The sequence below is a fragment of the Pedobacter sandarakinus genome (assembly GCF_026240095.1).
GTDB classification, from domain to species: Bacteria; Bacteroidota; Bacteroidia; order Sphingobacteriales; family Sphingobacteriaceae; genus Pedobacter; species Pedobacter sandarakinus.
Map to the genome: position 1 here is coordinate 1,153,429 of NZ_JAPIVG010000001.1, position 57,671 is coordinate 1,211,099.

Annotated in this window: 58 protein-coding genes and 1 tRNA gene (2 of these 59 only partly in view); 40 read left to right on the forward strand and 19 right to left on the reverse strand. The window is 37.9% G+C overall.

Features of this window, described 5'->3' with window-relative positions; genetic code table 11:
- A protein-coding gene (locus OQ268_RS04920) for a replication-associated recombination protein A (RefSeq protein WP_265854987.1) crosses the window boundary here: on the reverse strand, positions 1–770 show its 5' portion. It extends 511 nt beyond the left edge of the window; 770 of the gene's 1,281 nt are visible here — the first part of the coding sequence; the start codon lies at positions 768–770; its stop codon lies off the left edge, out of view.
- Between the two features lie 127 nt (positions 771–897).
- Between OQ268_RS04920 and OQ268_RS04925 the strand changes: the two genes are divergently transcribed.
- Together OQ268_RS04925 and OQ268_RS04930 are read left to right on the forward strand one after the other, a co-directional pair.
- The gene (locus tag OQ268_RS04925; RefSeq protein WP_265854988.1) at positions 898–1,278 is read left to right on the forward strand and encodes a VOC family protein; all 381 of its coding nucleotides are present in this window, start codon (positions 898–900) and stop codon (positions 1,276–1,278) included.
- A 49-nt stretch (positions 1,279–1,327) separates the two neighbouring features.
- A complete protein-coding gene (locus OQ268_RS04930; protein ID WP_265854989.1) occupies positions 1,328–2,068 on the forward strand; it encodes a class I SAM-dependent methyltransferase in 741 nt (246 codons plus the stop codon).
- Between the two features lie 61 nt (positions 2,069–2,129).
- Here the strand turns inward: OQ268_RS04930 and hisS are convergent, their stop codons facing one another.
- From hisS to OQ268_RS04960, 6 genes are all read right to left on the reverse strand, one after another.
- On the reverse strand, positions 2,130–3,521 hold the full coding sequence (gene hisS, locus OQ268_RS04935) for a histidine--tRNA ligase (protein WP_265854990.1): 1,392 nt from the start codon (positions 3,519–3,521) through the stop codon (positions 2,130–2,132).
- Between the two features lie 396 nt (positions 3,522–3,917).
- Complete coding sequence (locus OQ268_RS04940; RefSeq protein ID WP_265854991.1) at positions 3,918–4,535, reverse strand: LytR/AlgR family response regulator transcription factor; 618 nt, start codon at positions 4,533–4,535, stop codon at positions 3,918–3,920.
- A 302-nt stretch (positions 4,536–4,837) separates the two neighbouring features.
- Entirely contained in the window at positions 4,838–5,587 is a 750-nt protein-coding gene (locus OQ268_RS04945; RefSeq protein ID WP_265854992.1) for a LytR/AlgR family response regulator transcription factor, read from the reverse strand.
- A gap of 1 nt (position 5,588) precedes the next feature.
- On the reverse strand, positions 5,589–7,205 hold the full coding sequence (locus OQ268_RS04950; RefSeq protein ID WP_265854993.1) for a sensor histidine kinase: 1,617 nt from the start codon (positions 7,203–7,205) through the stop codon (positions 5,589–5,591).
- Between the two features lie 253 nt (positions 7,206–7,458).
- The gene (locus OQ268_RS04955) at positions 7,459–7,617 is read right to left on the reverse strand and encodes a hypothetical protein (RefSeq protein WP_265854994.1); all 159 of its coding nucleotides are present in this window, start codon (positions 7,615–7,617) and stop codon (positions 7,459–7,461) included.
- A 1-nt stretch (position 7,618) separates the two neighbouring features.
- Positions 7,619–9,253, reverse strand: a complete 1,635-nt coding sequence (locus OQ268_RS04960) for a sensor histidine kinase (protein ID WP_265854995.1) — start codon at positions 9,251–9,253, stop codon at positions 7,619–7,621.
- Between the two features lie 488 nt (positions 9,254–9,741).
- Here OQ268_RS04960 and prfA point away from each other — a divergent pair, with 488 nt between their 5' ends.
- Both prfA and OQ268_RS04970 read left to right on the forward strand, forming a co-directional pair.
- Positions 9,742–10,815 (forward strand): peptide chain release factor 1, encoded by a 1,074-nt coding sequence (gene prfA / locus OQ268_RS04965; RefSeq protein WP_265854996.1) that lies wholly within the window; start codon positions 9,742–9,744, stop codon positions 10,813–10,815.
- A 105-nt stretch (positions 10,816–10,920) separates the two neighbouring features.
- Positions 10,921–10,994: transfer RNA gene (locus OQ268_RS04970), tRNA-Asp, on the forward strand.
- Positions 10,995–11,158: 164 nt separating this feature from the next.
- Here the strand turns inward: OQ268_RS04970 and OQ268_RS04975 are convergent.
- The 9 genes from OQ268_RS04975 to OQ268_RS05015 form a co-directional block, all read right to left on the reverse strand.
- The gene (locus OQ268_RS04975) at positions 11,159–11,779 is read right to left on the reverse strand and encodes a hypothetical protein (RefSeq protein ID WP_265854997.1); all 621 of its coding nucleotides are present in this window, start codon (positions 11,777–11,779) and stop codon (positions 11,159–11,161) included.
- Positions 11,780–11,784: 5 nt separating this feature from the next.
- Positions 11,785–12,399 carry a hypothetical protein gene (locus OQ268_RS04980; RefSeq protein WP_265854998.1) on the reverse strand — a complete coding sequence of 205 codons (615 nt, stop codon included), beginning with the start codon at positions 12,397–12,399 and terminating at the stop codon, positions 11,785–11,787.
- Positions 12,400–12,557: 158 nt separating this feature from the next.
- Complete coding sequence (locus OQ268_RS04985) at positions 12,558–13,112, reverse strand: hypothetical protein (protein ID WP_265854999.1); 555 nt, start codon at positions 13,110–13,112, stop codon at positions 12,558–12,560.
- Between the two features lie 86 nt (positions 13,113–13,198).
- Entirely contained in the window at positions 13,199–13,867 is a 669-nt protein-coding gene (locus OQ268_RS04990) for a hypothetical protein (RefSeq protein WP_265855000.1), read from the reverse strand.
- Positions 13,868–13,908: 41 nt separating this feature from the next.
- Complete coding sequence (locus OQ268_RS04995) at positions 13,909–14,529, reverse strand: hypothetical protein (protein WP_265855001.1); 621 nt, start codon at positions 14,527–14,529, stop codon at positions 13,909–13,911.
- Between the two features lie 14 nt (positions 14,530–14,543).
- A complete protein-coding gene (locus tag OQ268_RS05000) occupies positions 14,544–14,954 on the reverse strand; it encodes a hypothetical protein (protein WP_265855002.1) in 411 nt (136 codons plus the stop codon).
- A gap of 273 nt (positions 14,955–15,227) precedes the next feature.
- On the reverse strand, positions 15,228–15,959 hold the full coding sequence (locus tag OQ268_RS05005; protein ID WP_265855003.1) for a hypothetical protein: 732 nt from the start codon (positions 15,957–15,959) through the stop codon (positions 15,228–15,230).
- A 411-nt stretch (positions 15,960–16,370) separates the two neighbouring features.
- Entirely contained in the window at positions 16,371–17,144 is a 774-nt protein-coding gene (locus OQ268_RS05010; protein ID WP_265855004.1) for an NIPSNAP family protein, read from the reverse strand.
- A gap of 19 nt (positions 17,145–17,163) precedes the next feature.
- Complete coding sequence (locus tag OQ268_RS05015; RefSeq protein WP_265855005.1) at positions 17,164–17,793, reverse strand: DUF4159 domain-containing protein; 630 nt, start codon at positions 17,791–17,793, stop codon at positions 17,164–17,166.
- A 150-nt stretch (positions 17,794–17,943) separates the two neighbouring features.
- Here OQ268_RS05015 and OQ268_RS05020 point away from each other — a divergent pair, with 150 nt between their 5' ends.
- The 8 genes from OQ268_RS05020 (at position 17,944) to OQ268_RS05055 (ending at position 29,853) form a co-directional block, all read left to right on the forward strand.
- Complete coding sequence (locus tag OQ268_RS05020; protein ID WP_265855006.1) at positions 17,944–18,942, forward strand: AAA family ATPase; 999 nt, start codon at positions 17,944–17,946, stop codon at positions 18,940–18,942.
- Positions 18,942–19,829 (forward strand): DUF58 domain-containing protein, encoded by an 888-nt coding sequence (locus OQ268_RS05025; RefSeq protein WP_265855007.1) that lies wholly within the window; start codon positions 18,942–18,944, stop codon positions 19,827–19,829. The genes OQ268_RS05020 and OQ268_RS05025 overlap by 1 nt, the downstream gene beginning before the upstream one ends.
- A gap of 2 nt (positions 19,830–19,831) precedes the next feature.
- A complete protein-coding gene (locus tag OQ268_RS05030) occupies positions 19,832–21,199 on the forward strand; it encodes a BatA domain-containing protein (RefSeq protein WP_265855008.1) in 1,368 nt (455 codons plus the stop codon).
- Entirely contained in the window at positions 21,186–23,318 is a 2,133-nt protein-coding gene (locus OQ268_RS05035) for a DUF4175 family protein (RefSeq protein WP_265855009.1), read from the forward strand. Before OQ268_RS05030 ends, OQ268_RS05035 begins: the two co-directional genes overlap by 14 nt.
- A gap of 2 nt (positions 23,319–23,320) precedes the next feature.
- Positions 23,321–25,105, forward strand: a complete 1,785-nt coding sequence (locus tag OQ268_RS05040) for a hypothetical protein (protein WP_265855010.1) — start codon at positions 23,321–23,323, stop codon at positions 25,103–25,105.
- A gap of 93 nt (positions 25,106–25,198) precedes the next feature.
- Positions 25,199–26,833: a TldD/PmbA family protein gene (locus OQ268_RS05045; protein WP_265855011.1), complete on the forward strand. Its 1,635-nt coding sequence runs from the start codon at positions 25,199–25,201 to the stop codon at positions 26,831–26,833.
- A 2-nt stretch (positions 26,834–26,835) separates the two neighbouring features.
- A complete protein-coding gene (locus OQ268_RS05050) occupies positions 26,836–28,152 on the forward strand; it encodes a TldD/PmbA family protein (protein WP_265855012.1) in 1,317 nt (438 codons plus the stop codon).
- Positions 28,153–28,212: 60 nt separating this feature from the next.
- Positions 28,213–29,853: a TldD/PmbA family protein gene (locus OQ268_RS05055; RefSeq protein WP_265855013.1), complete on the forward strand. Its 1,641-nt coding sequence runs from the start codon at positions 28,213–28,215 to the stop codon at positions 29,851–29,853.
- A gap of 171 nt (positions 29,854–30,024) precedes the next feature.
- Here the strand turns inward: OQ268_RS05055 and OQ268_RS05060 are convergent, their stop codons facing one another.
- Positions 30,025–30,372: a hypothetical protein gene (locus OQ268_RS05060; protein ID WP_265855014.1), complete on the reverse strand. Its 348-nt coding sequence runs from the start codon at positions 30,370–30,372 to the stop codon at positions 30,025–30,027.
- A gap of 118 nt (positions 30,373–30,490) precedes the next feature.
- On the opposite strand from OQ268_RS05060, the gene OQ268_RS05065 reads away from it, so the two are divergent.
- Positions 30,491–31,015, forward strand: a complete 525-nt coding sequence (locus OQ268_RS05065; protein WP_265855015.1) for a superoxide dismutase family protein — start codon at positions 30,491–30,493, stop codon at positions 31,013–31,015.
- 81 nt (positions 31,016–31,096) lie between these two features.
- Positions 31,097–31,627, forward strand: coding sequence for an ExbD/TolR family protein (locus OQ268_RS05070; RefSeq protein ID WP_265855016.1), 531 nt, complete (start codon positions 31,097–31,099; stop codon positions 31,625–31,627).
- Positions 31,628–31,683: 56 nt separating this feature from the next.
- On the opposite strand, the gene metK is transcribed toward OQ268_RS05070, so the two are convergent.
- A complete protein-coding gene (gene metK, locus OQ268_RS05075; protein ID WP_265855017.1) occupies positions 31,684–32,934 on the reverse strand; it encodes a methionine adenosyltransferase in 1,251 nt (416 codons plus the stop codon).
- A 226-nt stretch (positions 32,935–33,160) separates the two neighbouring features.
- Between metK and OQ268_RS05080 the strand changes: the two genes are divergently transcribed.
- The 23 genes from OQ268_RS05080 to OQ268_RS05190 all read left to right on the forward strand — a co-directional run bounded on the left by OQ268_RS05080 (position 33,161) and on the right by OQ268_RS05190 (position 55,733).
- Positions 33,161–34,042, forward strand: coding sequence for a diacylglycerol/lipid kinase family protein (locus tag OQ268_RS05080; RefSeq protein ID WP_265855018.1), 882 nt, complete (start codon positions 33,161–33,163; stop codon positions 34,040–34,042).
- 27 nt (positions 34,043–34,069) lie between these two features.
- Complete coding sequence (locus OQ268_RS05085) at positions 34,070–34,420, forward strand: translation initiation factor (RefSeq protein WP_265855019.1); 351 nt, start codon at positions 34,070–34,072, stop codon at positions 34,418–34,420.
- A 295-nt stretch (positions 34,421–34,715) separates the two neighbouring features.
- Positions 34,716–36,311, forward strand: a complete 1,596-nt coding sequence (gene pckA / locus OQ268_RS05090; protein ID WP_265855020.1) for a phosphoenolpyruvate carboxykinase (ATP) — start codon at positions 34,716–34,718, stop codon at positions 36,309–36,311.
- Between the two features lie 299 nt (positions 36,312–36,610).
- Complete coding sequence (locus OQ268_RS05095) at positions 36,611–37,441, forward strand: MotA/TolQ/ExbB proton channel family protein (protein ID WP_265855021.1); 831 nt, start codon at positions 36,611–36,613, stop codon at positions 37,439–37,441.
- Between the two features lie 76 nt (positions 37,442–37,517).
- On the forward strand, positions 37,518–38,132 hold the full coding sequence (locus tag OQ268_RS05100; RefSeq protein ID WP_265855022.1) for a biopolymer transporter ExbD: 615 nt from the start codon (positions 37,518–37,520) through the stop codon (positions 38,130–38,132).
- A gap of 3 nt (positions 38,133–38,135) precedes the next feature.
- Positions 38,136–38,642, forward strand: coding sequence for an ExbD/TolR family protein (locus tag OQ268_RS05105; RefSeq protein ID WP_265855023.1), 507 nt, complete (start codon positions 38,136–38,138; stop codon positions 38,640–38,642).
- A 17-nt stretch (positions 38,643–38,659) separates the two neighbouring features.
- Positions 38,660–39,481, forward strand: coding sequence for an energy transducer TonB (locus OQ268_RS05110; RefSeq protein ID WP_265855024.1), 822 nt, complete (start codon positions 38,660–38,662; stop codon positions 39,479–39,481).
- 242 nt (positions 39,482–39,723) lie between these two features.
- Entirely contained in the window at positions 39,724–40,632 is a 909-nt protein-coding gene (locus OQ268_RS05115; protein WP_265855025.1) for a PstS family phosphate ABC transporter substrate-binding protein, read from the forward strand.
- Between the two features lie 124 nt (positions 40,633–40,756).
- Positions 40,757–42,475, forward strand: a complete 1,719-nt coding sequence (locus OQ268_RS05120) for a tetratricopeptide repeat protein (protein WP_265855026.1) — start codon at positions 40,757–40,759, stop codon at positions 42,473–42,475.
- A gap of 82 nt (positions 42,476–42,557) precedes the next feature.
- Positions 42,558–42,929 (forward strand): NADH-quinone oxidoreductase subunit A, encoded by a 372-nt coding sequence (locus OQ268_RS05125; RefSeq protein WP_265855027.1) that lies wholly within the window; start codon positions 42,558–42,560, stop codon positions 42,927–42,929.
- Between the two features lie 179 nt (positions 42,930–43,108).
- Positions 43,109–43,651 carry an NADH-quinone oxidoreductase subunit B gene (locus OQ268_RS05130; protein ID WP_265855028.1) on the forward strand — a complete coding sequence of 181 codons (543 nt, stop codon included), beginning with the start codon at positions 43,109–43,111 and terminating at the stop codon, positions 43,649–43,651.
- Positions 43,651–44,151, forward strand: coding sequence for an NADH-quinone oxidoreductase subunit C (locus tag OQ268_RS05135; protein WP_265855029.1), 501 nt, complete (start codon positions 43,651–43,653; stop codon positions 44,149–44,151). Before OQ268_RS05130 ends, OQ268_RS05135 begins: the two co-directional genes overlap by 1 nt.
- Positions 44,152–44,235: 84 nt before the next feature.
- Complete coding sequence (locus OQ268_RS05140; protein WP_265855030.1) at positions 44,236–45,450, forward strand: NADH-quinone oxidoreductase subunit D; 1,215 nt, start codon at positions 44,236–44,238, stop codon at positions 45,448–45,450.
- A complete protein-coding gene (locus OQ268_RS05145; RefSeq protein ID WP_265855031.1) occupies positions 45,443–45,955 on the forward strand; it encodes an NADH-quinone oxidoreductase subunit NuoE family protein in 513 nt (170 codons plus the stop codon). The genes OQ268_RS05140 and OQ268_RS05145 overlap by 8 nt, the downstream gene beginning before the upstream one ends.
- Positions 45,956–46,035: 80 nt before the next feature.
- Positions 46,036–47,403, forward strand: a complete 1,368-nt coding sequence (gene nuoF / locus OQ268_RS05150) for an NADH-quinone oxidoreductase subunit NuoF (protein ID WP_265855032.1) — start codon at positions 46,036–46,038, stop codon at positions 47,401–47,403.
- A 13-nt stretch (positions 47,404–47,416) separates the two neighbouring features.
- A complete protein-coding gene (locus tag OQ268_RS05155; RefSeq protein ID WP_265855033.1) occupies positions 47,417–48,427 on the forward strand; it encodes a 2Fe-2S iron-sulfur cluster-binding protein in 1,011 nt (336 codons plus the stop codon).
- On the forward strand, positions 48,427–49,464 hold the full coding sequence (nuoH, locus tag OQ268_RS05160; protein ID WP_265855034.1) for an NADH-quinone oxidoreductase subunit NuoH: 1,038 nt from the start codon (positions 48,427–48,429) through the stop codon (positions 49,462–49,464). The genes OQ268_RS05155 and nuoH overlap by 1 nt, the downstream gene beginning before the upstream one ends.
- A gap of 2 nt (positions 49,465–49,466) precedes the next feature.
- Positions 49,467–49,970 (forward strand): NuoI/complex I 23 kDa subunit family protein, encoded by a 504-nt coding sequence (locus OQ268_RS05165; protein ID WP_010601899.1) that lies wholly within the window; start codon positions 49,467–49,469, stop codon positions 49,968–49,970.
- A gap of 154 nt (positions 49,971–50,124) precedes the next feature.
- Entirely contained in the window at positions 50,125–50,628 is a 504-nt protein-coding gene (locus tag OQ268_RS05170; RefSeq protein WP_265855035.1) for an NADH-quinone oxidoreductase subunit J family protein, read from the forward strand.
- Positions 50,628–50,957, forward strand: coding sequence for an NADH-quinone oxidoreductase subunit NuoK (gene nuoK / locus OQ268_RS05175; protein WP_010601897.1), 330 nt, complete (start codon positions 50,628–50,630; stop codon positions 50,955–50,957). Before OQ268_RS05170 ends, nuoK begins: the two co-directional genes overlap by 1 nt.
- Positions 50,958–50,970: 13 nt before the next feature.
- On the forward strand, positions 50,971–52,872 hold the full coding sequence (gene nuoL / locus OQ268_RS05180; RefSeq protein ID WP_322973936.1) for an NADH-quinone oxidoreductase subunit L: 1,902 nt from the start codon (positions 50,971–50,973) through the stop codon (positions 52,870–52,872).
- 20 nt (positions 52,873–52,892) lie between these two features.
- Positions 52,893–54,356, forward strand: a complete 1,464-nt coding sequence (locus OQ268_RS05185; protein ID WP_265855036.1) for a complex I subunit 4 family protein — start codon at positions 52,893–52,895, stop codon at positions 54,354–54,356.
- 3 nt (positions 54,357–54,359) lie between these two features.
- Positions 54,360–55,733 carry an NADH-quinone oxidoreductase subunit N gene (locus OQ268_RS05190; protein ID WP_265855037.1) on the forward strand — a complete coding sequence of 458 codons (1,374 nt, stop codon included), beginning with the start codon at positions 54,360–54,362 and terminating at the stop codon, positions 55,731–55,733.
- 4 nt (positions 55,734–55,737) lie between these two features.
- On the opposite strand, the gene OQ268_RS05195 is transcribed toward OQ268_RS05190, so the two are convergent.
- Complete coding sequence (locus OQ268_RS05195; RefSeq protein WP_265855038.1) at positions 55,738–56,427, reverse strand: LytR/AlgR family response regulator transcription factor; 690 nt, start codon at positions 56,425–56,427, stop codon at positions 55,738–55,740.
- A 232-nt stretch (positions 56,428–56,659) separates the two neighbouring features.
- On the opposite strand from OQ268_RS05195, the gene OQ268_RS05200 reads away from it, so the two are divergent.
- The 3 genes in view from OQ268_RS05200 to OQ268_RS05210 are tightly spaced (at most 60 nt apart) and all read left to right on the forward strand, a layout consistent with a single transcriptional unit that may run on beyond the window.
- A complete protein-coding gene (locus OQ268_RS05200) occupies positions 56,660–56,854 on the forward strand; it encodes a hypothetical protein (RefSeq protein WP_265855039.1) in 195 nt (64 codons plus the stop codon).
- A 5-nt stretch (positions 56,855–56,859) separates the two neighbouring features.
- Positions 56,860–57,015, forward strand: a complete 156-nt coding sequence (locus OQ268_RS05205; protein WP_265855040.1) for a hypothetical protein — start codon at positions 56,860–56,862, stop codon at positions 57,013–57,015.
- 60 nt (positions 57,016–57,075) lie between these two features.
- A protein-coding gene (locus OQ268_RS05210) for a CPBP family intramembrane glutamic endopeptidase (protein WP_265855041.1) crosses the window boundary here: on the forward strand, positions 57,076–57,671 show its 5' portion. It continues 274 nt past the right edge of the window; the window shows 596 of its 870 coding nt (coding positions 1–596); it begins with the start codon at positions 57,076–57,078; its stop codon lies off the right edge, out of view.

The window sequence follows — 57,671 nt, forward strand, 5'->3', positions numbered from 1 at the left end:
GGGTCGCTACCGCGGATAGATTTTATGAAAGCGGAAATGATATCATAGTGCTGCTCTCCAGCCTTATCATATAGCGCCAGATTTTGTTGGGCGTGTGCAAGCACATTATCATTATTTAAAACAATATTTCTGCCTCCGATACCATTAATGGCAATTTCCAGCACATTTAACAATTTTCTTGCATCGCCACCACTTAAGCGAATTAGCGCCTCATGCTCTTTTATCGTGATATCTTTCTCTGCTAAAACAGGGTCTTTTTGTATCGCTGTTTGCAATAAGCCAGCCAATTCGGCTTCCGAAAGAGATTTTAAAATGTAAACCTGGCATCGCGAAAGCAAAGCCGATATTACTTCAAACGAAGGGTTTTCTGTTGTAGCGCCTATTAGGGTAACCAAACCCCGCTCAACCGCTCCAAGCAAACTATCTTGCTGCGATTTACTAAAGCGATGAATCTCATCTATAAACAAAACCGGCAATCCTAGAAAGCTATCTTTGAGTTGGGCCGCCCTGTCAATTACTTCTCGAATATCTTTTACACCGCTATTGATTGCGCTCAAATTAAAAAATGGGCGATCTAAAGTTTGAGAAATGATATAGGCTAAAGTAGTTTTTCCCACACCTGGCGGCCCCCAAAAAATCATAGAAGGCAACTGCCCGGTCTCTATGGCCTTGCGCAAAACCGCATCTGTGCCTACCAAATGTTTTTGCCCTACATATTCATCCAGGTTTTGTGGGCGCATTCTTTCTGCCAATGGAGCTAGGTTTTGCATAATGGTAAATATATAAAATTTGCCTATTTTGTTTAAAGATTATTGCTAACAAGCGGACGGAAAGCGCTCAATTCATCGGCAATGAAACATTAAAACAATTGCTTAGATGCTTAGTTTATTAACTGCTATGATAATTAAAAATATAGATCGTCTTGTGCTCACGGTTGCTAATGTAGCCCGCACAAGTAATTTTTATACAAACGCTTTAGGTATGGAACTTTTGGCATTCGAAAATGACCATAGCATTTTAAAGTTTGGAGCGCAAGAGATAAATATTCAGCAGTTCGGACAGGATTTTGGACCGAAGGCTTATAAGCCCACACCAGGATCGGCAAGTTTATGTTTCAGCATCTCAGATGAGATGAGCGACGTGATGGATGAATTGATGAAGAAAGAAGTTGAGGTTGAAACTGGGCCAACAGTAAGAACGGTGCCGGATGGAAAGATAGTTTCTATTTATCTACGCGATCCAGATTGCAATTTAATTGAACTGAGGAGTAATGCATAAGGTTGAGTCAAATGTTATAAATTCCCTCTTACTATAATTCTTTTCTGATATGAAAGATAACTTTTCCACGCAAGCTGCAGATTACGCCATCTATAGGCCAACCTACCCACAGGAATTATATGATTATCTTTTCAGAATGGTTAAGATAGATGAAGCCGCGTGGGATTGTGCGACAGGAAACGGACAGGTTGCAAGGGCACTTGCACAGCATTTTAAACGAGTGTATGCGACTGATATCAGCGAAAAGCAGCTGGCTCAGGCATTGAAACTGCCAAACATTTTGTATAAAGTAGAGTCTGCTGAGCGGGCCAATGTGCCAGATGGGAGTTTCGATTTAATCACTGTGGCGCAGGCCATTCACTGGTTCAATTTCGATGCATTTTATAGCGAAGTGCAGCGCACCCTTAAACCGGAAGGTGTAATAGCGGTAATTGGATACGGCTTGATGCAAATTGACAAAAAAGTAGACCGGGTCGTTTTTAAACTGTATGAAGAAATTTTAGGCAAATATTGGGATAGTGAACGTAGGTACATCGAAGAAGGCTATCAAACTATTCCCTTCCCTTTCGAAGAATTTGCTACCCCACAGTTCAACATTCAAACTACCTGGAATTTTAACCAGATGATAGGTTATTTAAATACCTGGTCTTCTTTGCAACACTATAAAAAGGCAAATGATAGAAATCCACTAGAATATCTCTTTACTGAATTAAAGGCTGCCTGGGGCGATGACGCTATCAAGGATGTGCGCTTTCCAGTTCTTTTCCGTGTAGGAAAATTATTCAAATAGCAAGAAATATAAGCAATCAAGCTTTGTTCTGCTTAAGCGTACTGATTCATTTGTTGTTAGCTTATTTCAACGAATCCATAATGCCTAAAACTGTTAATTTTTTTTGCTCGCCACTTTGCATATTCTTCAAGGTTAGTTCACCGCTGGCTATTTCATCGCCGCCGATTAGCACTACGTAAGGAATATTTTTTGCATCGGCATATGCCATTTGTTTTTTAAGCTTCGCTGATGATGGATATAGTTCAGCAGCAATTCCTGCATTTCTGAATTGTTGCAAAATTGGTAAAGCATATTTTTCTGCTTCCGCATCAAAGTTGCTAATCAAAACCTTCGTTCCGATTTCTGCTGATGCCGGAAAAAGATTTAACTCTTCAAGTACGTCATAAATTCTGTCGGCCCCAAACGAAACACCAACGCCTGTTAAATCTTTGAGACCAAACATTCCTGTCAAATCATCGTAACGACCGCCTCCACCGATGCTGCCCATAGCAACTTCATTGGTTTTAACCTCGAAGATACAGCCAGTATAGTAATTTAACCCGCGTGCCAGAGTAATGTCTAATTCCAACTTTGCAGTTAGCGGCAAACCATAAGAGATAAGGTTTTCTACATATTCGAAAACTTCTTCTATTTCAGCTACACCTTTTAAACCAGTTGCCGAACCTGCTAAAACTGCTTTCAAGCTGCTGATTTTATCTTCATTAGTACCTTCTAATAGAATTACCGGACGAAGTTTTTCAAGGTCGTCGTCGGAAAAGCCGCGTTCCATCAGCTCTTTACTTACCCCGTCTAAACCAATTTTATCCAGTTTATCAATAGCTACAGTCATGTCAATAATTAAATCAGGTTTGCCTATAATCTCGGCAATGCCTGATAGAATTTTTCTATTATTAATTTTGATAGTAAAATCTTTAAGTCCCAATTTAGCTAAGGCCTCGTTATAAATTAGCACAAACTCTGCCTCATTTAATAAACTTTCTGATCCTACCACATCCACATCGCATTGGTAAAACTCGCGGTATCTACCTTTTTGGGGTCTGTCTGCACGCCAAACCGGCTGAACCTGAAAGCGCTTGAAGGGTAAAGTGATTTCGTGCTGATGCATCACGACATAACGAGCAAAGGGAACAGTTAAGTCGTAACGGAGAGCTTTTTCAGAAATTAACGTAATCAGTTTATTGCTATTTTCGTCCTGATGAAAATCGAAAGATTTCTTTTTAGCATCCTTAAGATACTCGCCACTATTCAAAATTTTAAAAATCAATTTATCGCCCTCCTCGCCGTATTTTCCTGTTAATGTAGAAAGGTTTTCGAAACTTGGCGTTTGAATTTCCGCATAACCATATTTTCTGAAAACTGATTTGATAGTATCATAAATAAAATTGCGTTTTACCATTTCTACGGGCGAAAAATCGCGTGTACCTTTTGCTAACGAGGGTTTAATAACTGACATAGCCGCAAAAGTACAAAAAGGTTCATTAACGGTGGATATGTTTTATCTCGAAGATTGAATCAATCGTTATTGCGATGCACGAAGCAACCTTGAAGCGTTAGTTGCAACTTACAACGATATCCCCGTTACTATAGAAATAATAACCTTTGTGTTATTCAAAGGAATCGTAAAAACAAGTAGTTTAGCGTTTGTTTCTTTTTATCAGATAAACTATCAACCAAACAATCAATCCAATTAGCACCATCAATAAAATAAAAACTACTAGAAGGATGATTACTTCTGGAGTGCCTATCATGGTAGCATAAGCAAAATTTATTAGGCAAACTAAATTGAAAGTTAAATAGAGCGATTTTAGTGTTTTCATATTCGCAATTTAATAATAAGTCGCGATAATCCCTACTTCCCCAATACGCCTTTAACCGCGTCCCTGTTTGGTTTAGATACGGGAATTTTATCGCCATTGGTCATCAGTAGCGTCCCCCCATCTTCTTTCAACCAGCTCTTAACAAATTTTGGATTTACTAAATGGCTTTGGTGCGCCCGAACGAAACCTTGCGGTTTAAGCAAATCGGAATATTCTTTTAAGGGTTTAGAAATGAGAATTTTCTCGCCGTCGTTTAAAAAGAAATTAGTGTAATTGTTATCTGATTCACACCTGATTATTTCTTGGTGATTAACATATCTGATTTCATTTTGCTGCGGTAGCCCAACTTTGCTGTAAAGTTTGGGAAATTCGGTCTTCGGTGTTTTTTCTAGAGTACTAGTTCGATGATTTACCGACTGGCCAAAGTTAATGGAAACAGTATTTGGCATTGCGGTTAAAGGTGCGCTTTTACTTTTCTTAACCAAGGAATAGATTAACACGAAGATTCCAATAAAAAATGCAAAGAATAAAAGACCCACAACTAAAAGAATCAGTAATTCCTCAGTACCAAGGTTAAGAAACGCCGCACGACTAACGTGGATTCCATAAGTAAGTATGAAAAAAGATCCGAAGATTATTCTACTATTCATGTTTGGAAGATTTGGTGCGCTTAACTAAGTATAAACATAACAAAATTATGGCCACCAAGAATAAAGAAACTAAAAAACCTACCATAACTAAAATTACAATTTCTGCTGAGCCTAAATTCAGAAATTGTGCTTTAGCAACCTGCAAACCATAAAAGATGGCTAAATAAAATGTAAAGAACTTTTTTTTCATGTTTGTGGATTAAATGTTAGCGAAAGTATTTGGGTTTCACTTTCTTCACAATCCTTGTTGAGGATTTATTGGCTTGTATCGAGAATTGGCCGGCTGGCAATTAGTATTGAAGCTACCTTGTTCTCCCTAATACGCCTTTAACCGCGTCCCTGTTTGGTTTAGATACTGGTATTTTTTCGCCAGACGTTAGCAACAAAATGCCCCCATCTTCTTTCAGCCAACTTTTAACAAATGCAGGATTTACCAGGTGGCTTTGGTGTGTTCTTATAAATCCATTAGGTTTTAGCAAGTCTGCATATTCTTTAAGCGACTTAGAAACCAACAACTTTTCTTTATTAGCCAAGAAAAAAAAAGTGTATGTGTTATCAGCTTCACAACGAACGATTTCTGATAAAGCAATGTATCTAATTTCGCTCTGCATAGGTAGCGCAATCTTACTAACTGCTGGTTGTGGAGATCTGATTTGTTGCAGTAGAAAATCGAGCTGCGAATTTTGAGATTGCAACGCCAATTTCTGATTCACTTTATTCACCGCAGTCTTCAACTCGTCAATATCTACAGGCTTTAATAGATAATCTAGTGCTGCAAATTTAACCGCCTGGATGCCGTATTGGTCGAAAGCTGTAACGAAAATCACTTCGAAATTTCTATTAGGGAGCGAGGTAAGTACATCAAAACCAGTTTGTTCGCCCATTTGGATGTCCAGGAAAACCAAATCGGGCAAATGTTTTTCTATAATTTTAACTGCATCGGCTACCGTTTGTACAGTAGCCAAAATATTCACCTGCGGACAATGCTTTTCCAGTAAAGTCCGCAGGTTTTCTAAATTGGCAACCTCGTCGTCTATTAAAATTGCTTTCATGTTAAAGCCATTCGGTTAAAGTTAAAATAATTTTAGTTTGCCCACCTTTTGATAGTTTTTCCAAGATGAAGCGGTTTTCTTTATAGATGCTATTTAGCAAAGCTATTCTATTATCGCTAAGTTGTAAGCCTAAGCCATTGTACTTTTTCTCTGTATCAAAACCACTCCCATTATCGCTAACCACTATGATCAAATTCTTTTCTTGTGTGCCAAATGTGATGATAATTTTTCCATCGGCAGTCTGTTGCGAAATGCCATGTTTTACCGCATTTTCTACAAAAGGCTGTAGCAGCATGCTCGGTATCTCTATATTCTCCAGATCTAAGTTTTCTTCAGTTTCGATTTCATAACCGAAGCCAAAACGCAATTGCTCCATTTGCAGGTAATCATCCAACAATGTTTTTTCTTGGGCAAGGCTAATCAGTTCTTTATCATCCAATACGTTTCTGGTTAAACGGGCAAATTTAGATAGGTATTTATTTGCGGTATCCATTTCGTTCTTATTCATCAAGTTTTGAATGCCTGAGAGAGCGTTAAACAAAAAATGGGGATTTAATTGTGAACGAACCGAGTTGAGTTGGAGTTGGGCTGTCGTTTTTTGCCTTTCTTGCTCTACGAGTATTCTCTTATTTCTTTTTTTAATAACATAGATGTAGATTATAGTTATAAGTGCAATCATCAGTCCGATACTAAAACAGTAGGTAATCAAGTCCTTTGTGCTGTAGGTTTTTTCGCTTTTCCTAACCACAAAATCGAATACGCTTGGCCTCATCTTTAAAGGATTATTTTGTGGAGAATTTACTTTCAAATCTGGGCTAATCGAAATTCGATATCTCCCTGGTTTTCGAAAGTATTCCGCACCAATGCCTAGATAATCCCTCTCCCAATCTTTAGATGAAAAAACTTTCTCTTCGGAACGACCATCATAATGTGTTAGCACTAGTCTATATATAGAATTCATACCATTGTTTTTTATCTTAATCGACATAAATTTTGTACTATCGTTAACTTTGAGTTCATTACCATTTTCTATGTTTATTGATTGCAGGAATTGTTGGGGCAATTGGGCTCCTAGCGGTTTAAATAGATCGGCATAAATTTTTTCTACCGGCTTTGCCGTAAAGAGCTGTGTGCTAAGTATGATAATCGGCTTAAGTTGACTATGGATGGCAATTGTGCTTATCTTGGTTTCGTCAGTGGTCTTATAAATTTTGAGTTTTATATCCTGAGCTGCACCATTAAAAATATCCATTACTAAATATCCTGGACAACAACTTTTTGGAGGAAATCTAAAAGATGTCTGGTTAGGAATGGCCTCCTTAATTAGGTAAGTGCTGTCTGCTTTAATAATTGAATATCTGTAAAAATTGACGCTATCTTTGTGAATTCGTGTTTGTAAGGTTATTTTATTTGCGCCAGAAAGAAATACATTGTTTGTTAATTCATTATCATTGGATTCATTATAGTATGATATCCATTTCGTGTTTTTATCTATAATCAAATTAACATTACAATTTGAATTTAATGGACTAACTCGATATTGAACTTTGTAGAAATTAAATTGGCCAAAGGAAAGGATTGGCAGGCAAACTATTAATAATGCGAAATATTTTTTCATAAAATAAGGTTTAATTCTCATCAAACTTGCGCCAATAGTAAGAAAACTAAGACCATAAAATAGCAAGGATAAGATTGCAAATAGTAAAGTTGTTGTGTCTAGCAGGATTTGAAATTCAAGTCTTTGCGACCTTCGCGTACCTTTAAAAACCTTTGCGGTAGAAAATAAATAACCGCAAAGAAGCGGGAGAGTTTCAAAGCTCTTTCCCGTTTGCTAGAGGTTTGGCAAAGTTTACTTGTAGCATAGGTTTATGTTATTTAAGCCAAATTGGGCAGATATTATTGATAACATCAACCGCTGCGGGTACATTTTGTGCTGTAGCCAAAATATTCACCTGCGGACAATGCTTTTCCAGTAAAGTCCGCAGGTTTTCTAAATTGGCAACCCCATCGTCTATTAAAATTGCTTTCAAGTTATAACCAATCTGATAGTGTAATTGTTACTGTTGTTCCCTTCCCGTCTGACTGGATGTTTAACACAAACGGTTCACCCTTATAAAGCGTGTTTAGTAAAGATATCCTGTTTTTGCTTAAAGCCAAGCCGAAACCCTGGTATGTTTTTGTTGCGTCGAAACCTGTTCCGTTATCAAATATGGTTAATACCAAGTCAGATTCCGTTCTATTAAAATTAATTTCAACTTCACCGTTATGCTTCTTACCTGCAATTCCGTGTTTAACGGCGTTTTCTACAAAAGGCTGTAAAAGCATGGCTGGTATTTCTATATTTTCAGTGTCTAAATCTGCTGAAGCATTAATTTTATATTGAAACCCAAATCGCAACTGTTCCATTTGTAAATAATCATCTAACAAGGTTTTTTCTTCGCTTAAGCTGATGAGTTCTTTGCTATCTAAAACATTGCGGGTGAGCCGGGCAAATTTGCTAAGGTAACGGTTGGCATGATCGATCTCATTCTTGTTCATCAAATTTTGGATGCCGGCCAATGCATTGAACAAAAAATGCGGGTTGAGTTGTGAACGAACAGCATTCAGCTGGAGTTGAGCGATTTCTTTTTGTTTGGCCTCAGCTGCGATTTTCTTTTTTGCTTGCTTATTTTTGAGGTAAACAACTGTTACGCCTGTAATCGATCCAATAATTAGTGAAAATAGTATTATACCTGCGGTGACTTGTTTTGGCGAATAGTTGGGCTGTATTTTTATTTCAAAACGAAGTCTACTTTGATTGTGGCTGTCTGCCAAGGATGTATTGCCAATCTTTGGATAAATTACGATTTCATACTGCCCAGCCTTCGAGAAATTTGACATAGGCAGCTTGCATGCAATATTACCAAACCAATCATTTTTCCAAATGGGTTCGTCTATTTTTACAATATCATCCTTCCCATCTATCTTTCTTCTAATTAGAATTTTGTATAAGAAGACATTTGGTAATGGCTTAATTTGTATTTCTGCCTCGGTTAGTTTGTCATCATAATAGACATAGCCATTGTTAATGATTCTTTGCGCCCTATTGTAGGTAATACTTTTCTTTATAATCTCATTCTTTTTGTTTCTTATTATTTCAACTGGCGGGTTATCAAACGTTTCTACAAACACAGCATTTAAGATTTCCACTGGTTTAGGTTTCTGATTATAAAATACAATGTTGGTTGCCACATCAGATCTACCTAATTTATAAAACACAGCAGTAAGCTTTTTATTAGTGATGTTGAACTTTCCAAAATCGATGTAGTAAGAATTTTTAGTTTTACTACTTTGACTGGGAAGCGTGTCTTTAGCAACGATTTTAAGATCATTTTCTAAAATAGTGTACCTGAACGAGTCTATCTTGGCACCATAATACCAATACATTAGATGGATGTTTTGAGCCTTTTCTAGATAGACAACAGAAGTTCTTTCATTCAATGGGTCAGGCATCAAAGAGCTCACCACTTGGGTATGTTCATCTGCAGAAAACGTTAAATGATCTTTTCCAATTTGGTAATCCCAAAATTGATAGCCCTTAGCAAAAGGCATCTTGTACAGTGTCTCAATTTGTGCGTTTGCAGCCAAGTAAAAACTTGTAAATAATAGGAGCATTAACTTTTTCATAATTTATTTTTTATAAACCTCCGTTTAAAATCTGGTCTATAAAATGCCAAAATAGGAAATCAAACCATTAACCTAGTATTTGAATGCTTTGGGACAGAATTTAGTTAAGGCCTTTCGCACAAAGACTCCAGGATTCAATCTACGTCAGCAGCAATGGTGTGCTATGAAGTAATTCTTATTTGTTATTATGACCTCATTCGAAAGCTTCATCTTTGAAGTTGGGGCAGGTTTTGCCAACGGCCTAAGCACCACTAAGCGAAGTATTTAAACCTGATAGCGCGTAAAGCCCGCAGGGCGAGGTACGAGCACCGAGGACTTGCAGCAATAGCAGGGCTGCAACCCTCCAAAAGCCACAGCTTGTTCATTTCCAAAACCTTAAAACAGTATTTAGGCTTTCGGAACTAATTCAGCTTTTTTGCTTATTTTTGCGTTTCCCTAAGTTTTTGACTGCAAACCAGGCTTTTGGGGATTTCAATTGAAGATTAAATATGTTAGATAAATTAGAGGCCATAAAACTACGTTGGGAAGATGTAGAAGAATCGTTAAGTAATCCTGATGTAATACAGGATATGAAACGTTTTGCGGCTTTAAACAAAGAGTATAAAGATTTAGGCAAGATTGTAGATGAGTATAAGGTCTATAAAAATGTGATGAGTAATATTGATGCCAACAAGGAGATTTTAGCAACTGAGAAGGATGCGGAAATGCGTGAGATGGCGAAAGAGGAGTTGGATTTGATGTTGGCGCAGCAGGAAGAAATGGAAAGCCGGATTAGGCTGATGTTGATTCCAAAAGACCCGGAAGATGCCAAAAATGCTGTTTTCGAGATCCGTGGCGGTACTGGTGGTGATGAGGCAGCGCTTTTTGCAGGCGATTTATACCGCATGTATACCCGTTATTTTGAAACTAAAGGTTGGAATGTGGAAACGGTAGATGTTACTGAAGGTACTGCGGGTGGTTACAAAGAGGTAATTTTAAAGGTAAATGGTGAGGATGTTTATGGCCAACTGAAGTACGAAAGTGGTGTACACCGCGTGCAGAGAGTGCCTGATACAGAAACCCAGGGTCGTGTGCACACATCTGCAGCTTCGGTAGCAGTGTTGCCAGAGGCAGAGGAGATTGATTTATATATTAACCCGGCCGATATTGAACTGCAAACTTCGCGTTCTGGTGGTGCGGGTGGACAAAACGTAAATAAGGTTGAAACGAAAGTACAGTTAACACACAAGCCATCTGGCATTGTGGTGGTTTGCCAACGCGAACGCTCTCAATTGGGTAACCGTATTATTGCGATGGAGATGTTGCGGAGTAAACTGTACGATATTGAGCTACAGAAGAAAAACGGCGATATTGCTGCTAAGCGTAAAACGATGGTTTCTACCGGAGACCGCTCAGCGAAGATTAGAACCTACAACTACCCACAAGGCAGGGTTACCGAACACCGTATTGGTTTAACAATGTATAACCTGCCTAGTATTATGGATGGCGATATCCAGGAGATTATTGATGCCCTACAATTTGCCGAGAATGCAGAGAAAATGCAGGAAGGTGCTGTTGGTTAAGGCTTTATAATTATTTTGAAAAAAAGTTTGCAGTTAGCGATTTTGTCTCTATATTTGCAACCTCGAAAGGGGAAAGAGGTTTAAACTTTTAAAAAGTAAACAAAAGGAGTGGTAGTTCAGCTGGTTAGAATGCCTGCCTGTCACGCAGGAGGTCGCGGGTTCGAGTCCCGTCCATTCCGCAAAGAAAGCCTAAACTTGCAAAAGTTTAGGCTTTTTTGCTTTCTATCTGCAACAAATGATTTATTTTCAAGCAGGTAGTAGCACTTTAAATAATACCACTACTCAGCCATAGCAGTTTAAGTAGGGTCATTTGGGTTGTTCCTGCCGATTTGCTTTCAAAAACCTACTTTTCAAAAGTGATATATCGATCAAATAAACGTTCAATACCAACTATCCCTTTTCGGTTTTTATTGCCCGGGCACTGCTTTTCATAATAATAAGGGGCATAATAAACTAATGTTTTTATCTCGGTTTTTGTAATTAAATGCATAATACTATGTCCTCCATCCATAATCACGGCGCTACATTCTGGATAGCTTTTGTCATCCAGTAATTTCCATGGCGTAAATTTTGAAATCTCCTGCCACATCTTTTTTGATGTATCAGAAGATAATGGCACTATATTGAAGAATATATTGATGCTAGCAGGTTCATTTCGAAAATTGTTCTTTTTCAATTGTAAAAAAGCCCTTAATGTATCGGGTATGTGAACAAGTTTTCTATTATAAAGTTTAAACAGTCCACTATCTATCGCATTGTAGGAGAAACAGTTTAAAATCCCAGATTTGTTACTGATAATTTTATAGGATGCCGGTTCGAATGATTGAGTTGGATATTCAATAACGATTGTACTATCTGCGTATTGCTGAAAAAATTTATGCATTGGGGTTACCCCTTTCGATTGCCCACTACAAGAATAAATACATATTGATAATGCAAAAAATGTCGCTAATATTTTCATCATAAAATTCAATAATAATTCCCTTTAAACTTTGGGAATTTTTTATTAACTATTTCATCTATCTTAATAAATGCTTGCCTGTATTTATTTCCAGGGCAAAGTTTTTCGAAATATGCTGGGGTCATAAAAAACAGTGTTTTTATTTCTTGTCTTGTAATAAGATGAATAATAGCAGGCCTGGCTTCTGAGATCACAGGATCTTCTACATTTTTACAGCCATATCCGAAAATTCTATCATCAACTAATTGCCAGGGTTTTGTTTTTGTAATATCAGCCCACATTTTTTTTGTTGTATCAGAATTTATAGGTGTAATATTAAAAAAGATGTTAATATCTGCTGGTATATCTTGAAACAGCGTTTTTTTTGCAGATAACATGTTCCACAATATAACCGGAGAATGTTTTCTGATTGAGCTGATGTTTCTCCATGTTGTATCCACAGCTTCATAACAAAATGAATTAACCATGTTATCTGTCTTAGTTAATATCCTGTAAATTGGTGGTCTGCCCTCTATTCTGTATTCCCGAATAATGGTACTATCTGCGTATTGCTGAAAAAATTTATGCATCGGAGTTATGCTCCCTTCAGGATTTAGCTGGCAATAGCTATTAAAACTCATCATAGTTAGAAGGGTATAGATTATACATTTCATAAACTCTATTATTTAAGGTGTTCCACAATTAACATTCAAATGTGATAATACATTACGAATGGCTAAATGTGAATCCGCTATATTTTCAAATAACTATTTATATTGAACTTTAATAGCGTAAAACAGGCTTAATTCTTAAATGGTATTTTCTCGTAAAACAATCGTTCAATTGATATAATTGCTATCCTGTTTGTATTACCAGAACATTGTTCTTCGTAATATTTGGGGTCATAAAAAATTAGTGTCTTAATTTCTTTTTTTGTCACCAGGTGCATAATTGAATATAACCCATCTGTGGCTACTGCATAATTCTTACCGGGTGGACAGGATGGATAAGACTTGTCATCAACTAGCTGCCAAGGCTTAAACTTTGTAATATTATCCCACATTTTTTTTGTTGTATCAGACGATAATGGCACTATATTGAAGAATATATTGATGTTGGCGGGTTCATTTCGAAAATTGTTCTTTTGCAATTGTAAAAAAGCCCTTAATGTATCGGGTATGCGAACAAGTTTTCTGTTATAAAGTTTAAACAGTCCACTATCTATCGCATTGTAGGAGAAACAGTTTAAAATCCCAGATTTGTTACTGATAATTTTATAGGATGCCGGTTCAAATGATTGAGTTGGGTATTCGATAACGATTGTACTATCTGCGTATTGCTGAAAAAATTTATGCATGGGGGTTACCCCTTTCGATTGCCCATAACAAGAATAAATACATATTGATAATGCAAAAAATGTCGCTAATGTTTTCATGATGACTTTCAATAATAATTACTCTTAATCTTGGGGTAATATTTATCAATGATTTCTTCAATTTTGATAGCCGCTTTTCTGCTTTTGTTACCGGGACAAAGTTTTTCGTAATATCCAGGACTCCAAAAAATTAAGGTTTTAATTTCCTTTTTAGTAATTAGATGGATAATCGCGGGACTGCCTCCGTCATTAACAAAATTATCGGCAATACCTTTACAGCCACCTCCAAAAACTCTATCATCAACGATTTGCCAAGGCTTATGTTTAGAAATCTCATACCATATTTTCTTTACCGTATCTGGTTTTAGGTTAATGATATTAAAAAATATATTAATATCGGCAGGGCGATTTTTAAAATTTGAGCGCTCTGTACCTATCATATTCCATAAAATTACAGGAAACATTTTTTTTAATTTGTATAGTGGATAATAAGCAGTGTCTAAAGGATCATAATTAAAAGTATTCACAAAACTTCCAGTTTTACTAATAAGCTTGTAGCTCGACGGTTTTCCGTCTGGAACATTTGCATATTCAATTATTATAGTGCTGTCTGCATATTGCTGAAAAAATTTATGCATTAGTGTTTGACCTAGTGAATAACGCATAAGTTCATCCTGACCGAAACAATAATACCACGAAAGCAAGAATAAAAGAGCGAAAGTAAAGGGTTTTTTCATCCTAGGAGAAATAATTTAATCATTTGCTCATTTTTTGTCATTCATCGTTGATTTTTAAAAGTGATATATCTATCGAATAAACGTTCAATACCAGTTATCCCTTGTCGGTTTTTATTGCCCGGACACTGCTCTTCATAATAATAAGGGGCATAATAAACTAATGTTTTTATCTCAGTTTTTGTAATTAAATGCATAATACTATGTCCTCCATCCATAATCACGGCGCTACATTCTGGATAGCTTTTGTCATCCAGTAATTTCCATGGCGTAAATTTTGAAATCTCCTGCCACATTTTTTTTGTTGTATCAGGAGGTAACGGCACTATATTGAAGAATATATTGATATCAGCAGGCAAGTTTTTAAATAAAATTTTCTTATTGGCAAGCATATTCCAAAATATAATCGGGGTACTTTTTCTTATCGAACTTATTTTATACCATGTGGTATCAATTGCTTCATAAACGAAAGTGTTAGCAAAGTCATCTGTTTTTGTTAATACCTTATATTTTGGCGGATCGTATCCTTCAGTGGAATATTCGATAAAGATTGTACTATCTGCGTATTGCTGAAAAAATTTATGCATGGGGGTTACCCCTTTCGATTGAGCAAAACAAAAATTCGTTAAAAAAAACAGAACTAAAAAAAACAATAAATTTTTCATAAATTATTTCATTATTAATTAACACAATTAACTCGCGAATCTATTTTAACATTATCATTTCTTCTACTAAAGAGTGAATCTGCCCTCATGTGGACCGTTGTTTCCGGTATATAATAAATTTGAGTATTTTTTAAATTATCTATAAAATACCTTGTTTCTTGCAAGCCTTCCCAGGCAAGCCCTAGATAATCATACTGGTCATAATTACTATAGTTTGCATCATATTTTTGAGCAAATTCCTTCAGCCCTGAAACCAACACACCAATATGCTTAGCAATATATTGGTGATGTATATCTGCTCGGGTAGTTCCTGCTAATTTGCTTTCAAAAATATCCATTAACTCATTTAATTCCATATTCTCTGGCTTTTTTGTCCAGTTGTTGTTAATATCGTAGCTACCAAAAACTTCATAAGCTTTTTGCATCAAATTGGTATGAAAGGCCTCGTGCAATAATGTTTTGGCAATCTGAATTGGCGGGGCGCTATTTACAAAAGACCGTCTTAAATTAATGTAAAATTTCAGTTTTATTCGAGGCGTTATCAATTGTTTCGCCCCTAACATCAGGTCCATTGCTCATAACATCCTTTACTTTAAACGTTAAATTAAATCCTGCTCCCGTAAATGCCTTAAGCAATGAATCAAATTTTACATTATTATTTAAAAGTTTTAATAAAGCACATTTTGCATTTACATTATTTAAAATACTGTGTCGGTTACAATAATTTTGCTCACATTATTATTCGTTGCTGAGCTACCTCCCCAGGGATTACCTTGCCAGGGATCTGTTTGATGGCCTGTGCCACAAATGGTTTGGCTGCCAACGTAGTTGCTGTAAACGCTTTGGCAATACGTAAAATTTGAGCCCACATCTACACAGTTGTAACCCATTATTTGGTATATGGGAATTTCTTTACAGTCATCAGGATAGGCTATGCTTGCATTGCGATTTTTATCAGGTGATAGGGATAGTTGTTTATCGAGCTCGTACTGTAGTTTACCAAATCGCTTACTTGCAATATACTCGCCCTTTAAACTATGGTATAAGATTATACCTTCGAAATTATCTTCCTGTTTAAGATAGGTATTATTTTCAGGTCTGGCATCTCTTTGGGCTAAATAATCATTTCCAGAAATAATTGTCATGAAACAAGCCTCTGTAAAGCCGGCGGTTTTAGAAACCAACAACCTTGTTATACTTTTATTTTTTTCTACCTGATCATCTTTTTGGCTGAGTGCTTCGGTATTAAATATAAATATACCGTCAGTTGCCATAGGTACCTCGATTATGGTACGGTTAACATCTTGATAACTTTTGGCATTCATCCAATCGAGAACTAAGATTTGGTTTGTAGGTGCAGTAATTGTTCCGCCTGACTGAATATTTTTGGCAAACATTGCAGCCGTAATTGGCTGGCCGCCTGTTTGCACCTTAAACCAATTTTTGGTTTCTGCTATTACCTTGTTTTCAGCCTGTACGCTGCTTTCATCCTTTTTGCAGGACTACATCAAAATTGTAATTGAAAATAGTAAACCCAGGTTATATAAAGTTAGGTTTACAAGTGATGAGGTTTTCTTCATTTTGTTAATTTAGATTTAGTTATTATTTTGAGAGATGATTAAATAAAGTTATCATTTACATTGAACAGTACAAAATCTAAATCAAGGCGGTCGAAGCCGTAAATTTACATCTACATCAATTAAACTGAGAGATGCCTTGATTGGCCATTTAAATAATCTATTAAAGATGTTTGTGTTGGATATGTGAACCCGTCCATTCCGCAAAGAAAGCCTAAACTTGCAAAAGTTTAGGCTTTTTTGCTATATACAGGTTTCACTTTTTTATATGTCAGAATAATCCGTTGGGCGAACAAAAAGTGTTACATTCTTTGATACATTGTGCTGGTATTGGGGTAAACCGCTAATCTTTTTGTACTCATCACCGAAACCCGCCCAATGTTTATCCCTGTCGGCCTTATTATTAAAGGTAGTCATATACATTAAATTCGGCATTTTGCTGCCGGCAATAACTTGACCATAGAAAACAGCGTTGAAGTTAAGTTTAGTGAAGATAGCTACCTCATGGTCATTAAACATGCCAATCTTATTTAATGAGAGATTTTCCGTAGCTGCTTCGTAGCTCCGTAATTCGTAAACACGTTCGCTTTTAGGTGTAGTCAATTGTGGCACAGCAAAGCTTGGCATGGCAGTAAAAGCCTTCAAAATGATGGTTTCTATTCGCTCGTATGGCGCCATGTTGTATTCGGCATTGAGATAAGAAGCGCCGGCCTTTAGGTAGTTGTCGTCTTTAGCCATTGTTTCAGCTAGTTTAAGTATGTCGTCCATCTTTTTAAATGGTACAAAAACATACACTATTTTTTCTGCCGTATCCGGCGTAACTGGTTTGAAAACACCTACAGCACTTATGCCTGCACGGTGCGCCGCCGGGATAAATGCATCTTTTAAATAAGTATCTACCATTGTTTCTTGTGCGGCAGACTTTAAGTGATAAACTTTAAGTTGATAATAGTAGGCATCTTTTGCTGCGTTGGAAGCGTTGCTGGCCAAAAGCAAAATGCCCGCTAAAACAAATAATTTGGTAAAATAATGTTTCAAAATATGCTGGATTTAAATGTTAGCTGTTTACGCCCATCGCGTATAAAATAATGTTCACTCCAAATTTAGTATTGTCTTCGGCTAAAAAGCGTTTGTTTCTAAAATCGTAATCCCATTCACAGCCATAATCTTTGTTGCTGTATAGCACGCCAATCCTGTTATTGATGGTGATGGCTTTTAGGTAATCGTGAACCAAATCATCGCCCCAACCATTTAACTCAAAAGAAGTAGTTGGTGGTCCTTTCTCAAATTTAAAAAAAGAATGGTAAATGCCGTGGTTATTGGAGATTTTCTTGAGGGCATTCGCACCGAACAGATTACCCATTTGGGTTTCAAAAGATCTTGCAAATAAACCATCAATATCGTGGTTGCAATCGTCTACAAAAACAAAACCACCATTGTGTACGTAAGTTTTAAAATTTGTGGCCTCTTGCTGACTAAACTGTACCAGTTTATGTCCACTTAAATAACAAAAGGGATATTTGAATATTTCCTTGCTGCTCAATTCTACTATCTTTTCTTCTTCATCCAGGGGGATGCTTGTATATTCTAAAAGCGAATTAAGCAGGTTTGCAGGCATGCGCTGATCGGTATCCCAATCTCCGGAATTATATTTCAACCTGGCAAATGTGAACTTCGATCGTTGCATCGCTCTAAATTACCCGCAATTTTTATTAATTCATTTTTTTGTGAAGATTATCTTGTAAATTTTTTGATATTCTCATTATCTGCTTTAAAACATCTCGCTATAAGCACTATATTGAGGCACAATATTTAAATTCTTAAAAAATAGTAGGTTTTGGAGCGTTCAGAAAGTAGCATTAAAACATTGATCGAAAAGATCTCCTCGTTAAAAAGCGAAATACAAAAGGTTATTGTAGGGCAGGATGTAATTATCGAAGAAATGCTGATTGCCCTCATGGCTGGCGGGCATTGCTTATTAGAGGGTGTACCGGGCTTGGCAAAAACGCTGATGGTCAAAACCATGTCGCAGGCATTGGATTTAACTTTCAGAAGAATTCAGTTTACACCAGATTTAATGCCTACCGATATTGTTGGAACAGAGATTTTGGAAGAAGATCACGTTACCGGAAAAAGATTTTTTAAGTTTAATAAAGGTCCATTGTTTGCTAATATTGTTTTGGCTGATGAGGTAAACAGAACACCACCTAAAACACAGTCGGCATTACTAGAGGCTATGCAAGAGTTCGAGGTGACTTATGGCGGCCAAACTTATCCGTTAGATAGGCCATTTTTTATTCTTGCTACGCAAAACCCCATTGAACAGGCAGGGACCTATCCTTTGCCCGAAGCACAGTTAGATCGCTTTTTGTTATATATTAAAATCGGGTATCCCACAGCTAGTGAGGAAGCTAAAATTCTCAGCAGCACTACAGGAAGCAAAAAGGTTGTTGTAAACCCCATCATTGGCGCAGCCGAAATTCAGGAACTCCAAAGCCTAACGAGGGAAGTAAGCATTAGCGAAGATCTAGTTAGCTATGTGAGTGAACTGATTAGAGCCACCAGGCCTGATACCACTACAGTCTTGTTCGTTAAAGAATGGGTACGCTGGGGTGCCGGGCCACGAGCAGGGCAAGCCTTAATCTTAACCGCAAAAGCAAGGGCATTGTTCAAGGGTAGATACGCCGTTATTGCAGAAGATTTGCAAGTGATGGCTTATCCGGTTTTGCGCCACAGAATTTTAATGAACTTCAAGGCAGAAGCAGAAAATGTTACGGCTGATGACGTTACTGCTGCGCTTATTAAGGCTATCGAAAAACCTAAAGCCAATATTTAATGAGTAAACTGCTCGATCCGAAAGTGCTCATGGCCATCAAAGAACTCAATCTATCTGCAAAAACAACGATAGATGGTTTCATGAATGGCATTAATAAGAGTACAATCAAGGGTGGAGGGTTAGAGTTTAGTCAGTACCGAAGCTACCAACCTGGCGATGATTTGCGCTCCTTAGATTGGAAAATGTTTGCCCGGTCAGACCGATACTACATCCGGGAATCGGAAGTGGAAACAAATATTTCGGTCCGCTTGCTTGTTGATGCCAGCGCCTCTATGAAGCACAGCGATGGCGATTTCACCAAAATTGAATACGCAAAATATATGGCAGCATCCTTGGCTTATTTGGCCAACCTGCAAGGCGATGCCACTGGTTTGTATGTATTGCAGGAAATGGGTATTTTTTCAATGACACCCAAACAAGACTACCAACATCTGACCAGGTTATTTCACCAGCTGGAGAACATTAACCCGGGTGGTACATTTACAAACCCCATTCATTATAAGGCGCTTTTTGCAGGTAGTCAAAAAAGGGAGTTGTTGGTTTTTATAACAGATTTGTATCAGACTGATGAGGAGATTGTTAACCTATTAGATACGCTAAATAGCTTACGACACGAGATTGTAGTTTTTCACCTACTTGCCCGGAATGAACTAGAACTGGATTTCAAGGGCTATAATACGTTTGAGGATTTAGAAACAGGTGCCACCATACAAATAGATCAATCGAAAGCCAGGGCCAACTACAAAACCAAATTGGCAAATTACCTGGAAGAAACGAGAGTAAAAATGCTCGATAGGAGAATAGCTTACCGGACAGTTTGTACAGATGAGCCATTGGACCAGGCCCTACGCGATTTTTTAAAACAAAGAAGTAAACTTAGAAATTAGGCGTGCAATTTTTATATCCCATAGGTTTTTTTGCACTGGCAGGCGTCATCATACCGCTTATAATTCATTTGTGGAATATTAAAAAGGGGAAGACATTAAAGATTGCCAGTATTGCGCTCCTTGGTGAAGATGCCCCGGCAAGTGCTAAAAGTTTTAAATTAAATGAAATTCTATTACTGGTACTAAGGGTGCTGCTTTTGGTTTTAGTGGCCTTTATAATTTCAAAGCCATTCTTAATTAAGAAGCCTTTAGAAAATAAACCCGGCTGGATTTTGGTGCCTGCTGCAAACTTTCCAGCTGTATACCGTGATCATCGACAAAAAATCGACTCATTATTAAGAACTGGTTACGAAATACACGATTTTAATCCTCAATTTAAAGCGCTAGGCTTAGCTGATACTGTAATAAAGACTATATCTAGGAACAATAGTGTGGATATGGTCAATTTACTTGCCCAATTAAATACCAAGCTATCGACTGGAAAGTCTGCCTATCTTTTTGCAGATAATTCATTAAACCAGATTGGAAGCGACCTTCCTAAAATTGGATATGCCTTACACTGGGAAAATACTTATAGAGGCGATACCTCCAGCACTTGGATTGCAGATTTTGCCGGAAAAAAATACGAAGCCAGATCTAGTGCGCTTGGCACAAGTTACAAAGCGTTAAATGGCAATGATGAGTTACCTATTAAAGTAGCAATTTATGAACCACCCGGCAGGGCAGATGGGAGATATTTAATTGCAGCCCTAAAAGCAATAGGAAGCTATACAGGCAGAAGGATATTGATAAATCCAACTGGCAAAGTCAACCTGGGCTTCTGGCTTGCAGATGTACCCGCCGCCGAAAGTTTTAAATCGAATATTGATACAGGTGGCAAATTATTCCAGTATGAGACTGGAAAGGTTTCTTCAGTATTTTCTACTGTACAGGTTGATGGCACCGAAGTAAACCTCGAAAAAAGAGTTACTGCTCCAGCCCATCCTTCAGCCATGCTCGATGACGGTTTTGGAAATCCCATTTTAGTTAGAGACAGCTTGAATGAATTAACCATTTTTCGCTTTTACAGCCGACTTAATCCACAATGGGGTGACTTGGTTTGGCGTGAAACCTTTATCAATTTTTTGATGCCCATGGTATTGCCCCAGTCTCAGCATGAACATTTTGGTTTCGAAGATAATAAGAATGATTTGCGTAGAGCGACTATTGCAGCAGAAGACTTTCCTAAGCAAAACGTAAAAATCATCGCTAGAGAAGAAAATAGCACCCAGGAAGTCGATTATATATTTTGGTTTATCGCTTGGTTGATATTAATGATCGAGCGCATCTTATCATTCAGAAAAAAAACAGGTACTTATGTTAAAAACTGATGGACAGCGCTGGTTAGATCGGTTGAGACTAAGATGGGTGGCTTTTAGTTTCTTGCAGCTTATTATAGCCAGCCTGTCGATTTCTCTTGTGCTTTCAGCCTGCGCCATTCATCTGTTTGAAGCTTCAGCATGGGTAATTATGCTTATTTTTTTATCGGTTGTTCTATTATTTTTATTCCTAAATCCGGTATGGAAAATTGGGGAGAAAGACTTTACAAGATATTTGAATAATCAATTTACACAACTGGAGGAAAGTGCGGATTTACTCCTTGAAAATCCTAATGAATTATCCGGGCTTCAACAATTACAGCGGAAGAAAATCGAAAATATTTTAGTGTTTCTCCCGCAGCCAACTGCACCGCTAAGAAAGCTTTATTATGGGTTAGGATTTCTTCTTCTTGGATTATTCATCAGCTTTGGCATTACTAAAATTCCAGAATTCTCAAACGAAATTACTCCAACGCCTCAGGCTAAGCTTCGGGCTGTCTCATCAAAGACGGTTATTCCTCCAGAAATCTCTTCCTTTACCGCAACTATTCTTCCGCCAAGCTATACACACAACCCCCAGCGTACGCAAAGTGAGTTTAATATTAAGGTAGAAACTGGGGCAAGTGTTACTTGGTCTTTTGAGAGTAACGTAGCTTTAGAAAGCTTTAAGATGGTTTTTGATGATCAAAAGCGTATATCACTTAAACATCAAAATTCAGATGCCACTTCCTGGAAATTTCAGCGAACAATTCTCAAACCAGGTTTTTATCAATTGGAAATAAATGGTAAGAAATCTGATTTATACCAGATTGAGGTAGTGCCCGATTTGCCTGTCGAGATTAAAATTACCCAGCCTAGGCAACATACCACCATAGATATCGGGCAACCCCAACAGATCAGCCTTAAATTGAGTTTAAATGATGATTACGGGATTCATGACGCACAGATCTCTGCCACCATGGCAAGCGGAAAGGGCGAGGGGGTAAGCTTTACAGAGAAAAAATTAGCCTTCGACATCAACTTCAATAACCAGAAAAAAATTGACCTCAATAAAAAAATTGATTTGAAAAGCTTAGGGATGAAACCAGGTGATGAACTCTATTTTTTCATCCGTGCATTGGATAATCATGGACAGTCCAGTCGCTCTGATGTGTATTTCGTTTCCATAGTAGATACAACAGAATTGATGAGTATGGCTGGGATGACTAATGGCGTTAACCTGGTGCCAGAATATTTTCGTAGTGAAAGGCAAATCATCATCGATACAGAAAAGTTGCTCAAAGAACAAGCAACATTGAGCCCGGCTCTTTTTAAAACACGAAGCAATGATTTAGGGATCGACCAAAAGCTATTGCGGCTTCGATACGGACAATTTCTGGGAGAGGAAAATGAAACTGAAATTGGCGGCGACCATGATGATCATGATGAACACAACACCAAAACAGGCGAGGAACCCAAATTTGGCGATGTTACCGCCATCATGGATAAATATGCCCACAAACATGATATCGCTGAAGATGCCACGTTTTTCGAGCCCGAAATGAAAGCGCAGTTGAAAGCTGTTTTAACTGAGATGTGGAAAGCAGAATTACAATTGAGAACCTATAAGCCACAGGAGGCCTTGCCGTTTGAATATAAAGCTTTGCGCTTACTAAAAGATTTACAGCAGAAATCGAGGGCTTATGTGGCTAAAACAACAGTGAAAACTGCTGCACTGAAACCAGAAAAAAGGCTCACTGGCGAGCTCGATAAAATTACCCAACCCGTTCAGACCATGTCGAAAGTGCAGAAAGATAAGCGTACCGAATATTTAAGGCTTGCACTAGGCTTGCTCGAAAGCAGGCGTTTAGGCCATAAACTTACTGCTGGTAATAAATTGCTGCTAAACGATACCGAAAAGTATATTATTGGAGCAGCAGCAGATCATCCTGCTACTTACCTCGCTGCCCTGAAAAGTTTGAGAAAACTTACTTCAAGTAGCAAAATATTGAATCATGATATTGATATCGTTCAGCAAGCACTACAAAAAATGTTACGCAATGAAGATGTAAAGCCACAGCAAGCTACCCGTTTGCCTGCCTCAAATCTTTACCAGAATTATTTTAACAATCTTAATAAAGGCAGTCGTTAGTAATGGATTTTAAGTATATCACTGTTTTCTTATGTGCTGTATTGTTGGTTTTCTTGGTTTACAAAGAAATTTCAAGGCCAAATAAATCAAGACGTCTCTGGCGTATTGCAGCAAGTGTACTTGCGGTGTGCTCTTTAGCCTTAATCATCATTCCCATCAAATATAAAAGCAAAATCAAAGGCAGCGGAAATACAATTACTGTGCTAACAGATGGCTTTGATCCAGATTCAGTTACCAAATTAAACGGCCCAAAATATCTTCTCAATGGCTCCAGTGGCAATGGAGCAGGCTTAGTTTCCTTGCCAAGCCTATCATACTTTTTAGCCACTCATACAGAGATTAGGGATATAGCGATCTACGGTTTTGGATTACCGGAAACCCAGTTGCCGTTATTAAAAGGTTATCGGGTAAGTTTTCACCTAACCAAAAACGTGAGTGGGGTGGTAGCAGTGAACTGGAGCCAAGAAATTAAGTTAACTGAGCACCTTCTTATTCAGGGAACTTACAGCAACCAAACACCAGAAGTGGTAAAGCTTGTGCTTAAAGGCCTTGGTAGCGTCGCAGACTCTTGCGAGATTAAACCCGGATCAACCAGTAGTTTTTCGTTCAAAACCAGACCTAAACAGCTAGGAAAGGCGGTTTATCAATTAATCGCGACACAAAATCGTGATACGCTTTCAGCTGATCCGGTGCCATTTGTAACCGTTGCTCCTGCACCAATGAAAGTTTTAGTATTGGCCTCTTTTCCAGATTTTGAATACAAATTCCTCAAAACATGGCTGTACGAAAATCAATATCCGCTGGCATTTAGAAGTCAGATTAGCAAAAACAAATACAGCACCGATTTTTTAAACCTTAAGCGCTTCAATCTGAGCCAGATTAATGCAGAAGTGCTTAAAAAATTCGATTTGATGATTATAGATGAAGAGGAGTTAGCGGCAATCGGTTTACAAGAAAATGCAGCAATAAATGCAGCGGTGGCCAATGGCATGGGTTTGGTGCTTAAGCTGTCATCAAATAAAGTGTCGACCGCTCTGGGCAAATCATTCATCAGAATTTCATCGCCACCAACAAAAGATAAGCCGCTGCAATTGTTTTTAAGGGGGGATACCTACAGATTTAGTCCATTGCCTATTGATCAAAACCTTTATTTAAATCCTTCACAGAATGAGAAAGTAGTTATTGTCGATGATCGCAATAAGGCAATCGTAACTACTCGAATTAACGGTGCAGGAAAGCTAACAGGTGTTACCCTTGCTGCTACCTACAATTGGCTTTTAGCAGGAAAAAAAAATGATTACACCGCTTATTGGTCGGCCATACTTTCTGAAACAGTAAAAAAACAATCAAGCGCATATAAGGTAGAACTTATTCCGCAGTTTCCTACTCAACACCAAATAACCAAAGCGATTGTAGATGTTGTTGCCGACAACAAAATTCCTAGTATCACATTTATGGGTAAGACTTTGGCTTACAGGCAAAATCTGGCGTTTCCTTTCCGTTGGGATGCCGATTTCTGGCCATCCTCTTCAGGTTGGAATAGGCTGATAATTAATCAAGGCGAGTATCCTTTTTTTGTGTACAAGGCAAGCGATTGGTCTACCCTTAAAAACTATCAAAAAATGAATACCAATTTGGCTTTCGTTTCTAAAAGCTCAAATTCAGTGTCAAAAGCTGAAATATTAGATGTTGAAGTCACTAAAGAGCTATCAAAATGGTGGTTTGTTACCGGTTTTTTAATCGCTTGTGCTTTTCTTTGGATAGAATCCAGAATTTTGAGTGCCTAATGCCAAATGAAACTGAAATGTTATAAAAGAAGTTGATGTAATTCACTTCATTATTGGCTATATTGGACATTCAAATCAACTAAACTGAACAAATTGAAAAGAAAAGATTTCCTTTATTTATCCGGAATGGGAATGGGTGCACTTTTGCTTCCCAACCTCTCCGCATTCGGAACGCCTATAGATCCGCTTCAGGCACTGGATGGAGTTGATGCCAGCATCAAGAAAGCACTGGCAGATGTTGCCCTTAATGCCGCGAAAGCGAAAGGCGCATCTTATGCCGATATTCGTATTGGCCGCTACCTAAACCAATTTGTAGCCACACGCGAAAAGCGGGTACAAGGTGTAGCCAACACAGAATCATATGGTGTAGGTATCCGCGTTATCGCTAACGGATGCTGGGGTTTCGCAGCAACAAATAATGTAACAAAAGATGCAATTGCCAAAGCTGCGGAACAAGCAGTAGCAGTAGCGAAGGCAAATGCTAAAATCCAGGGCGAACCTGTGCAGCTGGCTCCTCAAAAGGGATTTGGTGAAGTTAGCTGGAAAACGCCTATCGAAATTAATGCCTTTGAAGTACCGGTTAAGGAAAAGGTAGACCTGCTATTGAATGTGAATGACATTGCCATGCAAAATGGTGCGAATTTCGTAAACTCGGTTATTTTTGCTGTTAACGAGCAAAAGTATTTTGCATCTACAGATGGCTCCTATATCGATCAGGATGTACACCGCATTTACCCCAATTTTAATGTTACCAGGATAGATCGGGCATCGGGTCAGTTCAAAACACGTAACTCTTTAAGTTCACCTATGGGTATGGGGTATGAATATATGCATGCTCGTCCGCAAGATAAGGTAAACGGGATAGTTACCCGCTACAAAGGTCGTTACGATATGCTTGAAGATGTGAAGGAAGCTGCCAGGGTTGCTTCAGAAAAAATAAAAGCAAAATCAGTTGAACCTGGAAAATATGACTTGGTTTTAGACCCTTCTCACCTTTGGTTAACCATCCACGAATCCGTTGGTCACCCAACAGAGCTAGATCGGGTTTTGGGCTACGAAGCGAACTATGCGGGTACGAGTTTTCTAACCCTAGATAAATGGGAGTCGAAAAAATTCAAATTCGGCAGTGATAAGGTAAATATTGTTGCTGATAAAACCCAAGTAGGCTCTTTAGGAGCTGTAGGTTACGACGATGAAGGTGTTAAATGTAAAAAGTGGGACTTAATCAAAGATGGTATTTTGGTTAACTATCAAGCCATTAGAGATCAGGCACATATTATCGGTCTTAACGAATCTCATGGTTGCTGTTATTCTCAAGGATGGGATGATGTACAATTCCAGCGTATGCCAAATGTGTCCCTTCAACCAGGTGCCCAAAAACTGAGTGTGGATGAAATGATTAAAAACGTAGAAAAAGGAATCTATATTATTGGTGATGGTAGTTTCTCTATCGACCAACAACGATATAATTTTCAATTTGGCGGACAAATTTTTTACGAAATTAAAGATGGTAAAATTGTTGGGATGCTAAATGATGTGGCATACCAAGCAAACACCCAGGAGTTTTGGAATTCTTGCAATGCAGTATGTGATGCAAGTGATTACCGTTTAGGGGGTTCGTTTAATGATGGCAAAGGCCAGCCATCGCAAAGTAGCGCAGTTTCTCACGGGAGTGCTACCACAAGGTTTAATGGAGTTAATGTGATCAATACAGCAAGAAAAATATAATTATGGCTATATTAAGTAAAGAAGAAGCCCAGGCAATATTAAAAAAGGTGGTTGGGTTCTCTAAAGCAGATTTCTGCGAAGTAAGCTTAAGAGGTTCAGACGGTGGAAATATTCGTTACGCTCGTAATGCAGTGTCAACTGCCGGACAAATCAGCACCATGAGTTTAGGGGTTAGCTCAACTTATGGTAAAAAAACAGGTGCTGCTACTATTAACGAGTTTGATGATGCATCGTTAGAGAAAGTGGTGCGCAGAGCGGAAGAATTGGCGATGCTAGCTCCAGAAAATCCGGAGTTTATGCCACTTTTAGGGCCTCAAACCTTTCAAGAATCTAAAACTTATAATGAAACTACCGCCGCCATGACACCAGATACTCGGGCAGAAATGGTTGGTAAAAGTTTAAGTGTTTCAAAAGCGGGTGGTCTTGATGCGGCTGGATTTCTAGAGAATTCTACCAGCTTTAATGCAATTATGAATTCTAAAGGATTGTTTGCCTACAATAAGGGTACAAATGTATCTTTTTCGGTAACGGTAAGAAACAAACAAGGAACGGGGTCTGGCTATGTTGAGCAAGACTTCAACGACCTTTCAAAAATGGATACACTTGCCTTGAGTAAAATTGCGGCAGGCAAAGCCAACGGCTCTGCGGGGGCGAAAGCGATAGAACCTGGCAAATACACCGTAATATTAGAGCCCTTGGCCGCAAGCGATATTCTGGGTAATATGTTTAGGGGTTTCGATGCACGGAGTGCCGATGAAGGAAGAAGTTTCATGAGTAAAAAAGGTGGAGGTACGCGATTAGGCGAACAGCTTTTTTCTGAGAATGTCAATATTTATTCCGATCCTTTAAATGCCGAGATACCTTCTTCTACATGGTCTGGAGATGGTTTACCAATCAAAAGAACGCAATGGGTAGAAAAGGGGGTGGTAAAAAACCTTGCCTATTCAAGGTATTGGGCTGCTCAAAAAGGTGTTCAGCCGCTTCCGTTTGCGCGAGGCGTAGTTATTGAAGGTGGAAATCAATCGCTTGAAGAGCTTATCAAAAGTACTGAAAAGGGCATTTTAGTAACTCGTTTTTGGTATATCCGTTCAGTAGATCCACAAACTTTATTACTTACCGGATTAACCCGTGATGGTACTTTTTATATTGAGAACGGAGAAATTAAGTTCCCAATTAAAAATTTTAGGTTTAATGAAAGCCCGGTAATTATGCTAAACAACGTAGAAGCTATGGGAAAACCTGTTAGAACAGCAAGTGGATTAATTCCGCCAATGAAGATTCGCGATTTTACATTCACATCTTTATCAGATGCGATTTAAATAATTGTAACAGCGGTGAGTTCTTCTCCGCTGTTTTTTTTAACCTCAAAAATCAATACATTGAGAAGAAGAGATTTTTTATACATGACAGGGGTTGGGTTGGGTACAACCATGCTTCCGGGCGTGCCCGCTTTTGCAAAGATGATATCCGTTGAGGAATCTTTAACACCCGTAGATGTTGCATTAAAGAAGAAAATGGCCGATGTAGCATTGAATGCTGCAAAAAGTAAGGGCGCAAGTTATGCTGATGTTCGCATTGGCAGATATTTAAATCAAGTTGTGGCCACACGAGAAAATCGGGTAGAAAACATTTCAAATTCAGAATCTTATGGTTTAGGTGTTCGTGTTATCGCCAATGGAAGCTGGGGTTTTGCGGCAACTAATAATCTGGATGATGATAGCATTGCTAGAGCCGCTGCAGCTGCGGTAGCCATTGCAAAGGGCAATTCAAAGTTAATGGAAGAGCCTGTGCAGCTTGCTGCCCAAAAAGGATATGGAGAGGTAAGCTGGAAAACCCCAATAGAAATAAATGCATTCGAAGTGCCCATAAAGGATAAGGTAGATTTGTTATTAAAAGTGAATAGTGAAGCCATGAAGGGAGGGGCAAAATACATCAACTCTAATGTTTTTATGGTTAATGAACAAAAGTACTTTGCCTCTACAGATGGCTCTTACATCGATCAGGATATCCACCGCATCTGGCCAACTTTTACCCTTACCAAAACCGACGCTGCCAGCGGTAAGTTCGAAACCCGCAATGCTTTAAGTGCGCCCATGGGAATGGGCTTCGAATATTTAAAAGCAAGCGAATCAGACAAGATTAAAGGCGGCCCGGTTACCATGTACAAAAAGCGTTATGATATACTCGAAGATGTAAGAGAAGCAGCGGTACATGTTGACGAAAAATTGAAAGCCAAACCTGTTCCTCCTGGTAAATACGACCTCGTGTTGGATCCATCACACCTGTTTTTAACTATCCATGAATCTGTTGGGCACCCAACCGAGTTAGACCGCGTACTTGGATACGAAGCAAATTACGCCGGAACCAGTTTCCTTACCTTGGATAAATGGGAATCTAAAAAATTTAATTTTGGTAGTAAGGAAGTAAATATCCTGGCCGATAAAAACGAACCTGGATCACTTGGTGCCGTAGGTTACGATGATGAAGGGGTAAAGTGTGGTAACTGGGACATTATTAAAGACGGAATATTGGTTAACTACCAAACCATAAGAGATCAGGCACACATCCTAGGCTTAAAAGCTTCGCAAGGCTGTTGTTACGCAGATAGCTGGGATAGTATTCAATTTCAGCGAATGCCAAATGTATCTTTAGCACCCGCAAATACAGCCTTAACTGCTGCAGATATGGTTAAAAATGTAGAGAAAGGAATTTATATGTTTGGAAGAAATTCTTACTCCATAGATCAGCAGCGTTATAACTTCCAATTTAGTGCACAGCTAGCTTACGAAATTAAAGAGGGAAAAATTGTGGGGATGTTTAAAGATGCGGCTTACCAGGCAAATACTCAGGAATTTTGGAACTCTTGCGTACAGCGCTGTGGTGTGAATGATTACCGACTTGGGGGAACTTTTTCAGATGGAAAAGGTCAACCCGGTCAGGTTAGTGCCGTATCACATGGTAGTTCCACTACCCGTTTTAATGGAGTAAGTGTAATTAATACAGGAAGAAGATTGGGGTAATTCTCAGGTTACAAACTGAGATAATCAGGATGTATCATCAATAAAGTATTTTATAGCCAGTGCTTTAAATACACATGGTGACAGATACTTTGAGTTGTTTTAACAGCTTTCTCATCTATCAATATAATAACTTGGTGATGATACATCCTTTACGAGCGCATCATGGTTAAATTAGCTAAACAATTCCTGTTCATCTCTGTCTGCAGTCGGAATTTTTTTAAGAAAGTCGTCGAAACCAGAGCCTAGATTATCTGAGTAAATACCATATGCATCCAAAATGTACCCAATGTTTTGGTCTTGATCCTCAACAAGATATAGTACCGAATTATCTGCCGGATCTGAATCTCCCTCAAAACGGTAAGTTTTAACAATTGTAAGATCCTCTGGCTTGTAAATCTTATCCAGTGTTTTACTCTGCATCTTACCGTGATCGCTCATTTTTAATTCATTATCTTTTCCATTTAGCCTCAGTTTCTCTAAAATTTGGCTTAGCGTATTCATTGCAATTGGACGTTCCATAGTTATATGATTTTGTTAGTATTTAAACAAGTCGCAATCTAAATGGTTTTAGGGCGATCTATTTAATGCCAAACTAAATGATTATCAAAGTGTTTCTAATTTTATTAAATCTTATATTATGAAAAAATACTTATTTACAATTGCAATTGCGGGGCTGCTTTTTAGTGCCTGCAGTAAAACAGAGAAAGAGATTGCTAAAGCAGATTTAGCCGAAACGGCAGATCCTTCTAAAAACATTGGCACTGTTAAGTTTTACGAACTCAGTGATGGTCAGATTAAAATGGACCTGGAAATTAAATATGCAGCAAGGGCAGATAGTACAGTTGCTGTACATTTTCACGAGCATGGAGACTGTGGCGATATGGGTGAAAATACTCATGGGCATTGGAATCCTACAAAAGAGAATCATGGTAAATGGGGTTCGGGTGCCTATCACAGCGGCGACATTGGTAACATCATGTTAGATGATAAAGGAGAAGGTAAAATATCAGTAACTACAGATAGATGGAGTGTTAAAGAGGGTGATATGAAAAACATCATTGGTAGGGGCATCATTGTTCATGGGGGAACAGACGACTACACAACACAGCCTACCGGTAATTCTGGTCCGCGTGTTGGTTGTGGTGTTATAGAAGGAATCTAAACGCTGGTAATCAATATAAATAATTTTACCGTTTTTATGCAATGTCTTCAAGTTTGTCATCATAGTTGAAAACCTAAAATTATGGCAACTTTAAATGAATCTCCATCCGGCAAAGCCGATAAAAGGAGAAAACGAACAATTGCACCTCGTGTAGATTTAACCGCAATGGTAGATTTGATGTTTCTGCTCACCACGTTTTTTATGCTTACCACATCGCTAGGTACGCTGAACGCTGCAGATGTTGCAAAGCCCGATGAGTGCGACGGATGTAATCTGGCTTATCCCGCATCTAGAACAATGACTATTCTTTTGGGCAAGAACCACAAGGCAGTAACTTACCTCGGCCTACCAAAGTCCGAAACTATGGCTGTAGTACCTGTTGAAAAAATTTACGGGGTAATTAGCCACAATAAGCAGATGGTTACAAGCTTGCACCTAAAACAGCCTGGTAAACATATGCTTGTTATCATCAAGCCTACGCATACGTCAAAGTTTCAGGATTTTGTTGATGTAATAGATGAGATGAAGATTGCTGATATAAAATCCTACGCTATAGATGATGAAAGAATAGGTAAGGTGGAACAAGATTTTATGACAGCAAAAGGGTTATAGCATTAAAAGCAAAAAGTCCTGGTTTACGCCAGGACTTTTAATTGATACGATCTAAATTAAATGTTAAATGCAGATTTCACCTGATCTACATAATCTAATTTTTCCCAGGTAAAAAGTTCTACAGAAACTGTTTTTTCCTCACCGTTAGGAGTTCTAAAAGTTTTACTTACGGTTTCTGGTGTTCTGCCCATGTGGCCATAAGCTGCAGTTTCGCTATAGATAGGATTTCTCAATTTCAAGCGCTGTTCAATAAAATAAGGGCGCATATCGAAAATAGATTCTACAATTTTTGCAATCTCTCCGTCTGTTTTACCAACCTGGCCGGTTCCGTAAGTATTAATGTAAATCCCCATTGGTTTCGCCACGCCAATAGCGTAGGATACCTGAACTAGAATTTCACTGGCAACACCTGCAGCAACCAAGTTTTTAGCAATGTGGCGAGTAGCATACGCAGCACTTCTATCTACTTTACTAGGGTCTTTTCCAGAGAAAGCACCACCGCCATGGGCACCTTTACCGCCGTAGGTATCAACAATAATCTTTCTGCCCGTTAATCCGGTATCACCGTGGGGGCCGCCTATAACAAATTTGCCAGTTGGGTTAATATGGTACTCAATTTTATCATTAAATAAGTGAGCATATTGCGGGTTGCTCTTAATAATTCTTGGAATTAAGATGTTCACCAAATCAGCTTTGATTTTAGCTAACATCGTTGCCTCTTCGTCAAAATCATCGTGCTGCGTAGAAATTACAATAGCATCAATACGAACGGGCTTGTTGTGGTCATCATATTCTAACGTAACCTGGCTTTTCGCATCCGGACGTAAATATTTAATTTCATTGTTCTCTCTTCTTAAAACGGCAAGCTCTTGAAGCAACTTATGCGAAAGATTTAATGCCAATGGCATATAGTCTTCCGTTTCATTGGTAGCATAACCAAACATCATCCCTTGGTCGCCTGCACCTTGTTCTTCTTTATTGGTTCTGTCTACGCCTTGGTTAATATCTTGAGACTGCTCATGAATAGCAGACAAAATACCGCAAGAATTTGCTTCGAACATATATTCGCTTTTCGTGTAACCAATTTTCTTGATCACATCCCGAGCAATTTGCTGTACATCTAAATATGTTTTTGATTTTACTTCACCAGCTAAAATAACCTGACCGGTGGTAACTAAAGTTTCGCAAGCCACTTTCGATTCCGGATCAAAAGCTAAGAAATTATCAATTAATGCATCCGAAATTTGATCGGCAATTTTATCTGGGTGGCCTTCAGATACAGATTCTGATGTAAATAAATACGACATTTATTAAGTGTTTTAATGATAAATAAACATTTATAAAAGTGCCAACCACCCCTGGAAACAGGTTTTAAATGATTTTAGGAGGTATTAGCACTTTTTTTTAAGTGGTTGCAATCCGTTTCGAAACGTGTTCGAAATAGCAAATCAGTCCACTTTTTGTGGCACAAAATTAGCATATTTTCTTTATTTCGAAAATTATAGATTATTTTGTACGCTCATTCTTTACGCTTTGCACACAAAGAACAATATCCTATTTATTATCAACCCCATTTCTGGTGGGAAGGGGAAGTTACGCATACCCGATTTTATTGATAAATATCTTGATAAAGAAAAGTTTAATGCCAACTTTACCTTCACTGAATATGTTGGTCATGCAGCTGAGCTTGCAGAAGAAGCGCTATCTAAGAACTTTGATATCATTGTTGCAGCCGGTGGCGATGGAACCATAAATGAGATTGGTACTAAAGTGCTTCAGCACAATAAAGTTTTAGGCATCCTGCCCTTGGGTTCTGGAAATGGGCTGGCAAGGTTTCTTGGCATTCCGAAAAATTTACATCAAGCTATTTTAGTAATTAATAAATTGAATATCGATAAAATAGATACTGCAATTTTTAATAAGAAATCTTTCTTTAACCTCGCAGGAATGGGATTCGATGCGCATTTAAGCGCTGCATTCTCCCGTGATAAAAAACGGGGGTTTGGTGGCTACGTAAAACTTGGTTTTAAAGAAATCTTCAGTTACAAAGCACAGCAATACGTAATTAACATTGATGGGCAGGAATATCATCGAAAAGCGTTTGCGATAAGTATAGCAAATTCATCTCAATACGGTAATGATGTTTTCATCGCTCCGGGCGCTTCTGTAAAAGATGGTTTATTGGATGTTTGCATTATCAAGCCTTTTTCACTGTTAAAATTGCCTTTGTTAAGCTACATCATGCTCAAGGGTACAGCAGAGCGTTCTGAAATGATCGAAATTATCAAAGGTCGGAAAATTAAAATTGCCAGACCAACAGATGGCGCCGTACATGTTGATGGTGAACCACTGCACATGGATTCCGAAATCGAAGCCGAAATTAATCCACTTTCGCTGAAGGTAATTGTTCCATAACGTTGCCTATTTCTATACCTTTGAAACATGAAATCTAAAAAAAATAGCTTAAGTGATCTTGGCGGCATCATGTTTTCTACCAATCCAGATTTTGAATACGAGCAGGAGGTAGACGATACCGTAACATTACCAAATAACCAGCAAGACCTGAGGGTTATGCTAGATAAGAAAAACCGTGGCGGGAAAGCTGTAACCTTAATTACAGGTTTTAGAGGTCTGGCAAATGATTTGGAAGTGCTTGGAAAAATGCTTAAAACCAAATGTGGCGTAGGCGGATCGGTTAAAGACGGAGAAATTATGATTCAAGGGGATGTTAGAGATAAAGTTATGGCAATCCTTCAGAAAGACAACTACAAAGTGAAGAAAGCAGGTGGTTAATGCTAGCTTATGGCTTGCATCCTATTCTAAGCAACATATAACCTTCTGCCACATTTCCCTTGCTCCAAACAATTTGCGCTAATCCATCTACTATTTTACATATTGTTAACTAATGATGGCAAATTACTTAGTGTATTTCTTATACTTTATTTGTCTTGTAAAATGTGATGTAAACTACTGTAAATAAATATGTTACATAATAGTGTATTTGCTACAATATGTAAATTTTTCCTTCAAAATTTTAGTTTTTTTAATAGATAAGCGCTTACTTTGCCTCACTAACTAACTTATTGTTATGAGCAAAAAGAAACTGCAAACGCCAGATTTAAGCTATTTAAATCTGAGCGAAAACATTGCCGTAAAATATCAATTATCTCCGATGGAGCTGGTTGATGAAGCCCTATTAAATAAAGAGGGAATACTCGCATCTTCTGGCGCACTTGCTGTAGATACAGGCAAATTTACAGGTCGGTCGCCTAAAGACAGGTTTATTGTTTGCGACCAGATTACGGCTGATGCTGTATGGTGGGGTGACATCAATATCAAATTCAGCCCGGAAAAATTCGATTTGTTGTTTACAAAGATCACAAGTTACCTGGCTGATAAGAAAATCTATGTTCGAGATGCTTCAGCTTGCGCAAACCCTGATTACGCCATTGCTATAAGAGTGATAACCGAAACGGCTTACCAAAACCTTTTTGCCAATAATTTATTTATCAGACCAGAGATCGATACCTTAGGAGCACAGCCAGAATGGACAGTTATTGCTGCCCCTGGTTTTTTAGCCGACCCATTGTTAGATGGAACCCGTCAGGAAAATTTCTCTATCATCAATTTCACCCGAAAAATGATCATCATTGGTGGCACTGGTTACACTGGAGAAATTAAGAAAGGAATTTTTTCAGTTTTGAACTTCATATTACCCATGTATGAAAACACACTCTCCATGCACTGCTCTGCAAATGTAGGTAAGAATGGAGATACTGCTATCTTTTTCGGCCTTTCTGGTACAGGAAAAACCACCTTATCTGCCGACCCGGAAAGAGGCTTAATCGGTGATGATGAGCATGGCTGGGGAAAAACATCGGTATTTAATTTTGAAGGCGGTTGTTATGCAAAATGCGTTGATCTTACTCAAGAAAAAGAACCACAAATCTATAATGCAATTAAGTTTGGAGCATTGTTAGAAAATGTAAATTTCTTTCCGGGTACTACAGATGTAGATTATGCCAATACCGAAAAAACAGAAAATACTCGTGTAGCTTATCCTATTGAATATATTGATAATGCAATTGTGCCGTCTATTGCTTCGGTTCCAAAGAACATCTTTTTTTTAACGGCCGATGCTTTTGGGGTATTGCCTCCCATCGCAAAACTTACGGTAGAGCAGGCCATGTTCCATTTTATGAGTGGTTATACAGCAAAGGTAGCTGGTACTGAGACCGGTATAACAGAACCACAACTTACATTTTCTGCTTGTTTTGGGAAAGCTTTTTTACCTCTTCATCCCTCTAAATATGCACAACTGCTTGGCGAAAAAATGAAGGAGAACAAGGTGAATGTTTGGTTGGTAAATACAGGCTGGACAGGAGGCGCTTATGGTGTAGGCAAACGTATGAAATTAAGCTATACCCGGGCCATGATTACCGCTGCTTTGAATGGAGGATTGGATCATCATCACTATAAGCAACATCATGTATTTAAGTTAATGATTCCCTTACACTGTCCTAATGTGCCTGATGAAATTTTGGATCCATCTAAAACCTGGGATAATGAAGAAGAATATTTTATAAAGGCCTATGAACTTGCAGATGCCTTTGCAGAGAATTTTAAGCAATTCGAAGCACCCAAAGTGTTAAAAACACACGAAGAAGAACTAAAATTGTGCTAAATGCACCTTTAAATGCATTTTTTCATCCAAAAATTTGCAAATCGATTTTTTTTTAGTTTTCATTGTGTAAGAATTGCCTCCGGCTGAGGCAATTTTTTTGTTATACACCCTATGTGGTTACCATAAACTAAATCTTAAGTAACGATTTAATTGTTTATTGATTTATTAATTTGTAATTTAAAATCAATTTATAAATTTGTTTTTCGCAACAAAATAAGATTACATGCGTTGTGTGTAGTACAAAAGAAAAAAACAGCTAAAAATTAAAAACAAGAACTAAAACTAAAATTCAAAAAAAAATGGCAAACGCACCAAAACCAACAACTGTTAAAAAAGAGAGCTCGTCAAGTGCATCTAATGTTTTCGCAACATTGGTTATTCCAATCTGTATCATCATCGGATTCGTTATCTGGAAATTTGTATTGGGAGACCCAGCTAACTTTATTGACAATAATCCTGAGAACTTACCATTACCAAACAACTATCCAGGTACAGCTTACAAAGGAGGTCCAATTGTAGCGGTATTAATCGGGTTATTATTAACAACAATTGTATTCTCAATCGAGCGTCTAATTGTTATTGGTAAAGCTAGTGGTAAATCAAGCTTAGATACTTTTATTATCAAAGTAAAAGGCTTATTAAATGCAGGTAACATCGATGCTGCTAAAGCTGAGTGCGATAAACAACAAGGTTCTGTTGCGAACGTAATTAAATCTGGATTGAAAAAATATAGCGAAGTTGAAGCCGATACAAATTTAGATGTTGAGCAATCAATTGTTGCCATCCAAAAAGAAGTTGAAGAGGCTACTGCTTTAGAAATGCCTATGTTAGAGCAAAACCTAACCATCATTGCTACATTAGTATCAATCGGTACGTTAATTGGTCTATTAGGTACAGTAACAGGTATGATCCGTGCATTCGCCGGTTTAGCAAACTCTGGTGCTCCAGATCAGTCAGCGTTAGCAGTAGGTATCTCTGAGGCCTTGATCAACACGATGACAGGTATTAGTGTTTCTACCTTGGCAATTATCATGTATAACGTATTAACTTCTAAAATCGACAAGTTAACTTACGCTATTGATGAGGCTGGATTCAGCATCGTTCAAACTTACGCTAGTTCGCATAAATAAAATTTTGAAAATATTTTTACCGGCTTTATGGAAAACCGGAAAAAAGATCATCATTATTAAAATTAGTTAAAATATTATGCCTAGAATTAAAGTTAAAAGAACCAGTACAGTAACAGATATGACCGCCATGTGCGACGTAGCTGCCCTGTTGCTTACGTTCTTCATATTAACTGCTACGGCGAAACAACCAGAACCTTTGGCGGTATCTACACCTTCATCTACGTATGAATTTAAAGTGCCAGCCGAAAACAATGCTACATTAACCATTGGGCAGGGAAAGGTTTTCTTCGAAGTGGCGGGCCAGAAAGTAAAGGCTAGAACTTTAGAGTTGATGGGTGAGCAGTATAATATCAAGTTCACACCTGATGAAATTAACAGGTTCTCTGTTATCGGCGCTTTTGGTGTTCCAATTACGGATATGAAGAAGTTTATCGATATGCCAGGTGGCGATAGGATGAAACCGGGTGTACAGCCAGGTATTCCATCAGACTCTACCGACAATCAGTTGAACTCTTGGGTGCTTCATGCACGTAAAGCAACTGCAGAAATTAATCAGCAGCCAATGCGTGTGAGTATCAAAGGAGATTCTAAAGAAGAGTATCCAACAATTAAAAAGATTGTAGACGTATTGCAGAAGCAGAAAGTTAACAAGTTTTTATTGGTAACCAATGCAGAAGCTAGAAGAAAATAAGAAATGGCAGAATTAAACACAGGCGGGAAGAAAGCCACGCCAAGAGTCGATATGACGCCGATGGTAGATTTAATGTTTCTTTTGGTAACATTCTTTATCTTAACTACAACGATTTCTACGCCTCAGGCAATGGATATTGTTAAGCCAGATAAAGATGATAACAATAAAGACAATAGATTGGAGTTGAAAGCTTCTAAAACCATGACTATTTTATTAGGAAAAAATGATAAGGTAGCTTGGTATATGGGTGAAGCTGGTGCAACAGCTCCAACTTATGAATCTCTATCACAGGTTGAAAAGGCGATTATTGAGAATAGAAAAGTTGCTGATGCATCTGGAGTGAAAGGTGATTTCGTTGTGTTGGTGAAACCAACTAGCGGATCAAATTTCAAAAACTTTGTTGATATCATGGATGAATTGGAAATATTGAAGGTTAAAGTTCGTCAGATTGATGATGATAATATCCTTGATAGTGAGAAAGAGTCGATGAAGTCTCAAGGTATTTTATAATTGTTAAATCAGTAATCATGTCAAAATTAGATATATTAAGAAGACAGTGGATTGAAGTGGTTTTTGAAGGTAAAAACAAAAACTACGGTGCCTATCAGTTGCGTAAAAGCAACGGGGCCAATACCTCTAGGGCATTAGTTATTGGTTCAGTAGTTTTCCTTATTCTTTTCTTTTCTCCAAAAATCTATAGTATTATAAAAGGTTCTATAGACGATACAGAGCAGGTAGAAAAGGCCAAGGAAGTAATTATTGCTCCACCGCCCCCAGTTGATCCGAAAACACCACCTCCACCACCGGTAGAGCCACCACCACCAAAAGTGGATCAGGTTAAGATGCCACCTCCAATCGTTAAGCCAGATGAGCTTGTACGTGATGAGGAGCCACCAACCGTAGAGAAATTAAAAGAAGCAGATCCCGGTCAGCGAGATATTAAAGGTGATCCAACAGCAGATATCGTTATTGCCGAGCCAGTAGGTGAAGGCCCTAAACGTACAGAAGCTGTAGCTGTAGATGATAACAGGGTTTATGACTTTGTTAGTATCGAAAAGCAACCAGAATTTCCAGGTGGTATTGCCAAATTTTATAAGTACCTAGGGGGTGCAATTAAATACCCACCAATGGCGCAAGAAAACAACGTACAAGGTAAAGTATTTTTATCTTTCGTTGTTGAAAAAGATGGTAAATTAACAGATATCCAAGTTACCCGCGGTTTGGGTAGCGGAACTGATGAGGAAGCTATCCGCGTATTAAAAGCAAGTCCACGTTGGAATCCAGGTATCCAGAATGGTAAGCCGGTAAGGGTAAAGTATAACATCAACGTTAACTTTACATTGAACTAAACGTAAATGTTAAATTTTGATATTTTTAAGCAAAAATCGCCTAAACAGCGGTTTTTGCTCATTTTAGGGCTAATCACCTTTTTACTTTATTTTGTAATGGGTTTGGCTTTTATTTTTTGGGCGCCGCTTGCCGCTCGATTTAATTTTATCCCTACCTGGGGACGCATTGCTATTGGCATCTTTTTAATTTTTTATGCTTTTATCAGGCTATTGAGTTTGGGCCGGAGAGATTAACAATATTAATGAAGAAAATTATTTATTTATTTCTCGTATTAGGCTTGGTATCTTGTAAGCGTAAGGAAAAATCAACTGAAACCAAGCAAACGCGTACCAGTGGTATTATAAAGATTCTGGTAGATGAAAGTGTTAGCCCAATTGTGAGGGCACAAATTGATATCTTTAATCTAGACTATCCTGATGCCGAATTTAAACTCACAATTAAGCCAGAGGAGAAAATTATCCCCGCTTTTTTGAATGATAGTGTTAGGGTAATCATTATGCCACGCCTGCTTACCAAGGCCGAAGAAAAATATTACACACAACGCGGTATCAGAATAAATTCTACCCGCTTTGCTGTTGATGGTATCGCATTAATTACCAATAAAGACAATATTGATAGTACAATTACCGTTAAAGAAGTAGTTGATATACTACAGGGAAAAGGCTCTGGTAGAAAATTGATCTTTGATAACGCTTATTCTAGTACCTTCCAATACCTTAAGCAATTGGCTAAAATTAGCCAGTTTCCAAACCAGGGTGTTTATTCGAAAAATTCTAGTGAAGAAGTTATTAAACTTATTGCAGAAGATAAAGATTTTATTGGTATTTTGGGCGTTGATTGGGTTACCGATAGAAATTCTAAACTTAACCAATATCTGGCGAAAGTGAAAACAATGGGCGTTAAAAACATTGAAGGTGAGCCAGGTGATGACCAGTTTTATAAACCAACCCAAGATAATTTGATTAATGGTGTTTATCCTTTCCTTAGAAATGTGAACATCATTGATTGCGAAGGAAGGGATGGTTTAGGCACAGGATTTGCAACATGGTTGAGAAGCCAGCGTGGACAGTTAATCGTCCTTAAATCTGGACTTGCACCACATAAGTTGATGCCTAGGGAATTAAATATTGTTAAAGAAACAAAAAAGTAATTATAATTGAACCACAGGGCTAAGGCCCTAATTTAGTACAAAAGAACTTATAAAGCTTAGTAGTTGATTAACGAGTCTTACACAATTACACGGGTTTTATTACATTAAAAAACAATAAAGAACTATGAAAATTTTAAAGAAAGCAATAACCTTAAATGTAGGTTTAGTGTTGATGGGTTCTGCAGTTTTTGCTCAAAATTTAAACGACGCGAAAAAAGCCATTGACGCTGAACAGTACCAGAAAGCATCATCGATGCTTAAATCATTGGTAAGCTCACAAGCTTCAAACGGTGATAATTATTATAATTTGGGCTTGGTTTATCTTAAAACCGGGTACATTGATTCGGCACGTGCTGTTTTTACTAAAGGTATAGCTGCTGACGCTAAAAATAACTTAAACTTAATTGGTTTGGGTGAAGCAGATATGCTATCTAACAATCCTACTTCAGCTAAAACTAATTTCGATAAGGCCATTGAGATGGATAAGAAGAATTACAAAACTTATCTAGAAGTGGGTAAAGCATATCTAGCACAAGACAAGCCTAGCGATGAAGTGTCAAAACCAGATTTTACAAGCGCCATTGCTAATATTACAAAAGCAGACGAGTTGGATTCTAAGGATAAAGATGCTGAAGTTTTCTTAGCACTGGGAGATGCTTATGCATTGCAGAAAAAGAATTCTGAAGCCTTAGGTCCGTATTTCCGTGTAAATGACGTGGATCCTAATAATCGCAGGGCAAAAACGCAAATCGGTAAAATGTATAAGGAATCTAGAGCGTTTCCAGAAGGCGAAAAAGAGCTGTTAGATGTAATCGCAGCAGATCCAAATTATGGCCCTGCATATCGCGAGTTAGGCGAGCTTTATTTACAGTGGAGTAGTTTCGGTACAGATCAGGAAAAAGCTAAAAAAGGTATCGATAATTACAAAAAGTATATGGATTTAACTGATAAATCTTTGGAATCGCAATTACGTTACGCTCAATTTTTGTTCTACGCTAAAGACTATCAGACACTAGAGCAGGTTGCATCAAGCATCCAAGCTCCAGCTAACGATCCAAAAAGCGCCATTGCGGCAAGGATGAAAGGTTGGGCAGCTTACGAAAATAAAAACTACCCAGCAGCCTTGACTAGTATGACTGAGTTCTTCAACAAAGAGAAAGATACTACCAAGATCTTAGGAAATGATTACCTTTATTTAGGTAAGGCTCAACTACAAGCTGGCCAAGACAGTCTCGCATTAAACAATATTATCAAAGCTACTCGTGTGGACTCTGGTAATGCAGAATCTTTGTCTGAGGCTGCTGCTGCTTTATATAAAGCAAAAAAGTATGCTAAATCTGCTGATGTTTATGAGTTAGCAGCAAAGTATAATCCAAATGGTAAAGGTTCTTTATACAACTATCTTTATATTGGTATTAATAGATTTTTGGAGTCTTACTATTTGAAAAAAGAAAATAAGCCTTTGAACATAGAAGGTTTAGTTAGAGCCGATACTGCTTTAGGTACATTGTCAAAAATATCCCCTGATTTTGCGCTATCTTATTTTTACAGAGCTAGAATTAACGATTATATTGATCAGACTAAGAATGCAAGTGCTAGTAAAGGTTTAATGATACCGTATTATGAGAAATACGTAACCTTAGTAAAACCAGAAGAACAAGCTGCTAACAAGGCTAATTTGATAGAATCTTATCGTTTATTAGGTGCGTGGTATGCAGATAAGGATAAAGCTAAAGCTGTTGATTATCTTAACAAGTGTTTAGCAATAGACCCTGCAGATAGCTACGCTACTGCAAAATTGAAAGAACTCAACTCGCCTGCCCCAAAAGCAAAAGGCAAATAATAAACTGGTTAAATAATTTAGAAAAGGCAGAGTTTGGTTACTCTGCCTTTTTCTTATACTTTTGCAACAGAAAACAACTATTATGCAAGCGCAAAGTACATCTATAGATTTTTTACCGATTATATTTCAAGTCATTGTCGCCTTGGGCTTCGTGGTTATCATATTGGTTGCAACACACTTTTTAGGCCCGAAGCGCAAAACGATAGATAAGCTCGAAACGTTCGAAGCAGGTGTAAAATCAGTTGGTAATGCCCGGCAACCTTTCTCTATCAAATATTTTGTGGTTGCTATACTTTTTGTCTTATTTGATATTGAAGTTATATTCATGTACCCATGGGCTGTAAACTTTAGAGCCCTCAGAATGGATGGGATGATCGAAATGTTTATTTTCATGGGAACTTTATTACTTGGGTTTGTGTACGTAATAAAGAAGAAGGTATTAGACTGGAACTAGTAAAAGCAATTAATTCCATCCAATCACTGCAGAATAGCGGTGTAGTTATAACACTTAGACCCCGAATTTTAATGTTATTTAGAAAGGTTCTAAATCCGGGAGTGGTGGCTTAATTGCTTTTAAAAATTGTAAATTTGTTGCTCATTCTGCAAAGGGATGAGCATTTTTTGTTTAGAAACATGAGTGAAATTAATATAGTTGATGCGCCCCCAGGAACCGAAGGACCTGGGTATTTTGCCACCTCTTTAGATAAAGTGATTGGTTTGGCTCGCTCAAATTCATTATGGCCATTACCTTTCGCAACATCATGCTGTGGAATTGAATTTATGGCAACCATGGGTTCTCACTACGATTTAGGTCGGTTTGGTGCAGAGCGTTTGAGCTTTTCTCCACGCCAGGCAGACGTTTTGATGGTGATGGGTACCATCGCAAAAAAAATGGGTCCCGTATTGAAACAGGTATATATCCAAATGGCAGAACCTCGCTGGGTGATGGCTGTAGGGGCATGTGCAAGTAGCGGCGGAATATTCGACACCTATTCTGTTTTACAAGGGATTGATGAAGTAATCCCTGTTGATGTTTATGTTCCTGGTTGCCCGCCAAGGCCTGAGGCGATCTTAGATGGTTTTCAACGTATCCAAGATTTAGTGAAAAATGAGTCTGGCAGGAGAAGAAACTCAGATTATTATAAAGAACTTTTAGGTCAATACGGCATTAAATAATGGAAGAAACGACGCTAAATAATAACATCCATATCAAACTTGTAGAAAAGTTTGGAGAAAAAGTTACTGCCGTTTCCGAACCTTATGGTTTTTTAACATTTGTAACTTATAAAGATGTGATCATCAACGTGCTTTCATATCTTAAAAATGATCTTAAGTTCAATTTCTTAACAGATATTACTGCAGTGCATTATCCGGGGAAAGACCATGGTATCGCTGTTGTTTATCATTTGCATAACATGGTTGAGAAAGTTAGAGTTAGGGTAAAGGTCTTTATATCGGAGCAAAACCCTACTATACCAACAGCAACAACCGTATGGATGGGTGCTAATTGGATGGAGCGAGAAACTTATGACCTGTTTGGGGTTAAGTTTGAGGGCCATCCAGATTTACGCCGTATTTTAAATATGGATGATCTTGGCGTACACCCAATGTTAAAACAATATCCATTGGAAGACCCAAATAGAGTGGATAAAAAAGACGAATTTTTTGGAAGATAAAACCTTTCCCCTGATGGGGATGAAATATAAAAGTAAAGTAATTAACAAATTGAAAGGAAGTCCTCTTTAGGGGATTTAGGGGCTATGAATCATAACCATCCGGTATTTACAGATAACGATCCGCAAAGTGAGCTGGTAACCTTAAATTTAGGTCCAACGCACCCTGCAACCCATGGTGTTTTTCAAAACGTTTTGCAACTTGATGGTGAGCGTATTGTAAGCGGGGTTTCTACTATTGGGTATATCCATCGTGCTTTCGAGAAGATTGCCGAACATCGCCCTTTTTATCAGATTACGCCGTTAACAGATCGTCTAAACTATTGCTCGTCGCCTATTAATAATATGGGCTGGCACATGACGGTTGAGAAGTTGCTAAATATTCAAATGCCTAAAAGGGTAGATTACCTTCGTGTAATTGTAATGGAGCTTTCGCGTATTGCCGATCATATTATCTGTAATACGATTATTGGTCAGGATACTGGCGCAACTACTACGTTCCTTTATCTTTTCCAGTTCCGCGAACATATTTACGAAATTTTTGAGGAAGTATGTGGCGCACGTTTAACAACGAATATCGGCCGTATTGGTGGTTTCGAAAGAGATTTCAATGAGATTGCCTTTGCGAAAATCAATAAGTTTTTGAAAGAATTTCCGGTAGCACTTAAAGAATTTGAAAATCTTTTAACGCGTAACCGTATTTTTATTGATAGAACTGCAGGCGTTGCGGAGGTTACACAAGAACAGGCATTGGAATACAGCTGGACTGGTCCTCTTTTGCGTGCTACTGGTGTGGATTACGACGTACGTGTAAGCGACCCTTATTCTTCTTACCAAGATTTTGATTTCGAAGTTCCGGTAGGTACAAGCGGCGATATTTATGATAGGTATTTGGTGCGCAATGAAGAAATGTGGCAAAGTGTTCGACTAATCGAACAAGCGCTTGTGAAGTTAAAAACTGAGGAAAAGGGTATATTTCATGCTGATGTTCCCGAGTTTTATCTTCCTCCAAAACAAGAAGTTTACAACAATATGGAGGCGTTAATCTACCACTTCAAAATTGTAATGGGTGAAATTGATGCACCAAAAGCCGAAGTTTATCATGCTGTTGAAGGTGGCAATGGCGAGTTGGGTTTCTACCTCATTAATGATGGTGGCCGTACGCCTTATCGATTACACTTCCGCAGACCAAGTTTTATAAATTACCAAATGTTTGCACCAATGAGTGAGGGTATGTTATTATCTGATGCCATTATCAACATGAGTAGTATGAATATTATTGCAGGAGAATTAGATGCTTAAAGTAGAAGAACAAACACCTGTAGTGTTTTCATCAGAATTGCTAGCCAAATTTGATGATATTAAGAGCCGTTACCCTGAAGGTAAACAAAAGTCAGCATTATTGCCGCTATTGCACCTGGTTCAGGCCGAATATCTTTGGGTACCTACCTCTGCAATGGATCAAGTAGCTGCATATTTGAATATTCAGCCGATTGAAGTTTATGAAGTAGCAACTTTCTATACCATGTACTTTTTAAAACCTCAAGGTAAATATGCTTTGGAGGTTTGTCGTACTGGCCCTTGTTGTTTAGTTGGCGCAGAAAAGATCTTAGACCACTTAGCGCACAAGTTAGGTGTTAAGGAAGGTGAAGTTACCGCCGATGGCTTATTTAGCTTCAGAGGGGTTGAGTGTTTAGCTGCTTGTGGCTTCGGCCCGGTATTACAAATTAGTCCGGAGTATACTTTTTATGAGAACTTGACCACTGAAAGTGTAGATAAACTGATTGAAGATTTGAAAAATAAATAAGATTTGAGAAACCAGATATGAGATATGAGAATTGACAATTTGTCTAAAATCTCGCATCTCACATCTCACATCTATAAAAAATGAGTCGCAAATTATTACTTGAACATATCAACGTACCAGGCATCAATACACTTGATGTTTACCGCCAAAAAGGTGGTTACCGTGCTGTAGAGAAAGCCCTTAAAACTTTAACACCAGAAGAAATTGTTGAAGAAGTTAAGAAGTCTGGTTTACGCGGTCGTGGTGGTGCGGGTTTCCCAACGGGAATGAAGTGGAGTTTTTTGGCTAAACCAGAAGGGGTTGCACGATATCTGGTATGCAATGCCGATGAATCTGAACCAGGAACTTTCAAAGACCGTTATTTGATGACACATATTCCTCATGCTTTAATTGAAGGAATGATTGTTTCGAGTTTTGCATTAGGGGCGAAAGTTTCCTATATCTATGTTCGCGGCGAAATGATGCCCCAAATCCGCATTCTGGAAAGAGCAATTGCAGAGGCAAAGGCTGCCGGATGGTTGGGTAAAAACATTTTAGGAACAGGTTACGATTTAGAATTATATGTTCAGCCTGGCGGTGGTGCTTACATCTGCGGCGAAGAAACTGCATTATTAGAATCGCTTGAAGGAAAAAGAGGTAACCCGAGAATTAAGCCACCATTTCCTGCTATTGCCGGCTTATATGGTTGTCCAACAGTAGTAAATAATGTAGAGTCTATTGCTGCTGTTGTTCCAATTATTAACGATGGTGGGGAGGAATATGCAAAAATCGGGATCGGTAGAAGTACAGGAACGAAATTAATATCTGCATCTGGTAATTTGGTAAAACCAGGTGTTTATGAAATAGAATTGGGTTTACCGGTAGAAGAATTTATTTACTCGGATGAATATTGTGGCGGTATTGCAAATGGTAAACGTTTAAAGGCAACGGTTGCTGGTGGGTCATCGGTACCTGTTTTACCTGCTAATTTGACTTTGAAGTATGCCAATGGCGAGCCACGTTTAATGAGTTACGAATCCTTATCAGAAGGCGGTTTTGCAACAGGAACGATGTTAGGTTCGGGTGGTTTTATCGCTTTTGATGAAGACCAATGCATGGTTAGAAATACCTGGAATTTTGCTCGTTTCTATCACCATGAAAGTTGCGGTCAGTGTTCTCCATGTCGTGAAGGTACAGGTTGGATGGAAAAAATATTACACAAAATCGAACATGGCCATGGAAGCATGGATGATGTTGATTTGTTGTGGGATGTTCAACGGAAAATTGAAGGTAATACCATTTGCCCACTAGGCGATGCAGCGGCTTGGCCAGTTGCAAGTGCGATTCGCCATTTCAGAGATGAATTTGAATGGCACATTAAGGAGCCAGTTAAAAGTCAACAACAAAATTATGGCTTAGCAAATTATGCTAATCCGATAGAAAAAGCACCAGTAACGGAAGAAAAATAGATTATCAATAACCATGAGTGAAAAAGTTAAGGTTACGATAGACGGAATAACAGTAGAGGTTGATAACGGAACCACCATCTTAAATGCGGCAAGGCAAATAGGCGGTGATATTGTTCCGCCAGCCATGTGCTATTATTCGAAGTTAGAAGGCAGTGGTGGAAAATGCCGTACCTGTATTGTTAAGGTAACAAAAGGGTCGGAGAAAGACCCACGTCCAATGCCAAAATTGGTTGCATCTTGCCGCACTACTGTTATGGATGGTATGGAAGTGCTAAATATCACTTCACCAGAAGTTTTAGAGGCTAGAGCAGGTGTGGTAGAAATTTTATTGATTAACCACCCACTGGATTGTCCAGTGTGCGATCAGGCCGGAGAATGCGATTTACAAAATCTAGGTTACGAGCATGGTTTGCAGAAAACACGTTATGAGTTTGAGCGCCGTACTTTCGATCGTATTGATATCGGTGATAAAATACAGTTGCACATGAATCGTTGTATTTTGTGTTACCGTTGTGTATTTACAGCCGATCAGATTACCAATAAACGCGTACATGGCATCTTAAACCGCGGCGATCATTCTGAAATTTCTACCTACATTCAGCATGCTGTTGATAACGATTTTTCTGGAAATGTGATTGATGTTTGCCCGGTTGGTGCGTTAACAGATAAAACTTTCCGTTTCAAAAACCGCGTTTGGTTTACCAAGCCAGTAGATGCACATAGAAATTGTGATCACGAAAAATGTAACGGGAAGGTAACACTTTGGTACAAAGGCGCCGATGTGCTTCGTGTTACCGCTCGTAAAGATCAGTTTGGTGAAGTAGAAGAATTCATTTGTAATACCTGTCGTTTTGATAAAAAAGCGACCTCAGATTGGACAATTGAAAAACCAACACATATTGATGATACTTCGGTAATTGCATCTAACCACTATGAAACTTTAAAACCTTTGCATGTTATTCAGCCAAACGAGGCTTTGCAAGCTGCAAATGAAATTGAATTACATAAAACAGTTAAATATTAATGGATATAGCATTTATCATAGAGAAATTTATTCTGGTAGCCGTAATATTCGGAATCAGTTTGGTAATTGCCATGTATTCTACTTATGCCGAGCGTAAGGTTGCAGCTTATCTTCAAGATCGTTTAGGGCCGGATCGTGCAGGGCCTTTCGGAATTCTTCAACCACTTGCAGATGGTCTAAAGATGTTTATGAAGGAAGAGATCATCCCTACAACATCAAGTAAATGGCTTTTTATTGTGGGTCCGGGATTAGCTTTGCTTTGCGCTTGTATTGGCACAGCAGTTATTCCTTGGGGAAGCCCAATGTTGATAGGGGGTAAGGTAGTTCCGCTCCAGGTATCAGATATCAATGTTGGTGTTTTGTACATTTTCGGTGTCGTTTCCTTAGGTGTTTATGGCGTAATGATCGGTGGATGGGCCTCTAATAACAAATACTCTTTACTGAGTGCTATCCGTGCAGCATCACAAAATATCAGTTATGAAATTGCAATGGGATTATCTATCATCGCCTTGCTTTTAATGACCAATACCTTAAGTTTAAAAGAAATTGTTGACCAGCAACATGGCTTCAATTGGAATGTATGGTACCAACCACTTGGATTTTTAATCTTTATGGTTTGTTCTTTTGCTGAGACCAACCGTGCGCCATTCGACTTACCCGAGTGTGAAACCGAACTTATCGGAGGTTACCATACTGAATATTCTTCAATGAAATTGGGGTTCTATCTATTTGCTGAATACATCAACATGTTTGTATCATCAGCTGTAATGGCAACGCTTTATTTTGGTGGCTATAACTATCCAGGTATGGACTCTATGGCAACCTTATTGGGACCAACATGGGCACCTTTGTTTGGAACCGCAATATTATTTGGTAAAATATTTTTCTTCATCTTTTTCTTCATGTGGGTACGATGGACAATCCCCCGTTTCCGTTATGATCAATTGATGAACTTGGGCTGGAAAGGCTTGATACCTTTAGCCATAGCCAATATTATAATAACTGGGGTAGTGATCGCGATAATAGAGAAGTTTTAATTATGGAATCGTTAAGCAATAAGAAAAAAGTACTGGAACAAAAGCCTTTAAGCTTTATGGAGCGCATGTACCTTCCTGCAATTGCAAAAGGTATGGGCATTACCATAAGTCACTTATTCAAGAAAGAGGCTACGGTAAGGTATCCAGAAGTAGAACGTGAATTTTCGGCAAACTTTAGGGGGATGCATTCCCTAAAGCGTGATGAGAATGGCAAAGAACGCTGTACCGCTTGCGGTTTATGTGCTTTATCTTGCCCTGCTGAAGCCATTACAATGATTGCGGCGGAACGGAAACCTGAAGAGAAACATTTATATCGAGAGGAGAAATACGCAGCAACCTATGAGATAAATATGTTGCGTTGTATTTTCTGTGGCTTATGTGAGGAGGCTTGCCCTAAGGAAGCTATCTATTTGGATGGTCCGATAGTGCCTGCAGATTATCTGCGTAAAGATTTCATTTACGGGAAAGATAAATTAGTTGAAGCTCCATTGGAAATGAAAAAATAATGTTTGTCATCCTGAGCTTGCCGAAGGACTAAACAAAATAAATAATAAACCATAACCGTCATTGCGAGGAACGAAGCAATCCTGATGCGATAGACGTAAAACTAATAAGATTGCTTCGTGCCTTGCAAAACGAGGAGTTTAAAAAAATAAATTAATGGGTACACAAGTATTCTATTTCGTAGCCACATTAAGTATTATCTTTTCGCTGATGGTGATTTTTGCAAAAAATCCTATCCATAGCGTTTTGTACTTAATTCTTACTTTCTTTACATTCACAGTTCATTATGTACTGTTGAATGCACAATTTCTAGCCGTGGTAAACTTCATCGTTTACATGGGCGCCATTATGGTTTTATTTTTATTTGTGCTGATGTTACTTAACCTGAACAAAGAAACTGAACCAGTTAAATCGCCATTAATTAAAATTGTTGGCGTAATTGCCGGCTGTTGTTTAATCGTAACGTTAGTTGGTTCTTTTAAAGCGGTGAGCATTAATAGTCCATTAATTTTAAAAGATCCTGGATTGGGTTTGGTTGAGAATTTAGGTAAGGAACTTTTTGGCCCTTTCCTGTTACCTTTTGAATTATCATCTCTATTACTATTGGCAGCAATGGTTGGAGCCGTTTTATTATCTAAAAGAGATGAGGTAGAAGCATAATGGAAAATTTAACTACACAAATGGCAGGCGTTCCGCTCAATCACTACATCTATTTATGTGCAATTATTTTCACTATTGGTGTAATCGGCGTATTAACAAGAAGAAATGCCATCGTAATTTTTATGTCGGTAGAGTTAATGCTGAATGCCGTAAATTTACTCCTAACCGCTTTCTCGGTACATAGTAATGATCCATCCGGACAGGTTTTCGTATTTTTCATCATGGCGCTAGCAGCAGCAGAGGTGGCAGTAGGCCTAGCTATTATTGTCATGGTCTACCGCAATACAAAATCAATAGATATTAATGTTTTAAATCGCCTTAAGTGGTAAATATATATTAAGAATGACAATAGAACAATTGATTTGGTTAGTTCCGTTACTTCCTTTTTTAGGGTTTGTAATTAATGGACTGGGCAGAAAATCTTTATCTAAAGGACTTGTTGGTATCATCGGCAGTGGCGTTATCTTAGCCGCTTTCATCATCAGCAGTTTTATTTTCTTTAGTTTACAAGGCGATACGCAGAAATCTCACGAGGTATTTTTATTCGATTGGATTAGCGCAGGAACATTACACATTCCTTTATCATTTTTGGTTGATCCATTAAGCTCAATCATGCTTTTAATTATCACAGGAATAGGGTTTTTAATCCACTTGTATTCTACCAGTTATATGCAAGAGGACGAAGGTTTTGGTAAATTCTTCGCTTACTTAAACCTGTTTGTTTTCTTCATGCTATTGTTGGTATTGGGATCAAATTACATCGTGATGTTTATCGGTTGGGAAGGTGTTGGTTTATGTTCTTACCTTTTAATCGGGTTTTGGTATACTAATAGCGCATACGCTTCTGCTGCAAAAAAGGCCTTTGTAATGAACCGTATTGGCGATTTAGGCTTTTTACTCGGCGTATTTCTGATGTTCAATTTCTTTGGAAGTGTAGAATTCGCAAAAATCTTTCCTCAGGCGGCTAATATGCTTCCAGGAAACAATACTTTAATTTTAATTACCATATTGTTATTTATTGGGGCTTGTGGTAAATCGGCTCAGTTGCCATTATTCACTTGGCTGCCAGATGCCATGGCTGGACCAACGCCTGTTTCTGCATTAATCCATGCCGCAACAATGGTAACAGCAGGTATTTATATGATTGCCCGTTCAAGCGCATTGTTCGATTTAGCTCCTTTTACTCAGCATATCATCGCTATTGTAGGTGCAGCAACGGCATTGGTAGCGGCAATAATTGCATTAACCCAAACAGACATTAAAAAAGTGCTGGCTTATTCAACAGTATCGCAATTGGGATACATGTTTCTAGGTTTGGGTGTAGGTGCTTATACTGGTTCATTCTTCCATGTATTAACCCATGCCTTCTTTAAAGCGTTATTATTCTTGGGCGCTGGCTCAGTAATTCATGCTATGCATCATGAACAAGATATGCGCCACATGGGTGGGTTAAGAAAAAAACTTCCAGTTACCTTCCTTACGATGATGATTGGTACCATTGCCATTGCAGGGTTGCCACCATTTTCTGGTTTTTTCTCGAAGGATGAAATTTTAGCGCATGCATTCCAATATAGCCCGGTTCTTTGGGGAATAGGCGTCCTTACTGCATTCTTAACTGCTTTTTATATGTTTAGGATGATGTTCCTTACTTTCTCTGGAAAATATAGGGGAGCGCATCATGAAGAAAATCATGTGCATGAGTCGCCGGCAGCAATGACTACACCATTAATTATTTTAGCAATTCTTGCTGCTATTGGCGGCGCAATCAATATTCCTCACGTTTTCGGTGGAAACGAATGGTTGGCACATTGGCTAACAGGTGCTGGTGTTGCCCAACACGAATTAGACTTGAGTCATTCAACGGAATATGCGTTGATGGGAACTTCTGTTGTTGCAGCAATTATAGCTTTGATATACGCCTATACAAGGTATGTGAACGGTGCTCGTGTGCCTGTTGCCGATGAGGCACCACGTTCTGTGTTAGCAAAGATTTCATACCATAAATTTTATTTGGATGAGATTTACGATTTTATCATCACCAAACCATTGGATGCATTTTCAAGATTCTTTTACAGTGTTCTGGATAAAAAATTCATCGATGGACTTGTAAACGGATTGGGTTGGAGTACTAACGAGGCAAGTAAAGGCGTTCGCTTACTTCAAAGTGGAAATGTAGGTTTCTACATTTTTATGATGGTTATTGGTATCATCTCATTGCTTGCATATACATTTTATTACATCTAAAAAGGGTTCAAAAATAAATAATGGAACAACTTTTACTACTTATATTTATTCCACTAGCAGGTGCGCTTATTACAGCATTTGCTGGTAAGTCGGCTAAAATAGTTTCGACTGTATTTTCGGTTGCATCCCTAGGCTTGGCCTTGTTTATCGCGTTAAATTTTATTCCAGATGCAAGCACTCAATTTGAGGTTAACTTACCATGGATAGCAGATTTAGGTATTCACTTCCATGCAGGTATTGATGGTATTAGTATGCTCGTGGTATTGCTTACGAACTTGCTAATTCCCATTATTATATTATCGAGTTATAGGCATGATTATCACAATCCGGCAGCTTTTTATGGTTTGATTTTGTTTATGCAGGCTGGTTTATTGATTGTATTTACTGCGATGGATGCTTTCTTGTTTTACATCGGCTGGGAAGCGGCATTAATTCCAATTTATTTTATTTGTGCTTTTTGGGGTGGAAAAGACAGGGTTCGCATTAACATGAAATTCTTCGTTTACACCATAGCGGGATCCTTATTTATGTTAATGGGTATCATTTACCTTTACCTACAAAACCCTGCGCACAATTTTGAGATCAATGCATTTTATGCATTAAGTTTAGATAGTGAACAACAAGGCTGGATTTTCTGGGCATTCTTCATTGCGTTCGCTATTAAAATGCCAGTTTTTCCTTTTCACACCTGGCAACCAGATACTTACACAGCCGCACCGACGCAAGGTACGATGTTGCTATCGGGGATTATGTTGAAAATGGGTATCTACGGTGTAATCAGGTGGCTGTTGCCGATTGTTCCAACTGGTGTGCAAGATTGGGCAACGCTGGCCATGGTGCTTTCCATTATTGGTATCGTTTACGCCTCTTTAATTGCTTTTACTCAAAAAGATGCTAAGCGATTGGTAGCGTATTCATCAATCGCTCACGTTGGGTTAATTGCGGCAGGTATCTTTGCTTTAAACCAGCAAGGCATGCAGGGTGCAATGGTTCAAATGTTAAGCCATGGTATTAATGTGGTAGGTTTATTCTTCGTGTTAGATATTATCTTTTCGAGGGTAGAAACAAATAAGATCGAAGAATTGGGCGGTATTGCCAAAGCTGCGCCGCAATTGGCCATCACATTTCTAATTATTCTATTAGGAACTGTAGCCTTACCCGGAACAAACGGTTTTATTGGTGAATTTTTATTGTTAATGGGGGTTTACAATTATGGGATTTGGGCTGCAGCAATTGCAGGATTAACCATCATTTTTGGTGCCGTGTATATGTTACGCATGTATCAAAATATAATGCTTGGTAAAACAAATGAATTAACCATCACTTTTACCGATATACAAGGGTCTGAGAAATTGGTACTATACATTATTTGTGCTTTAATAATCTTGCTGGGAGTTTATCCTAAACCATTATTGCACTTAACAGAGGCATCTGTACAACAACTATTAGAGCAGGTAAATCAAAAATTAATATCAGTTAAATAAGCGATGAATATCATTATAACCATTAGTATAACAGCTTTTATTGTCCTTTATGCAGGTTTATTTAAAGCAAATAAGGCATTATTACCAATTACTATTGTTGGCTTGCTTACTGCTTTGGGTTTTACCATTGGTGCATGGAATGGTAATGCCATACACTTCGGCATGATGCAAACAGATAATTTTGCTTTGGCCTTTTCTGGCGTTTGTATCATCGGAACATTATTAATTTTCTTGTTAACACAGAACTATTTTCATGCGAAAAGCGATAACATTGCCGAGTACTATACGCTTATTCTCTTCGCCCTGGCGGGGATGATTATGATGGTATCCTACAAGAATATGGCGATGCTATTTGTAGGCTTAGAGATCATGTCTGTAAGTTTGTATATCCTCGCTGGTATCCGCAAAAAAGATTTCGCCTCAAATGAAGCTTCTCTAAAGTATTTTTTGATGGGTGCGTTTTCTACAGGCTTCCTGTTATTTGGCATTACACTAATTTATGGAGCTACCGGTTCTTTCGATTTAGATAAAATTCAAACTTACCTGGTTGATAACAGCAGGGCCATATCGCCAATATTTTATCCAGGTGTAATTTTGATGATGATTGGGTTATGTTTTAAAGTGGGCGCTGCGCCTTTCCACTTTTGGACACCCGATGTGTATGAAGGTTCGCCATCACTAATTACTACTTTTATGAGTACCGTAGTAAAGACTGCGGGTTTTGCTGCATTCTTAAGACTATTCTCTGATGCTTTTGCTCCGCTACATGATTTTTGGGTTACCCCGTTAATTGTAATTGTTTGCATTACTTTGTTTATAGGTAACGTTACGGCGTTGTTTCAGAAGAATTTCAAGCGAATGTTAGCTTATTCAAGTATTTCGCATGCGGGCTATCTTCTGTTTTCTTTGGTAGTAATAGGCGCTAATTCACAAAATAGTGTTTTGGTATATGCAGCAGCTTATACCTTCGCATCCATCATTGCTTTTGCAGTATTAATTTTGGTGAAACAAAAAACAGGTAGCGATAGCTTTGAAAGCTTTAATGGCTTAGGTAAGAAAAACCCTCTGGTAGCTTTATCGTTAACAATTGCCATGCTTTCGCTAGCAGGTATTCCACTAACAGCAGGGTTTATCGGTAAATACCTAATGTTCTTAAATGTTATGGGTGAATACCATACATTCTTAGTGGGCTTTGCCATTTTAAATGCATTAGTTGGGTTTTACTATTATTTTAAAGTAATTGTAGCGGTTTGGTTTAAAGAAGGAGCTGAAGCTGAATTGGCAACACCTAATCAGTATAAAATTGTATTGGCCGTTTCCGTTGCTATAACGCTAATTTTGGGTATTTATCCCACAATAATTTTAAATCTTATATAGGTTTTTAATCGAAATTTCTAAATATAATGTCTTTGTATGTTACAGAAATAGGAAGGGATTTGTTATTGGTTAAGAATACGAAATTTCCTTGTAGTTTCTCTATATGATGAGTTGAAACTATAAATGATTTATGTATTCTTACAAATTGCTTGTACGGTTGTAACTTCTCCTCAATATCTGAAAGTTTTAATAGTGTTATAGTCGTTTTATTAAATGTATTGATATTGACGTAATTTCCATTTGCTTCTATAAAAATTATTTCTTCAATCCACAATTTTACTTGTTCTCTACTTTCTTTTGCTTTAAAGAAAGCAAATGGTTTTTCTGTGGTTGACTGAGCCAAGAGGTTATTAACTGTTGCATTAAATTTGTGGTAGCTAATAGGTTTAGTTAAAAATCCATTAGCTTGTACGTCATATCCATCTAAAGCATATTGTAGATGCCCAGTGATGATAACCAGAAATCTAATTTTATGCCTAATTCTTTTTGCTAGATCGAGCCCAGTTAAACCAGGCATTTCTATGTCGGTAAATAAAAAGTCAATTTTATTTGAGGCGTTAGTTATCGCATTTAATGCTACGATTGAGTCTGTATAGCTATTTAATAATGTTAATTGGTGGGTGTCTTTAATATATTCCGATATCTGATCGACAATTGTAGGGTCGTCGTCTATAATGATACAAGTTGATTTCATCTTCTCTTCGTTTAATTGTAAAGTATTTACCGAAGGGATGATAGGTAGAATAAATTGTAACAAATATAAGATGATAAACTAATTTCACTTTGTTATTTTCAAAAATTTCATCCTTGAAAAACATGATTTCATCCTTGAAATTATAAAGTATATATTTTTTTTGCAACTATTGTGCTACAAAATAACTGGCCAGAAGTTTTTGAATTAATGTTTAATTTAAATTTAAAACAAAATGAAAAAATTAGAATTGGAAAATTTTGGTGTTCAGGAATTGGATGTTAAGGAGATGATTGAAACAGAAGGAGGAAATTTTTGGGCATTTATTGCCGAAGGTTTAATTGAAGCAGCTCTAGACTGGGAAGGGGCTGTAGCTGATTTTAAGGCTGGTTATAATGCAGGAAATAAAGTTTATGGTAAAAGAAAATAATTATTATGAGAAACTTACAAGATTTTAACGTAATAGAGTTAACTAACTCTGAATATAAAGATATAAATGGAGGTAACTTATTGTTTAAAGCAGCAGGTTTTATTCATAGAAGTATTCAAGCCTTAGTTGATTGGGTTTATGACCCCAATAATGACCAATAATTTTTATTCTACAATACTAAACCATTCTGCATATTGATTATGCAGAATGGTAATAACATTATGAAATACATAATATATTTTTTGTTAGTTTGGATTCTAATAGGTGCTTTAATAGGTTCTTTCGGATTTGGCTTAATTTCATTAATCGATAAAATTACTTTTAGGGAGGCAATTAATGTTTACGATAAAAAAGTTTCTTATATCCTTATTTTTCAATTTGTTAGTCTGATTTCGACGGTTATAACCATGCTTATCTTCCTCAAAAGGGAGCAGCTTAATATTTTAGATATTGGATTAAAACTTGAATACCATAAATCAATTTTACAAGGATTCATATTCGGAGCACTTCCTGTCATATTGGTTCTTCTAATCTTATATTTTAGTGGTAAAATTGATATGTCTTCTGCGCAATTTACCCCGCTAAATTTTAGTTCCTATTTTTTTATCTTCATAGTTGGTTCATTAAATGAAGAATTATTAACTAGAGGATACGTTTTAAGGTATTTAATGCTTAATAAGAATAAATATAGTGCATTAATTTTATCATCAATATTATTTGCCGTTTTTCATGTAGCTAATGATAATCTTAGTATTATACCATTTTTAAATATTTTTTTATCAGGACTTTTTTTAGGTATATTTTATATTTATTTCAA

Bases quoted from the DNA above. Each gene is read 5' to 3' on its own strand.
- OQ268_RS05200 (WP_265855039.1), top strand. From the start codon at position 56,660: ATGAAAAAATTAGAATTGGAAAATTTTGGTGTTCAGGAATTGGATGTT.
- OQ268_RS05190 (WP_265855037.1), top strand. From the start codon at position 54,360: ATGAATATCATTATAACCATTAGTATAACAGCTTTTATTGTCCTTTAT.
- OQ268_RS05070 (WP_265855016.1), top strand. From the start codon at position 31,097: ATGGCAACTTTAAATGAATCTCCATCCGGCAAAGCCGATAAAAGGAGA.
- OQ268_RS05185 (WP_265855036.1), top strand. From the start codon at position 52,893: ATGGAACAACTTTTACTACTTATATTTATTCCACTAGCAGGTGCGCTT.
- nuoF (WP_265855032.1), top strand. From the start codon at position 46,036: ATGAGTCGCAAATTATTACTTGAACATATCAACGTACCAGGCATCAAT.
- OQ268_RS04945 (WP_265854992.1), bottom strand. From the start codon at position 5,587: ATGAAAGCAATTTTAATAGACGACGAGGTTGCCAATTTAGAAAACCTG.
- OQ268_RS04995 (WP_265855001.1), bottom strand. From the start codon at position 14,529: ATGAAAAATTTATTGTTTTTTTTAGTTCTGTTTTTTTTAACGAATTTT.
- OQ268_RS05115 (WP_265855025.1), top strand. From the start codon at position 39,724: ATGAAGAAAATTATTTATTTATTTCTCGTATTAGGCTTGGTATCTTGT.
- metK (WP_265855017.1), bottom strand. From the start codon at position 32,934: ATGTCGTATTTATTTACATCAGAATCTGTATCTGAAGGCCACCCAGAT.
- OQ268_RS05050 (WP_265855012.1), top strand. From the start codon at position 26,836: ATGGCTATATTAAGTAAAGAAGAAGCCCAGGCAATATTAAAAAAGGTG.
- OQ268_RS05120 (WP_265855026.1), top strand. From the start codon at position 40,757: ATGAAAATTTTAAAGAAAGCAATAACCTTAAATGTAGGTTTAGTGTTG.
- OQ268_RS05135 (WP_265855029.1), top strand. From the start codon at position 43,651: ATGGAAGAAACGACGCTAAATAATAACATCCATATCAAACTTGTAGAA.
- OQ268_RS05085 (WP_265855019.1), top strand. From the start codon at position 34,070: ATGAAATCTAAAAAAAATAGCTTAAGTGATCTTGGCGGCATCATGTTT.
- OQ268_RS04990 (WP_265855000.1), bottom strand. From the start codon at position 13,867: ATGAAAAAACCCTTTACTTTCGCTCTTTTATTCTTGCTTTCGTGGTAT.
- hisS (WP_265854990.1), bottom strand. From the start codon at position 3,521: ATGTCAGTTATTAAACCCTCGTTAGCAAAAGGTACACGCGATTTTTCG.
- OQ268_RS05125 (WP_265855027.1), top strand. From the start codon at position 42,558: ATGCAAGCGCAAAGTACATCTATAGATTTTTTACCGATTATATTTCAA.
- OQ268_RS04925 (WP_265854988.1), top strand. From the start codon at position 898: ATGATAATTAAAAATATAGATCGTCTTGTGCTCACGGTTGCTAATGTA.
- nuoH (WP_265855034.1), top strand. From the start codon at position 48,427: ATGGATATAGCATTTATCATAGAGAAATTTATTCTGGTAGCCGTAATA.
- OQ268_RS05145 (WP_265855031.1), top strand. From the start codon at position 45,443: ATGCTTAAAGTAGAAGAACAAACACCTGTAGTGTTTTCATCAGAATTG.
- OQ268_RS05105 (WP_265855023.1), top strand. From the start codon at position 38,136: ATGGCAGAATTAAACACAGGCGGGAAGAAAGCCACGCCAAGAGTCGAT.
- nuoK (WP_010601897.1), top strand. From the start codon at position 50,628: ATGGAAAATTTAACTACACAAATGGCAGGCGTTCCGCTCAATCACTAC.
- OQ268_RS05035 (WP_265855009.1), top strand. From the start codon at position 21,186: ATGTTAAAAACTGATGGACAGCGCTGGTTAGATCGGTTGAGACTAAGA.
- OQ268_RS05205 (WP_265855040.1), top strand. From the start codon at position 56,860: ATGAGAAACTTACAAGATTTTAACGTAATAGAGTTAACTAACTCTGAA.
- OQ268_RS05170 (WP_265855035.1), top strand. From the start codon at position 50,125: ATGGGTACACAAGTATTCTATTTCGTAGCCACATTAAGTATTATCTTT.
- OQ268_RS05000 (WP_265855002.1), bottom strand. From the start codon at position 14,954: ATGCAAAAAGCTTATGAAGTTTTTGGTAGCTACGATATTAACAACAAC.
- OQ268_RS05140 (WP_265855030.1), top strand. From the start codon at position 44,236: ATGAATCATAACCATCCGGTATTTACAGATAACGATCCGCAAAGTGAG.
- OQ268_RS04980 (WP_265854998.1), bottom strand. From the start codon at position 12,399: ATGATGAGTTTTAATAGCTATTGCCAGCTAAATCCTGAAGGGAGCATA.
- OQ268_RS05025 (WP_265855007.1), top strand. From the start codon at position 18,942: ATGAGTAAACTGCTCGATCCGAAAGTGCTCATGGCCATCAAAGAACTC.
- OQ268_RS05065 (WP_265855015.1), top strand. From the start codon at position 30,491: ATGAAAAAATACTTATTTACAATTGCAATTGCGGGGCTGCTTTTTAGT.
- OQ268_RS05100 (WP_265855022.1), top strand. From the start codon at position 37,518: ATGCCTAGAATTAAAGTTAAAAGAACCAGTACAGTAACAGATATGACC.
- OQ268_RS05110 (WP_265855024.1), top strand. From the start codon at position 38,660: ATGTCAAAATTAGATATATTAAGAAGACAGTGGATTGAAGTGGTTTTT.
- OQ268_RS04930 (WP_265854989.1), top strand. From the start codon at position 1,328: ATGAAAGATAACTTTTCCACGCAAGCTGCAGATTACGCCATCTATAGG.
- OQ268_RS04960 (WP_265854995.1), bottom strand. From the start codon at position 9,253: ATGAAAAAGTTAATGCTCCTATTATTTACAAGTTTTTACTTGGCTGCA.
- nuoL (WP_322973936.1), top strand. From the start codon at position 50,971: ATGACAATAGAACAATTGATTTGGTTAGTTCCGTTACTTCCTTTTTTA.
- OQ268_RS04950 (WP_265854993.1), bottom strand. From the start codon at position 7,205: ATGAAAAAATATTTCGCATTATTAATAGTTTGCCTGCCAATCCTTTCC.
- OQ268_RS05130 (WP_265855028.1), top strand. From the start codon at position 43,109: ATGAGTGAAATTAATATAGTTGATGCGCCCCCAGGAACCGAAGGACCT.
- OQ268_RS05040 (WP_265855010.1), top strand. From the start codon at position 23,321: ATGGATTTTAAGTATATCACTGTTTTCTTATGTGCTGTATTGTTGGTT.
- pckA (WP_265855020.1), top strand. From the start codon at position 34,716: ATGAGCAAAAAGAAACTGCAAACGCCAGATTTAAGCTATTTAAATCTG.
- OQ268_RS05015 (WP_265855005.1), bottom strand. From the start codon at position 17,793: ATGCAACGATCGAAGTTCACATTTGCCAGGTTGAAATATAATTCCGGA.
- OQ268_RS05155 (WP_265855033.1), top strand. From the start codon at position 47,417: ATGAGTGAAAAAGTTAAGGTTACGATAGACGGAATAACAGTAGAGGTT.
- OQ268_RS05095 (WP_265855021.1), top strand. From the start codon at position 36,611: ATGGCAAACGCACCAAAACCAACAACTGTTAAAAAAGAGAGCTCGTCA.
- OQ268_RS05165 (WP_010601899.1), top strand. From the start codon at position 49,467: ATGGAATCGTTAAGCAATAAGAAAAAAGTACTGGAACAAAAGCCTTTA.
- OQ268_RS04975 (WP_265854997.1), bottom strand. From the start codon at position 11,779: ATGATGAAAATATTAGCGACATTTTTTGCATTATCAATATGTATTTAT.
- prfA (WP_265854996.1), top strand. From the start codon at position 9,742: ATGTTAGATAAATTAGAGGCCATAAAACTACGTTGGGAAGATGTAGAA.
- OQ268_RS04940 (WP_265854991.1), bottom strand. From the start codon at position 4,535: ATGAATAGTAGAATAATCTTCGGATCTTTTTTCATACTTACTTATGGA.
- OQ268_RS04985 (WP_265854999.1), bottom strand. From the start codon at position 13,112: ATGCATAAATTTTTTCAGCAATACGCAGATAGTACAATCGTTATCGAA.
- OQ268_RS05195 (WP_265855038.1), bottom strand. From the start codon at position 56,427: ATGAAATCAACTTGTATCATTATAGACGACGACCCTACAATTGTCGAT.
- OQ268_RS05060 (WP_265855014.1), bottom strand. From the start codon at position 30,372: ATGGAACGTCCAATTGCAATGAATACGCTAAGCCAAATTTTAGAGAAA.